Origin of the sequence: Arthrobacter gallicola (assembly GCF_014836775.1) — a bacterium.
Lineage (GTDB): Bacteria > Actinomycetota > Actinomycetes > Actinomycetales > Micrococcaceae > Arthrobacter_B > Arthrobacter_B gallicola.
Genome location: NZ_JACSQD010000001.1, coordinates 707,240 through 762,997, shown reverse-complemented (window position 1 = coordinate 762,997; position 55,758 = coordinate 707,240). Strand labels below are relative to the sequence as shown.

The following is a 55,758-nucleotide window of genomic DNA, read 5'->3' as shown; positions in this document are numbered from 1 at the left end:
CCCAAAGCCCCTGCCAACCCTAAAGCTCATGTCGACGCCAAAGCACCCGCCCAGGCAGCAGCTCCGGAACCGCCGGCAGCTCCGGCACAGTCGCCGGCGTCCGGCACGGCACCTGCCCGTCCGGCGGCAACGGAACCCAACGCCGACATTGCGGATATGTCCGTCGAGCAGGCCCTGGCGGCGCGGGAGGCTCTGAAGCATCAGGCCCGCAACCAGGTGGCAGCCATGGAAGCCCTTCAGCAGGCCGATCCGCATGCGGTGGATCTGGAACTGCTGGCACAGCAGCGGGCACTGGCAGAACGTGCCGCCGTCCTCAACCGCAGGACACAGAACATTCAGCGTCTGGCCCAGGAGAACGAGCAGCGCCGCTCGCCTCAGTCAGATCCAACCACCGCCCATAACCTGGCAATGGTCACCCCGCTTGAGTTCGTTGAGGTTCCAGGGCTGGAGCGCCCGGTCATGAAACCGCCGGCCACGTCCCACGTGCCCGTGGTCACCTCCTCAAACCCTGCTGCGCCGTCGAAACCTGCTGCTCCCAGCGCAGCCGGTGCCGGCCGGAAGGCTTCCACCCGGCAGCCTTCAAGGGGAAACCGCCCGGCAGCCGCACAGGCACGGTCCCAGGAGCCGGCGGACGTCCGGCATTCCAGGATTTTGGCCCGTGCCGATGCACTCGTGAATGCCCCGCTGGAGGCGGACCAGGGTGCGAAACCGATCGGCGCACGGAGCGCCTTTGGGCTGGACCCCCTGGATGTTATGACTGCCGGCCTTCGCCGCAGCCGGAGGATACGAGCCGTGTCCCTGGGAATGGCGGGTGTGGGCCTCACCGCCCTCATCCTCGGAATAATACTGATCGTCGGCGGCCTTGGCAGCTGATACCACACAAGGAGAAACGTTGAGCGCCACCGAATCATCCATGGAAATTGCCCGGACTGCGGCCAGAGCGGCATCGGCCAAGCTGGCGGATGACATCGTCGCGATCGACGTGAGCGAACGGCTGGCTATCACCGACGTTTTCCTCATCGCGTCCGCGTCGAATGAACGCCAGGTCAACGCCATTGTCGACGGCGTGGAAGAAGAGCTCGCCAAATCGGGCCTGAAGCCGGTGCGCCGCGAAGGCCGCAGTGAAGGCCGCTGGGTCCTGCTGGACTACGCCACCGTTGTGGTGCACGTCCAGCATGAGGAGGACCGGGTGTTCTACGCGCTGGAACGTCTCTGGAAGGACTGCCCTGCGGTTGACCTGCAGCTTCCCGAAGCTCCGTCCGCCGAGACTGAATAACGCTGCTGCGTGCAGGGCGGGAGCTTCCGGGCTCCGCCCCGCGCGCTGCGCAAATTTCACCGGTGTAGTTTGATTTTGCACTGCCGCGCTTCTGTACTAAAGTAGAGGAGTTGCTTCGGCAGGGACCTAAAAATCCAGGCCGGAAAGACAACCTGAACTGCAGTGATAAGGCAGTAATAAGGGGCTGTGGCGCAGCTGGTAGCGCACCTGCATGGCATGCAGGGGGTCAGGGGTTCGAGTCCCCTCAGCTCCACCGATAAACGCACGGGCAGCCGTCGTTTATGGTTGGATCGAAGAATCCGATGGAAAAACAAACTGAATTGGGGCTGTGGCGCAGCTGGTAGCGCACCTGCATGGCATGCAGGGGGTCAGGGGTTCGAGTCCCCTCAGCTCCACCAATTCGAAGAAGCTCCACCAATTCGAAAACCTGTTCCGCTTCTGCGGAGCAGGTTTTTTGTTGTTCAGGTCAGGTCAGGTCCGGGCCGCCGCGGCTCCCGTGCCGTACGGCGCCGGAGGCCGGGATGTGAAAAGGTGGGCCCGTGAGTATTGAACAGCCTGCCCCCGGAGAGCCCCGCCGTCCGCAGGGGCCGCGGGACCCCGGCGACGCCTGGGTGGTCGCCGAAACCGGGGAACGCTACTGGGGGCGCTTCGGCGCTGCCGGGCTGCTCGCCGTCGACCCCGAACGGGGAATCCTGCTGCAGCACCGGGTTACCTGGAGCCATTTCGGTGATACCTGGGCGCTGCCGGGCGGTGCGCGGCACGAACACGAACCTGCCTTGGACGCAGCCCTGCGGGAATCCGCTGAGGAAGCCGGCGTCCCGGCATCGTCCATCCGGCCGCGGCTCATGAGTGTGCTGGACCTGGGGATCTGGTCCTATGCCACGATCGTTGGTGACGTCACCGCCCCCTTTGAACCCGTTATCAGCGATCCGGAAAGCCATGAACTTGCCTGGGTGGCGCCCGACGACGTCGCCGGCCTGCCTCTGCACCCCGGCTTCGCGGAATCCTGGCAGCGGCTGCGGCCGCTGCTGGATGTCCGTCCCTCCGTTGTTGTTGATGCAGCGAACGTCATGGGATCGGTGCCGGACGGCTGGTGGAAGGACCGGGCAGGCGCAGCCGCCCGGCTGCTGGACGCGGCAGCCGCTGCGTCTGTGCGCGGGTTTCCGGCCTCCCTGCTCGGGCTTCCGGAAGACACCTGGTATCCCGAACTGGTGGTGGTGCTGGAGGGACAGGCCCGGTCGGTTCCGGACCCCGCCGGCTCAGTCAGCGTTGTCCGGGCAGAGGGACTGGGTGACGACACAATTGCCGCCGTCACGCAGCAGCTGGTGGCAGGTGGCCGGACCGTCACGGTCGCCACGAGCGACCGGGAGCTGGCGGACCGCAGCCGCAGCGCCGGTGCTTCGGTTGTTGGTGCCGGCCAGTTCAGGGAGCTGCTCGGCTACTGAGAACCTGTCCGCTTAGGCGCCCAGGACCCGGTCCAGATACGAATTGGTGAACACGCGGCCTGGATCGAGGCGGTCCCGCAGGGCCTGGAAATCTCCGAAGCGGGGGTAGCGCCGCGCCAGGGCAGCGGCGTCGAGGCTGTGCAGTTTCCCCCAGTGCGGCCGGCCCTGGTGGGCGAGCATCACCTGCTCCACCGCAGCGAAGTACTCGGCCGGATCCTCACGGTAGTACCGGTGGACCGCAATGTAGGCGGTGTCCCGGCCGTGGGCGGTGGAAAGCCAGAGCTGGTCGGCGGCGGCCCACCGCACCTCCACCGGAAAGGAGATCCGCCAGCGGTTCTCCGCCACGAGCGTCTGCAGCGCCCCGAACGCCGAAGGCAACAGGTTAGCCGGCACACCGTACTCCATTTCACGGAAACGCACCGTGCGCCGCTGGGTGAAGACCTCCGGAGAGGAATCGGCATAGGTCCTGCCGCCCAGCAGACGGGCCGCTGCCCGGTTGACCGGGGGTACGACGGCGGGGGCAAGGGTGCCCGCCGCGCAGGCCGCCCGAAATACCGTATTGGCGAGCAGCGACTCGTCCACCCATCGGCCCAGGCGAGGCAGCGGTGTGCGCGGCGCGGTGCCCGGCAGCCGGGTGTTGCTCTTCGTGGCAGCCAGGCCGGTGTGCGGGAACCAGTAAAACTCAAAGTGGTCGGTGCCGTTGACCCGGTCAGAGAGGTCACTGAGCACCCCGGCCAGCGGTTCGGATCGTTCCTCGGCGCGCAGCACGAAAGCCGGCACACACTGCAGGGTCACCGCGGCAATAATGCCCAGCGCCCCTAAACTCAAGGCGGCCGCCGGCAGCAGCGGATCGCCGTCTTCCACCGTGAGCAGGCCGCCGTCGGGCTGTATCAGGGTCAGCGCTGCCACCTGGGTAGCCAATCCTCCGAACGCGGCTCCGGTGCCGTGGGTGCCGGTGGAAATGGCGCCGGCAATCGTCTGGCGGTCAATGTCGCCGAGATTCGGCATCGCCAGCCCATACGGTGCCAGGAGCCCCGGAATCCGGTGCAGCCGGGTTCCGGCCAGCAGCCGGACCCGGCCTCGGGCTGTGTCCACGCCGAGCAGACCCTGCAGCCGGGTCAGATCAAGTAGGAGCCCCGGGGCCTCGGCGATCCCGGTGAAACTGTGCCCGGCACCCACAGCCTTGACCCGCTGCCCAGCGGCCGCTGCCGATGCCACCGCACGCTGCAGCTCGGGGACGGATGCCGGGGTCTCCACCTGTTCCGGGCGGACGCTGACGGTGCGCCCCCAGTTCTGCCACGTCCGCCGTTGCTGCTGCTGGAGCCGTGTCTTGACCCGCATGATCACAGAAACGCCTTTCCCTCGCCGCGGTAGGTGGGCAGCGTGGCCACCACCGCGCCGTCGTGGACCACCTGGAATTCGTTGACCCGCTCGGACAGCTCGCCGCTCTTGGCATGCCGGAGCCACACCCGGTCTCCGGCCGTGAGGTGCGCTGCGCTGCTGCCCGTGAGCGGGGTCTGAACTTCTCCGGCGCCCTCGCGCGGCAAAAACTTCAGTCCCCGGGGCCAGGCGACCTGGGGAACCCGGCTGGCTCCGGGCGGACCGGAGGCGATCCAGCCGCCGCCCAGGAGCGTGGCGGTGTTCCGGTTGGGGCGGCGCACCACTTCGAGTGCGACGGCGGCCGCCGGGGCGGGGGAGAAGGCGCGGTACATGTCAAACAGATGCCCGGCGAACAGCCCGGAGCCCACGGTAATCTCGGTGATGGAAGGATCCCGGCCCGTTGCCTCGACGGATCCGGTGCCGCCGCCATTGACGAATTCCAGGTCTGCCAGCTGCCTGAGCCCGTGAACGATTTTTCCGCGGCGTCCGGCGAGTTCAGCCATGGACCGGCCCTGGACCCACCGCATCAGCTGGTTGGCCGGCAGGGCACCGGGGACTGCATCCCCCACCCCGGCGACCTGCCCTTCGTACATCATCAGGCCCACCAGAGTGAACCCTGGGCGGTCCAGGACCCGGTGCGCCAGCGCAAGTGCCTGTTCCGGGGCGTGCAGGGGAGAGCGCCGGGTGCCGATGAACCCGAGCACCGGCGCCTGCCAGGAAGCGTCGGCATCCAGGCAGACCCGTACCGGGGGCCGCCGGCCGGGGGGAGTCACGGAATCGATCAGGTCCAGCTGCGCCTCGTCGTCGACCATCAGCGTGATCCGGGACGCCAGCGGCTCATCGGCGAGCAGCTGCTTCAGCGCATTCCGGTCAGCGGTGGGGTAACCGACGACGACGTCGCTGCACTGTTCTGCCAGCCACAGCGCCTCGGGCAGAGTAAAGGCGAAGATACCGCTGAAGCCGGGCACATTGAGCAGGGCGTCCAGCACTGCCCGGGTCCGGATGGACTTGCTTGCCACTCGGAGCGGGATGCCCGCGGCCCGGCGGAGGAGATCGTGGGCGTTAAAGCGCAGGGCCTCCAGGCCAAGCACCGCCACCGGCGCATCGAGGTGCGCGACGGCGGCACTCAGTGAAGGCCAATAGGTCCCAGGGTCCCGCCAGGGTTCCGCAGCTGCCGGGACACCGAGGTGCAGGACGGAGCGCTGCGCGGCCGCAGGTTCCGCCGGGGTACCGGCAGCTCCCGGTTCGGGCACCGGGTCACTGAGTCTCATGCATGGATACTAGTCACGCAGGGGCCGCGGCGCCCGGAACCGGGCAGGATCAGGGCAGCTAACCCTTCAGGCCACCTTCCAGATAGGCGAGCAGCGCCGCGCGGACGAAGGCCGCCCCGTCAGGTCCGCCGTAGTTGGCAGCGAAGCGGGGATCCGCCACGTACATATCCGCCAGCCCCCGCACATAGCCGGACAGGTTCGCTGGATCCGTCGGGGCACCGGGAACGCCCGTCAGCCACTCAATGTGGCGGGCCGCAAGCCCCTGGGCAGCGGGACCGGTGGGGTCAGTGCCCTGCGCTGCCGCCTCGGTCCACGCCTGTCCCAGCGCTGCCGTCTCTGCCTGCCACTGGGCGCGCTCGCCGTCGTCCATAGTCCGCCACCACTCATCTGAGCGGGCGTAGGCCTCGCTGCCCCATTTCTGTTCCACTTCCTCCTTGTATTCCGTGTGGTCAAAGCCGTCGAACGCCTTCTCAGGCATGATCTCTTTCCCTTCTTCCAAAGCTGTGATGGTCCGCTGGACCGAAGCGATCTGCCGTCCCAGCCGGTCCCTGTCCTTCCTGAGCCACTCCAAATGGGTCCGCAGCGCCGAAACTGTGTCGGCCCCGCGTTCCAATACCGCGGAAATGCCGTCCAGGCCCAGTCCCAGTTCCCGCAGCAGCAGGATGCGCTGCAGCCGGATCAGAGCCGCCTGGTCGTAATACCGGTAGCCGTTCGACCCCACGCGTGACGGCGGCAGAAGGCCGACGGCGTCGTAGTGCCGCAGCGTCCGGCTGGTTGTTCCAGCCAGCCGGGCAACCTCCTGCACCGGCCATTCACGGGGTTTTTGCGGGCTCATAGCTTCCACGCTAAAGGTTGACGCTGCGTCAACGTCAACCTTTGGGCACCGGCATTACGGGTTGCTGATCATCAATTTTGCGGCGAGCTCCTCCAGCCGTTTCCCGTCAGCTGCCACCAGGGCATCGGCGGTTGCCTGCAGTCCGCGGATGTTCTCCGGGCTGGCGTTGTCCAGTGCATGGTCCACCCCGGGAAGCAGCCGGGTCTGCACCCGGACGTACTCGGTGCCCAGTGCCATGGCCAGCAGATGGCGGAGGAGCGGTCCGGGCGCCCCGTACAGGGATTGGATGACAGGTTCCAAGGCAGCCAGCTGCTCGGGATGGGCCAGCTGTGCCAGGGAACCCGCTTCCAGTGAACCGCCGCCCGTCTGGAGGCCGGTGCCCAGGGAGACAAGAAGGATTCCTTCATCCTCTCCGGCGCGGCGCTGCTGCACCAAGGCCAGCGTCAGCGCCACGAACGCGGGGTCATTTGCCGCCAATCCGCCGTCCACCAGGACCCGGTCGATGCCGTCGGGCCCGGCATGGCGGACCGGCTCAAAGTATGTGGGCGCGGACGACGTCGCCAGCGCAGCCAGTGACATCCGTGCGTCGCCGAGGGGATGCTGACCCAGCCCGCCGCCGCTGAACAGCAGTCCGGAAAAGTGGGCCAGGTCCACCGTGACCACCGCAACCGGCTTCAGGGCCTGGGAGAGCCTGCGGTCGGTGAAGTACTCATCCAGGTACCGGCGCAGCGGCTCGGACGAATACCGTGCTCCGCGGGGCGGGGCAGCGGGGGCCTGCCCCGCCGGGTCAGTGTCCGGTCGGCGTCCCCGGCCGGAGAAAATTTCCGCTCCGTGGTCAACGTACAGGCTGCGCAGGGCAGCCGCGCTGTGTGGAGTTTTGCCCTGGGCGGGGCAGGCGAGTCCCAGCGCCAGGATGCCTCCGGTGGAGGTGCCCACCATGATGTCGAACAGATCAGCTGTATGCCTAAGCGTGAGTTCCTCAAGCTTCATCAGCCAGGCTGCGGGAATGATTCCGCGGATTCCTCCGCCGTCTATGGACAGGACACGGATCACGGCTGCTCCTGGGCGCTGGCGTTGCGGACCGGTTCTGCCAGCAATGCTCCGCCTGCACGCTGGACCGGTCAACGGCACGCGGGCCGGAGGGCCTCCGGTGCAGGAAATCCAGCCACGCATGCCCAACTCAGGCTTTTGCCAGCAAGCCGGGTTAGGCTGGTCACATCTACAGGGCACATGCTCTACCTTCGCGGCTGGGAAGTCGAAGACCACCAGAGGCGCTATGAGCATTGCTGCACAGTCCCGCACGGCCGCAAACACGGGCCGCACCCCCAGAAACCGGGACAACCCGGTCACCAGCAGCTACTCGGCGCTGCTGAAAATTATCCGGGATGAGGGACTGCTCAAGCGGCGCCGGGCCTTCTACATCACCACTTTCGCCTTCCTCTGCGCCGGCCTCATTGCCGCGGGCACCGGCTTTTTCCTGATCGGTGAAAGCTGGTTCCAGCTGCTCATTGCCGCCGCCCTGGGGATTCTCTTTACGCAGATTGCGTTCATCACCCACGAGGCCTCGCACCGCCAGGTGTTTGAGTCCGGTCCCGCGAACGACCGCGCCGGCCGGTTCCTGGCCAACGCCGTCGTCGGCATCAGCTACCAGTGGTGGATGAACAAGCACAACCGCCATCACGCCAACCCCAACACCGTGGGCAAGGATCCGGACATCGAGATGGACACCATCTCCTTCCAGGTGGAGCAGGCTCAAACACGCAGAGGGCTCATGGCATGGCTGACCCGCCGGCAGGGCTGGCTGTTCTTCCCGCTGCTGCTCCTGGAAGGCGTGAACCTGCATGCCACCTCGATCCGGCACCTGTTCTCCAAGAACAAGGTCAAGGGCCGCTACACCGAGATCACCATGGTTTTCCTGCGCCTGAGTCTCTACATCGGCGCCGTGTTCTTTTTCCTCCCGGTGGGGATGGCCTTTGCCTTCCTCGGCGTGCAGCTGGGCGTCTTCGGCGTCTACATGGGTGCCTCTTTCGCACCGAACCACAAAGGCATGCCGCTGATCCCGCGGGATTCCAAGGTGGACTTCCTCAGCCGGCAGGTGCTGACCTCCCGCAACGTGACCGGCCGCGGGATGAGCACGTTTATGGGCGGGCTGAACTACCAGGTGGAACACCACCTTTTCCCGAGCATGCCCCGCCCGCATCTGGCCCGGGCCAGCGAGATCGTCAAGGAACACTGTGCCAAGCACAAGATCCCCTACACCGAGGCCACCCTCACCGAGTCCTACGGCATTGTGGTGCGCTATCTGAACCGCGTAGGCCTGGCTGCCCGGGATCCGTTCGACTGCCCCGTCCGGTCCCAGTACCGGTAGCCCCGCATCTGACAGACTGGAACCATGTCTTCGACTCCACTCCCAAGCCTTCCGGCAGTCAAGCGGACCAAGGACCAGGCGATCCACATCGGTGCCCGGCTCGAGGACCGGCTGCACGCCTACCGGACAGAACGGGTGCGCAAACGCGGGGGAGTCCAGACGGTGCTCTCCTTCACCGGCTACGGATCCACCACCTGGGTCAGGGTCCTGGGCAGGGTGGTACTCGCCAAGCCCGGAAAGCTCACGGCCCGCAGCGGTGAGTCTGCAAAGGCACTGCGCGACGGCGTGCGCGGCTGGCGCAACTTCACTTCGCCGCCCGTGAACGACGCCGTTGTCTGCATCGAAGTCGGCGGCGACAAACACCTGGTGACGGCGGACCGCGGCGGCGTGATCGACGTCGTGCTCCCGGCGTCCCTGGCTCCGGGCTGGACCACGGTGACCCTGCGGCCCGAGGCGGAACCGGAGGCGACGGCAGCTGTGTCGCCGGTCTTTATTGTGGATCCGCAGGCCCGCGCCGGGGTCATCTCCGACATTGACGACACCATCATGGTGACGGCGCTGCCGCGGCCGCTGCTCGCGGCATGGAACACCTTTGTGCTGGATGAACATGCCCGCACCCCCACTCCCGGGATGGCCGTGATGATGGACCGGCTGGCAAGGGAGAACGAGGGCAGCCCCGTGTTCTACCTGTCAACCGGGGCGTGGAATGTTGCGCCAGCCCTCACCCGCTTTATTACCCGCAACCTGTATCCGGCCGGCCCGCTGCTGCTGACGGACTGGGGCCCTACCCTGGACCGCTGGTTCCGCAGCGGCCCCGAGCATAAGCGCACCCAGCTGGAACGGCTCGCCGTCGAATTTCCGGACGTCAGCTGGCTCCTCATTGGGGACAACGGGCAGCACGACGAGCAGATCTATGCAGAGTTCAGCCGCACCCACCCGCAGAACGTCCGGGCGGTGGCGATCCGCGAACTCTCGCCGGGTGAAGCCGTTTTGGCCGGCGGACGCTCAGCGGGACGGGGCGGTGCGCAGCTGCGGGATATTCCCTGGATTTATGCCCCGGACGGCGCAGGGATGTCCCGGCAGCTTTCAGAGCTGGGACTGCTGCCCGAGGCCGGCTGAGACGATCCGCTGAAGAAACACACCCAGCGATTGACGTCACACCCAGCTATTGAAAATCGATAGCTAAGCACTGATAATCGATTTATGAATCGACCGGTGCGGGTGCAGTTGCGGGTCCTGCTGGCCCTGTTTTTCCTGCTCCTCCTGCTGGCCCAGATCATGCTCGTTCCTACGCTGGGCAGGGAACTGGCGGACTCCTACCCTGAGTATGCCTACCTGTTGCTGCCGTATGTATCGGTGGTGATCTCCGGGCTCGCCTGTGTCCAAGCCGCCGTGCTGGCCGCCTGGTGCCTGGTGGGGCTGATTCCCGCCGGCCCTGCCGTCTCCCTCCGGGCGCAGGCCTGGGCAACCGTGATGGCTCTCGCCTGCGGCGCCGCAACTGTTCTGGCCGTGCTGCTGGCCTGGCATATGTTTGCCGTGGTGCAGCAGGGCAATCCGGCGTCCCTGTTTGCACTGGGCTCCGCCGTCATGGCCGGGACAGTGATGACGCTGTTGTCCCTCAGCCTCCGTGCCCGGCTGGGACCGCCGCCGGCACCATACAGGGCACACCGCGGCGTCCGGCTCTGAAATGCCCTACGGCTGGTCTTCCTCGGTGCGGATGGTGCGCATGATCCGGCGCAGGCTCATGGCCAGGGACGCGGTGGCGTCCATCGGGCTATCCGGTGAGGCTCCGCTGTTCATCTGGACCACTAGCGCCTGGACGGCATCTGCTGCCTCCTGGTACTCCTGCGTTTCGGCATCCCAGGTCTCCACCGCTTCGGCGGTGGCGAGCAGTGCCCGTTCCAGTGCTTCCGAGACCGTTGAAGGAACGGGTGTAATCTCCGGAGTTTTCCAGATGGCGGTTGCCAGCACCTCCGTCATGTCCTCGACGTAGAGTGTCACGCGTTCCATGGCCCGCAGCGCCCGGAAGTCGGCGCTGAGATCACGCTGATGCCGGCGTCGGCGGAGGTTGCCGTGCCTGCTGGAGTCTGCCAGCTGTACTGCTTCGCGCACTTCGCGGCTGAACGCCACTAGTTCGGTGCGCCGGTTGGACCAGTCCTCGTGTTCCGGCGGCCAGGTTTCGCCGACCGCAGTGCCCATTTCGCGCAGCTGCCTGGCAAGATTCAGCCGCAGGGCTGCCAGGCCGTCTACGGCACCGTTCAGGTGCAGGGGCGGGAAGACCACCGCGTTGACGGCCAGCCCCACCAACACGCCCACTCCCATTTGGACGGCGTATCCGTAGGAATAGCCGTCGGCATTGTCGCCGCCCAGGACCAGGACGAACAAGGCCGCAACGGGCAGGTAGTCGCGGCCGGCGCCGAGGCGCGGGATGCCTGCGAGGAGAACACCTACACCAACAATCAGGGCGATCGACCAGACCGTGGGGCCGCCAAAGAGCAGGGCCACGAGGGCCAGCGCAATGCCGGTGATCAATCCAATCAGCGTCTGGATGCCGGCCCGTGCGGAGCCTGACACGGTGGGATACATACTCACCAGCGCGCCCAGCGGTGCATAGTACGGATAATCCGCCGCCGCCCCGGGGGCAAAGGGGGCCACGCTCCAGGCGATGCCCACGGCCAGTGCAGCCTTCACGGCAAGCTGGAGCCTGGTGTAGCGCAGCATCCCGGTCAGCCGGTTGGACACGGCCGCAATGGACGGTTTTGGCAGAGATTTCCCACGAAGCGGCATCCGGTCAGTATGCCTGCTGTCCGCGGGGGACGTCGACTCCTGCGAGCTGCCCCACATGCTGCGGCGGGAGCCCGGGGTGTGGTGTGAACCGCCGGGCCTGCGAGTTTAGTTCCGGCCTGGAAGTTCCGGATGAGGGGAGATGCTGATGCCCTGCAGAACTTCGGCGAGCCGGTCCAGGAAGACGCGGGTCCGGGGAAGCTGCCGGTCATTGAGCAGCAGCGCAAAGATACTGCGGGCCAGCCTGATCTCCGGGACGTCCAGGACTACGACGCCGTCCTGCCGCCCACGCATCGCGAGCTCCGGCACCAGTGCGGCGCCGATGCCGGCGGCGGCCATTTCCAGGCTGGCGTTGAAGTCATCGCAGTACGCGGCGACCCGGGGATGCAGCCCGCAGCTGGCAAAGAGCCGTTCAATCACAACGGCATCCGGGGTTCCCGGATGATGCATGATCCAGGGCATATCCGAAAGCTGTTCGGCGGAGACTTTGGCTCCGGGCTGGATGCCCCACTGGGCAGGAAGGACCACCCGGAAATTATCGTCACCCAGCCACTGACGGGTGACGGTTGCCGGCCAGGCGAGTCCGCCCTGCCCCACCTGGAAAACCAGGGCCACGTCCAGTTCTCCGCCTGACCGCAGGCCCTGGATCGTCTGGCCCGGCTCCGCGACGAAGATCTTGAGGTTGATGCCCAGGTCCCGCCAGCCGGGGGAGTCAACCAGCCGGGGGAGGGCAAAGGTGGCGAGGCTGGGGAAGATGCCCAGGCGCAGCACATGTTCAGTGCCGGCTTCGGCCCGGGCTGCGGCGGCGAGCAGCGCATCCATGTCCGTCAGCACCTTTGCGGCATGGCGGGACATCACGACGGCGGCTTCCGTGGGAACAGCGGCACGCGCCGTGCGCTCGAAAAGCGTGGTGCCGGTATCGCGCTCCAGCGCAGACATCTGCTGGGACACGGCAGACGGCGTGTAACCCAGGTGGACTGCTGCAGCAGCGAAGGATCCGGACCGGATCACCTCCAGGAGGGTCTTGAGATGGATCGGATTGACCATGATGCCGCCTCGATTCCTCTCCTTGGTGCCCTGGACCGCCGTCGACCACCATATCTAGTGGTGCCACCTACTACGGGCGACACGCCCATGGCAGGCGACACGCAGTCGTTCCTGCAGCCCCACAGGCTGTGCATCCGCTTTCCACAGGCTGTGGAGAAAGCTCGTCCGCGGAGCGGAAAACCACGTAAATCAAGGGGTCGCCCCTGTGCAGAAACTGTGGACGAACAGCGTGTTGAATGACATACTTGTAATACATCATCTTGGGGTAAGACGCGTGGCAGCGCACTAGATGTAGTGTCCGGATGTAGTATCTAGGGACAGACTTCAAAGGCATCATCATGCTTCATCAAGGGGAGACCACCATGACCGTCACGGTTTACACCAAGCCCTCCTGCGTTCAGTGCAACGCAACATACCGCGCCTTGGACAAGAAGGGCATCGCCTACCAGAGCGTGGACATGTCACAGGATCCGGAGGCTCTTGAGCGCGTCCGCGCACTCGGGTTTATGCAGGCCCCCGTGGTCGTCACCGAGCAGGATTCCTGGTCCGGTTTCCGTCCCGACAAGATCGAGGAACTGGCCCAGGCCAGCGTTACTTCCGTCGCCTAATACAGGCGGCCGCTGCGGGAACCACTAAGCTGCGGGAATCCCAAGCGGGAATCCCGCAGCACCGAACCGCAGCAGTACAAAATCGCAGCGGTACAAAATAGCAGCAGTAAAAAAGCAGCAGTACAAAACGCAGGACCAAGACGCAGCAGAAAAGCAGGACGCAATGACTTTGGGAATCGCGATGCTGGGAGCAGGGGTTGGTGAAACAGCAGGGCTTGCTGAGACCTCCGGGGCCGCTGAAGGTGCCGGGAACCCGCGTCCAGCTGCCGAATCCAACCCGGAGACCAGTGCCGATCTCGTGTTTTTCACCTCGGCCTCCGGCTACACCGGACGGTTCGTGGAGAAACTTGGACGCGAGGCCGGCCGGATTCCGCTCCATACCAGTGCACCTACCCTGATTGCGCACAGCCCCTACGTGCTGATCCTTCCCACCTATGGAGGAACGGCGGAGCAGCCAGGGGCCGCAGCCAGGGGAGCGGTGCCCAAGCAGGTCATCAAGTTCCTGAACGTCGAGCAGAACCGCTCCCTCATCCGGGGCGTGATTGGCGCCGGCAACACAAACTTCGGGGAGAACTATTGCCTGGCGGCAGACATCATTGCCGTCAAATGCAAGGTCCCCGTGCTTTATCGATTTGAACTCATGGGCACGTCCGAGGACGTCGCCACAGTAAACCAAGGATTGGAAGAGTTTTGGACACATCAGTCGCAGAAGCCGGCATGACGGACTCCAAGGAGCTGCCGGAAGCCTACAAGGGCCTGGGCTATCACGAGCTCAACGCCATGCTGAACCTCTACGGCAAGAACGGTGAAATCCAGTTCGACGCCGACCGTGCGGCTGCACGCCAGTACTTCCTCCAGCACGTGAACAACAACACCGTGTTCTTCCACGACCTGGAAGAGAAGCTGGATTACCTCGTTAAGAACGAGTACTACGAGCGCGAGACGCTGGACCAGTACACGATGAACTTCATCCGCGAGCTGTACCAGCGCGCGTACAAGAAGAAGTTCCGCTTCGAGACCTTCCTGGGAGCGTTCAAGTTCTACACCTCGTACACGCTCAAGACGTTCGACGGCAAGCGGTACCTGGAGCGCTACGAGGACCGCGTCTGCATGGTTGCCCTGCACCTGGCCCGCGGCAACGAGCAGCTGGCCGAGCAGATCGTCGATGAAATCATCGAGGGCCGTTTCCAGCCTGCCACTCCCACCTTCCTGAACGCCGGCAAGAAGCAGCGCGGCGAGCTGGTCTCCTGCTTCCTGCTCCGTATCGAAGACAACATGGAGTCGATCGGCCGGTCCATCAACTCCGCGCTGCAGCTCTCCAAGCGCGGCGGCGGCGTTGCCTTCGCGCTGACGAACATCCGCGAAGTCGGTGCGCCGATCAAGCAGATCGAGAACCAGTCCTCCGGCGTTATCCCCGTGATGAAGCTTCTTGAGGATTCCTTCTCCTACGCCAACCAGCTCGGTGCCCGCCAGGGTGCCGGCGCGGTGTACCTGCACGCGCACCACCCGGACATCAACCGCTTCCTGGACACTAAGCGGGAAAACGCCGACGAGAAGATCCGCATCAAGACCCTCTCCCTCGGCGTCGTCATCCCGGACATCACCTTCGAACTCGCCAAGCGGGACGAGGACATGTACCTGTTCTCCCCGTACGACGTCGAAAAGGTCTACGGCATGCCGTTCTCCGACATCTCGGTCACCGAGAAGTACTACGAGATGGTGGACGATTCCCGGATCAAGAAGACCAAGATCAAGGCCCGCGAGTTCTTCCAGACGCTGGCCGAAATCCAGTTCGAATCCGGCTACCCGTACATCATGTTCGAGGACACCGTGAACCGGGAAAACCCGATCGACGGCAAGATCATCATGTCCAACCTGTGCTCGGAAATCCTCCAGGTTTCCCAGCCCACCACGTACCACGACGATCTCTCCTACGATGAGACCGGCAAGGACATTTCCTGCAACCTGGGTTCGCTGAACATTGCCAAGACCATGGATTCGCCGGACTTCGGCCGGACCATCGAAACGGCTATCCGCACCCTGACCGCCGTTTCGGACATGAGCCACATCGGTTCGGTTCCGTCCATCGCCCGTGGCAACGACCAGTCTCACGCCATTGGCCTGGGTCAGATGAACCTGCACGGTTACCTGGCCCGTGAGCGGGTCCACTACGGTTCCGAAGAGGGTATCGACTTCACGAACATCTACTTCTACACGGTCGTTTACCACGCCGTGCGTGCCTCGAACCTGCTGGCCATCGAAACCGGCCGTACGTTCGCCGGCTTCGAGAAGTCCAAGTACGCCTCCGGCGAGTTCTTCGACAAGTACGTGAACCAGGAATGGGTTCCGCAGACCGAGCGGGTTCGTGAGCTGTTCGAAAACGTGCAGATTCCCACCCAGGAGGACTGGGCCGCGCTGCGTGAATCGGTCATGGCGCACGGTATCTACAACCAGAACCTGCAGGCCGTCCCGCCGACCGGTTCGATCTCCTACATCAACAACTCCACCTCCTCCATCCACCCGGTGGCGTCGAAGATCGAGATCCGCAAGGAAGGCAAGCTGGGCCGCGTGTACTACCCGGCTCCGTACCTGACGAACGACAACCTGGAGTACTACCAGGATGCGTACGAAATTGGCTACGAGAAGATCATCGACACCTACGCTGCTGCCACGCAGCACGTGGACCAGGGCCTGTCCCTGACGCTGTTCTTCAAGGACACCGCCACCACGCGTGACATCAACAAGGCGCAGATCTACGCCTGGCGCAAGGGCATCAAGACCATCTACTACATCCGCCTGCGCCAGCTCGCCCTGGAAGGCACCGAAGTTGAGGGCTGCGTCTCCTGCATGCTGTAGGCGCTTCCCCTTTACTTACTTCAAGAGTTCAAGACAAGGATTTCAATGACCGAGAAGCTGAAGCTGATCGACCACGTGCAGGCGATCAACTGGAACCGTATCCAGGACGATAAGGACGTAGAAGTCTGGAACCGCCTGGTCAATAACTTCTGGCTGCCGGAGAAGGTGCCGCTGTCCAACGACGTCCAGTCGTGGAACACGCTGACTCCGGAAGAGCAGCAGCTGACCATGCGTGTGTTCACCGGCCTGACCCTGCTGGACACCATGCAGGCCACCGTTGGTGCTGTCTCGCTGATTCCGGATGCGCTCACTCCGCACGAGGAAGCGGTCTACACGAACATTGCGTTTATGGAGTCCGTGCACGCCAAGAGCTATTCCTCGATTTTCTCCACCCTGGCCTCGACCAAGGAGATTGACGAGGCGTTCCGCTGGTCCACGGAGAACGAGAACCTTCAGAAGAAGGCACAGATCGTCAACGATTACTACCGCGGCGATGATCCCCTGAAGCGCAAGGTGGCTTCCACCCTGCTGGAATCGTTCCTCTTCTACTCCGGTTTCTACCTGCCGATGTACTGGTCTTCCCGGGCCAAGCTCACAAACACGGCAGACCTGATCCGTCTCATCATTCGTGACGAGGCCGTCCACGGCTACTACATCGGCTACAAGTTCCAGCGCAATCTGGAGACTGTGTCCGAGGAACGCCGTGCCGAGCTGAAGGACTACACGTACGAGCTGCTGTACGAGCTGTACGAAAACGAAGTCCAGTACACGCATGACCTGTATGACGGCGTCGGCCTGGCTGAGGACGTCAAGAAGTTCCTGCACTACAACGCCAACAAGGCGCTGATGAACCTGGGTTACGAAGCCATGTTCCCGTCCACTCTGACGGACGTGAACCCGGCGATCCTTTCGGCTCTGTCTCCGAATGCGGATGAGAACCACGACTTCTTCTCCGGTTCGGGCTCTTCCTACGTGATCGGCAAGGCCGTGAACACGGAAGACGACGACTGGGACTTCTAGTTCCCCGGAGGGTTCCTCCAGCAACAACAGCGCAGCCGGCCCTTCTTATGGCTGCCGAAGAACTCAAAAATCCGCAGTAAGAACCCGCGGCACCGGATCGAAAGGTCCGGTGCCGCGGGTTTCTACTATGAGCTGACAGGTTAGTTGGCCAGTGTCAGGCAACTTGTCATCACGGCCGTCTCGGAGATGCCGGGTGACGGCCAGCGCCTACTGCCGCAGGAGGGAAATTCAGTGAGGTTCTGATCCGCAGTACATTTTGACATGCCAGTCCCAGAAACTACCGTTCCGGATGCACTCAGCTTTGTACTCGACGCCGTCGTAAGTAATTATTTCTTGGGTCATGCCGCCTTTGCTGCGGTGTCTATATTCGAACCGCACCAGTTTATCTTCGGTTTCAAAGCAGGTTTTGGACGAGAAAAAGCCGGAATCATCACATTTCGACATTTTCATGCTATTGCCTGAAGGATCCTCGTACTCCCAATCTTTCTTCGTTCCGCTGTCTGGCGCGACTTCCCTGACTCTGTGCTCCGAGGTTGCGAACTGTGCGGGGACCGGGAGGCGTTCATCAACCGCACGGGCTTGACCGGAGAAAAATATAGCGGCAGCAATCACAGCGCCGACCGTGGCGATGAGGAGTAGGAACTTCGTGAAGGGTTTCATGCAATCTTCCGGCGCGGGGACTCAATAAGGGCGATGCTGGATTCTCTCGGCTAGTCCCTCGGCGGTTTCTGCCGTTGCTGCTTGGTTGCTGAGCGCTGCTTCTTTGCGTCAAGGCGCCGGTAGTTGGAGCCGCGGGTGGGTTTGGTCCGGCGGCGCGCGGCAGGTGCTGGTGCCAGCCCGTCCGCCACGAGTCCGGCGAGCCTGGCCAGAGCGATCTCCCGGTTACGCAGCTGGGAGCGCTGTTCGGAGGCTGTCACCACCAGAGTTCCGGCAATCATGCGGCGTTTGAGACGCTGGAGCAGTTTTGTGCGCTGGTCCTCTGACAGCGCTCCGGAGTCCGTGACATTCCAGGACAGGGCGACCCGGCTGTCCGTGGTGTTGACGTGCTGGCCGCCCGGACCGGAGGAACGGGAGAACCGCCACTCAAGTTCCGAGGCGGGAATCGTCAGCTCCGATGACACCAAAAGATCCATGGTTCCAGCGTCGCATGAAAGCACTGGGCCGGTGGCCGCTAGGGCGAGCTCGCGAATGCCGGTGTCACCGGAGTTGTGTCAGTGGTTTTCCTGGTGCAGCCGGTCGGTCGGCAGCAGAAGCTCCACCGAGTCCCGCATATCGGCAGACTTGGCGATGGCACCTTCTGCAGACGGAGCTACATGCACCCGGTCGCGCCGCACTTCCTGGATCAGGACCTGCATCCGCTCACCGTCGACGTCGAGCCACCAGTTCTCGGTGAACATCCGCAGTCCCAGTTCATCCAACAGGCTCTCCGCGTCCTCCAGTTCCATGGGCTCGGCCCGCTGCCGGTGCAGCAGGTCGAAGGGGACGAAGCCGCCCTCGGGCGTCATGTGGATGTAGCCAACATGCTCGCCGTCGAGCCTGCGGAGGTGGTCGAAGGTGTTCTCCTGAGGCAGGGGCGTAGGCATGGAAGGATCCTAGCGGGTTGCGTCTGCTGCCGCGGCTTCGAACCGCGAGGCAAGAGTCCCGAATGCTGCTGCGAGCTGCGGCGGACTAATCACCCGAATATCGGTGTCGAACCGCCCGAATGAGGCCGCCAGCGACAGCCAGGACCAGGAACCCGCCGTCAGCCGGCACTGCCCGGTGCCGAGATCCTCAACCACCCCGTCCCCGGCGAAGGGAAGCACCCGGGTGGCAGGCAGGCTCAGCACCACACTGCCCGTGCAGGGCCACACATTCCCGCCGGCGGAGCCCTTGAACCGTGCCGACACGAACTGGTGCACATCTCCGCCCGGGAGTTCCCGCGGGGTGAAGCGGGGTCCGGAGGGGGTGCGGGGAAGGATCCGGTCCGCCCGGAAGATCCGCCAATCCCCACGTCCCAGATCCCACCCCACCAGGTACCAGTGCCCCCTGGTCGTGACTAGATGATGGGGTTCAACCCGGCGGGGAGGAGCCGGCAGTGTATCCGGTGCCTCCGGCTGCGCTGTCTGGTAATCGAAGCGCAGGACCTCCCGTGCATGGACAGCGCCGGAAAGGGTCATCAGCACATCGGGTGGCACCGGTGCTGTGCGTCCTGTTGGAATGGCGGTGAACTCAAGGGCATCAATCCGGTGGCGCAGGCGGGAGGGCAGGACCTGCCGCACGGTTGTCAGGGCACGCAGTGCCGCTTCCTCGATCCCGGCTCCGCTGGCGGCTGCGGTCTGGAGGGCGACGGCGAGGGCTACGGCCTGGTCATCGTCGAACAGCAGGGGTGGCAGTTCAGAGCCTGCATCGAGGCGGTAGCCGCCGTCCGGACCTTTGACCGCGCTGATGCGGTAGCCCAGGTTCCGCAGCCGCTCGACGTCACGGCGGACGGTCCGGTGGCTGACCTCCAAACGGCCGGCAAGGACCTCGCCCGGCCAGTCCCGCCGCGTCTGCAGCAGTGACAGCAGATTCAGCAGCCGGGAAGTTGTTGTCATGTTTTTGATCGTAGTTCCAGTGGAGGACAGAAACTGACCTCTACTGCTGTGAGAGTGGTGTTTACCCGGAAAACCCGGGGATTCCGCACCCTCCGCGGTGCACCAGCTAAGGAGCCGTCATGTCCGTAATGACCACCCCACACCTCAATTTCCGCGGTGACGCAGCGAAGGCACTCGAGTTCTACCAGTCCGTTTTTGGTGGCGATCTGGTCCTCGTCACCAACGAGGATGCGCACTCCGTGGAGAGCCCCGAGGAGGCAAAGCAGATCAAGTTCGGCCAGGTCACGGGAGCGAACGGGTTTCGGATCATGGCGTATGACGTGCCGTCCGGAACGTCCTATGATCCGGGGGAAAAGCCGGTGTTCATCTCCGTCCGCAGCGATTCAGCAGACGAAATCACCGAACTGTGGAACAGGCTCTCAGCCGGTTCCACCATCGTGGAAGACCTCGGCCCGTCCGGCTTCGCACCGCTGTACGGCATGCTCAAGGATCCTTTCGGGGTTCTCTGGGTGCTTGATGTGGCAGTACCGTGGGACGCTTCCTGAGCCAGCCGCGTCTCGGCCATGGCCCGGTTCGGCAGGTTCAGCCTGCCGAGCCGGGTTTTCCGGTTTAGGGGTGCGGCGTAGCGGTGGGCTGGCGTTTGGGGAAGGACTAGCAGGGGAGCGGAATCCGCCTCCAGCCCTCGGAATCGACCTCAAGGATGGCGGGAATCGCGCCGGCCAGTCCCCGCCGCCGCAGCATCTCTGTCAGCTCAGCAAGCGGAGCGCGGACCACGAACGTTTCGCCGCGGAACAGGTCTGCGGAGTCTTCAACCAATGCATCCACAGTGCCCGGTTCGGGCGACTCGAAGCTGGCGGCCACGGGCAGCCGCTTCAGCCACGGCGGCGGAAGCACCTGGTCCTCAAGCAGGACGGCGGTTGCAGGGCACTGCAGATCGGTCACGGGGCTCCATCTCTTTCCGGCGGACTGGGTTCTGTGAGGAAAGGGGAGGTTTGAGGATAGTTCATTTTCCGCTCCCGCATCCGTACTCCCGCCGGGACCGCGATTATGGGAAAGTTGCGGGGGAGGAAAAGCATGCCGGGTCAGCACGTAAAAACACACATCGCCATGATCGTGTGTGTCTGCCTGTGCCTGCTGGCATACCTGTCCTGGTTTTCACCGGAGCCGGATCTCAGTACCAGTGCACCTGTCTCGGACTCGGATTCCGCAACCAGGGCCGCGGCTTCGGAGGGCGCCGCCAGCGGAACAGCCCCAACACCGGCCTTCGTTCCCACGCCGGACCCGGAGTCCAAAGCCGGTGCTCCAGCCCCGGACTATGACTCAGCGCAAAGCCTCACCGTTGTGGTCAACAAACACCGCCCGCTGACTGACCGCGCCTACGTCCCCGCCGACCTGGCCGATGCCGCAGGGGTTCCGCTGCGCGCCGAGGCAGCGTCCGCGTACCTGCAGATGAGCGTCGACGCCGCAGCGGCCGGCGTCGGCCTGACCGCGGTCAGCGGCTTCCGGGCCGCGGATGCGCAGGGACTGCTCCATGACTCCTACACCACGAACTACGGAGTGAGCACGGCCGAGGCCATCTCTGCCCGCGCGGGATTCAGTGAGCACCAGACCGGACTGGCAGTGGACATCGGCAATAACGACGGCGCCTGCTCACTGCAGTCCTGCTTCGCCGCCACTCCCGCCGGGGCCTGGGCCGCAGCCAATGCCCACCGGTACGGGTTTATCATCCGGTATCCGGACGGCGCGGAACATATCACCGGGTTCACCTACGAACCCTGGCATCTCCGCTACGTGGGCCCGGACGTTGCACAGAAACTGTTCGACGCCGGAATCACCTTGGAAGAGTACGCCGGCCTTCCGGCGGCCCCCGGCTACTGAGCAAGCATGACCGGACGCCTGCGGGGCCGGCAGTTATCCCGCTGCCTGGCTCCACCGGCCGGCGTCGACCGCCGCCACAACACCGCCGTCGACCAGCAGATCGGCACCCGTCATAAAACCGGCCTCGGAACTGAGCAGGAACGCCGCAGCGTTGGCAATGTCGCCAGGGGTGCCGACCCTCCCGGTGCCGGAGCCCTCGATCATGGCACGCATCTGCGCCCCGGATTCACCGGCGAGTTCCTGCTGGCCCATCGGCGTCGAAATGACGCCGGGACTGATGCTGTTCAGCCGCGCACCGCGTCTGCCCCAGCGCACACTTGCCGTCTGGACCCGCGCCTGATTGGCCCGCTTGGCCACACTGTAGGCGTACCCGGGGTGGTCGATTCCCGTAAGGAAAGGCAGCCCCAGCAGGTCATCAGCTGGTTTGGCGGCGAGGTCTGCGAGCGCGTCAGCGGGAATCTGCCCTCCTGCCAGATAAGCGGACATGCTGGAGATAACGACGCCGGCGCCACCCCGGGCGATCACCTTTTCGAACTCCTCCAGCACCAAAGCGACACCGAACAGATCCACTTTCCAGATGGCTTCCACCGTGGCCTGGACGGGAGAAAGTCCTGCCGTGTGCACAACCCCGGTAACCGTACCCAGTTCCCGGGCGGTAGCTGCCAACGCTGCTACTGAATCCCGTGAGGAGACATCCACCACCTGGGAGGCGACGTCGTATCCCTCACTGAGCGCTGAATCCACGGCGCCTTCCAGGAGTGCCTGGTTGTAGTCGGCGAGGAGGACCTTCCTGCCCGCCCCGGACCGGCGCACCACCGCCTGGCCCATACCGCCAACGCCTATCACTGCCATTACGTCCGCCGTCATGTCTGCTCCAGTCCGCCGTATGGTTGGGGCTGCTGCGCCGCGGGGTGCGGGTCCCGGGGAAGCCGGCCGGGCACCGGATCCCGGCCTCCCGCTTAGTCTGGCGTGCGCAGCACAGCTTCACAACTGTGGGATGCCGGAGCCCGGGTCAGCAGCCTGCCGCTGCGGGGACCGGACGGCTGAGGGCGGATGCGGGCAGCCAGGAGCCGGGCTCGCCGAGTTCCACCCGATAGGCGCCTCAGCGGATGCATCTGCGGTAGGCGACTGTTCCCAGGGAGGTCCGGTGCTGTGAGTCCGTGATCCAGCCATGTTCGCACTCCTGGCGGGCGAGGACGCGGGACGGGTGTTTACGTGGTTCCATCTTCTGAGCATGCTGTAATGGTGTTATGCATCTCAACCCTTACGGTGAGTACGCCGTCCTGCTGGCAGCGTCGCTGGCGAATGACTGGCCCGGGACACGTGACGGCATCGTGGCCAGGACCCGGGACTTCGGTATGACCATGGCTTTCTCGCAGACGCCTGCGGATCAGCGTGAGGTCAGGACGGTTATCGACCGCTGGCTGGCGGTGGTGGACGCGCCCGGCGCGGACCAGCGTGCCCGCCTGCTCAACGGCCTGATGAAGGACGCCGCAGCGTACCCCCGGCTTACGGATCACGACGGCGAAGGCTGGCACCTGCATTACCGGGACGATGGGCAGTCACTGGCGGAGGTGCTCCTGGCGGTGATCAGCGTGGGAACGGCGCTGCATCTGACCACCCGGGGAATGACCCGGTTGGGCCGGTGCGAGGCTGGGCTCGCGCCCGGTGACTCCTGCCGGAACGTCGTTGTGGATGTCACCCGTAACGGGCGGCAGCGGTATTGTTCCGTGCGGTGCGGGAACCGGGCGGCTGTACGCAGGCACCGGGCCCTGCATCCGTAAGACAGCTGCTGTGGTGCTCCGGCAGGGAAACCAGAGTGCCCACCCTGTCCAGCGGCGGGACGGTGGGGGACACTGGGGGACAAGCTCTGTCCGAATCGGAGAACCTGCCATGACCGGAATCATGCCGATGCTGACCTTGAACAACCAGACAGCGATCCCCGCCCTGGGATTTGGGGTGTACCGCAGCCCTCCGGCGCGGACAACAGTGGCCGTGGAGACCGCACTGGCCAACGGCTACCGGCTGATCGACACCGCAGCCGCCTACCAGAATGAGGTGGAAGTTGGTTCGGCTCTGAGCCAGTCCGGTGTCGACCGGGCCGGGCTGTTCATCGCCACCAAATTGTGGGTGGATGACTACGGCTACGACTCGGCCCTGCGAGCCTTCGACGCGAGCCTGGGCAGACTGGGGCTCGACTATCTGGACCTGTACCTGCTGCACCAGCCGCTGCCGTCGGATTTTGATGCCACTGTGGCCGCCTATCAGGCTCTGCAGACGCTCTACGAGCAGGGCAGGGTCCGGGCCATAGGAGTGTGCAACTTCGACACCGGGGAGCTGGCCGAGCTGCTGGCGCGCACCGACGTCGTTCCCGCGGTAAACCAGATCCAGGTGCATCCCTACTTCAGCCAGCCGGATATCCGCACCTTTAATCTGGAGGCCGGGATACTCACGGAAGCGTGGTCGCCGATCGGCGGCGTGAACCGGTACTGGCCCAATTCCGGCGAGCTGAAGGACCCGCTGCACGATCCTGTGATCACGGCCCTGGCTGCCAAGTATCACAAAACACCGGCGCAGGTGATCCTGCGCTGGCACGTCCAGCTGGGGATCTGCGCGATTCCAAAATCGGTCACCCCCAAGCGGATTGCGGAGAATATCGATATTTTCGATTTTTCGCTCACCGCGCCCGAGCTGTCGGATATCAATGCGTTGGACACCGGAATCCGCGGAGGACCGAACCCGCAGGAGATCACCCGGTCCTAACGTCACAGGCCACCGGTAGCTTACGCAGCTCGCGCGCTTCACCCGTGCTTCACCCGTGCTGGTTCCGGCAACGGTTGACGCTCCTGCTCCCTGCGCGCAGGGTGGAAGAAACCAACGGGGTACGAAAAGCGGTGCCAGCCAGCCGCCGTCGTTCCTGATCCTGCCACGGCCGGGCCCAGCGAAGGGGAGAGACGGATGAAAGCGCGTGAACTTGGGGCGGACGGGCTTCGGGTGTCGGAGCTGGGGCTGGGGTGTATGGGCTTCAGCCAGGGCTATGGTCCGTCCGGCTCCCGCGAAGCTGCCATCAGTCTCATCCGCACTGCTGTGGACCGGGGAGTGACTCTGTTCGACACGGCGGAGGTCTACGGGCCGTACAGCAACGAGGTTATGGTGGGCGAGGCTCTGGCGCCCTACCGGGGACGGGTCACCATTGCCACCAAGTTCGGGTTCAGGATTAACAGCGACGGGCGTCAGGTTGGGCTGGACAGCAGCCCCAAGCACATCCGTGAAGCCGTTGACGGCTCGCTCCGGCGGCTGGGAGTGGAAGCCATAGACCTTCTGTACCAGCATCGGGTGGATCCCGGAGTTCCCATTGAGGACGTCGCCGGAACCGTCAAGGAGCTGATTGTGGAGGGGAAGGTCAAGCACTTTGGGCTCTCCGAAGCGTCGGACGCAACCATCCGTGCGGCGAACGCGGTTCAGCCGGTGACTGCTGTGCAGAGTGAATACTCGCTTTGGTGGCGGGATCCGGAGCGGCGTGTGCTGCCGGCCTGTGAGGAGCTCGGTATTGGCTTTGTTCCTTTCAGTCCGCTTGGCCGCGGATTCCTCACCGGCAAAATAACGCCTGACACGGAGTTTGCTGCCGGAGATATGCGCGGACGGCTCCCGCGGTTCGCCCCTGAAGCCCGGGCAGCGAACCAGGCGGTGATTGAGCAGCTGGAGCGGATCGCAGCGGCTAAGGATGCCACACCGGCACAGATCGCTCTTGCCTGGCTGCTGGCCCAGAAACCGTGGATTGTGCCTATTCCCGGGACCCGGAAACTGGAACGGCTGGAAGAAAATCTGGAAACAGCCGCGGTGGAGCTTACCGAACATGATCTTCGGGACATTGGTGAGGCTGTCCTGCGGATTCCGGTTCAGGGGGCGCGCTATCCGGAAGAGCTTGAGAAAACGATCGACAGGTAGGGTCGGGGGCTGTGGCTGCCGGGCGCCGTCGTACGTTGAAATGATGAGGTGCATCCGCACCTGAGCGGGCGGCTGGGATGGCTGCCGGGGCAGCGGTGGGAACGGTCGGGGCGGCTGGAGTGGCTGGAGTGGCTGCGGCGGCTGGAACTGCATTCGCGGCTGAAACGGGCGGGACGGTTGCGGCGGCAGAAACGGCAGAAACGGCAGAAATGGAGGAACGGGCAGGATGGGCAACCGGGGAGCTGATGCTTACCGCCGGCGGATGGAGCGGGCCGCCAGGCTTCGTGCCTCCGGAGCGTTGGACCAGCAGGAGGCTGAGGAGACGCCGGAAGAGGCCGATCTGCGGCGCAGGAAGGCGCTGGTTGATCCGGGGGACCGGGCGGACTATCTGATCCGGGACGCCATGCAGCGGGGCGAGTTCGACAACCTCCAATATGCAGGAAAACCCATCCCCGGAATCGGCGACGGACACGATCCGGACTGGTGGATCAAGGGACTCATCCAGCGCGAGAACCTGAGCGGTCTGGGACCTCCTGCCCTCCTGCTGCGTGTTGAGGATGCCGAGTTGGACAGCCGTCTCGATGCGAAGCCCTCCGCGTCGTTGGTCCGGGAGGCAGTGGAGGACTTCAACGCGCGCATCATTGAAGCCCGAAGGCAGCTGCTTGGTGGGCCTCCGGTAATAACCCAACTGCGCGACGTCGACACGGAGGTCCAGCGCTGGAGGGAACGCAGAGCCGCTGCAGAGCCTGCACCTGCCGTTCCGGATCCGCCGAAGCCGTGGTGGCGGCGGTTCGGCTGGCGGCTGCGGTAGCGGGCGGGATGTTGGCTGGTGGTGTGGGGCCTGGGGGCGTCTTGGCTGGCGGTGTGGGGCCTGGTGGCTGCTGGCTGGGGGCGTGTTGGCGTCGGGATGTTGGCTGGCGGGGTGGGGCCTGGTGGCGGGGTCGGCGAAGGGATCGCTGGCGGTTTCTGGAGGCTGTGGGCCCGCCCCGGCGCTCCGGCGGCCCGGCGGCCCGGTCGGCCGGATGCGGCTGGATACCGTGGGTCCGACCCATATGGCTCTGGATACCGTGCGGGTCCTGCCCGTATGGCGCTGGATCCCGTGTGCGTCCTGCCCGAGGCCTGAGCCGTTGACCGGCCTCCCTCACCGCGGAGTCAAAAACAAGTACCAGCGACAAATGTCCCGTAATTGAGCATGCCGAAAAGAGCCGATTTCCGCCTTGGAATGTCAGTGCCGGATGAAAACCTTGGGTTATGAACCGTTCTTCGGGACCATCATCCTCGAGTCCGTTTTCGAACCCGGGTTCGAGCCGGACTTCCAGCCCTTCCAGCCGCTCCAGTGCGGCCCCTTCTCCGGTTTTCCTTGCCAAGCCCACTGTCTGGAGCGGGACGGACACCGCGCTGCCCGATGGGTTCGAGGGGAAGTTGTCGCTCGGAGGACCTGAACTCCTGAATGCCGAAGAAGCGGGAGACACCCTGACGAGGCTCGCAGCCCTCATCTGTTGGGCCCAGGCACAGCAGGCCCAGGTTGTTGCGCGGATCGAGACGCTCTTCGCCCGGGACATCGCGGACGCTTCCGGTCGGGAAGACCCGGGGTGGGCACAGAGCCTCGCGGCAGCTGAGGTAGGTGCCCTGCTACGCCTGCCCCATATGAGCGCGCTGCGCCTGGTCAACGAGTCCCACAGCCTCACATCAGAACATCTGCTGACCCTGGGCCGGCTTTCCGAGGGAAAAATCAGTTACCAGCACACCAGGGCGGTGCTCGAGGAGGTGCAGTCCGTTCCGGATGTGCCGTCACAGCAGCCGGATCCGCATTCAGACGAGGGCTTAGAGCCGGGTGCGGATCCGGACCAGGGGCCTGACGATGGGGAAGGGACCTGCCATCGAGGGGTGCGTGCAAGATTTGAGGTGGATCTTCTGGGTCATGCCGAAGGCCTGACTGCCGCGCGCTTCACGGCAAAGGCTCGAAGGCTGCGCGAGTCACTGTTTCCAGAGACCATTCAAGTCAGGCACAGGGAGGCATTGTCCCGGCGGCGGGTCTGCTTCGAGCCGCTTCCCGACGGGATGTCCTGTGTGTCTGCGTTCCTTGCTGCTGAAAAAGGACAGGCACTTTACACGGCACTGTCCGCAGCGGCGCGGGGTGAGAAAACAGCAGGTGACACCCGCACCATGGACCAGCTGCGTGCTGACATTCTCGGCTCTGCGCTGCTCGGCGAAGGTTTCGTCACGAACGGGAAGGACCAAACTGCCGTGACTGGTCCTTCGAGGTGGACCCGGGCGCCTCAGGAACCATCGGAGACCGGGGGTGAGCGGCGGGAAACGCCAATCGGAAGGCCCCAAGTCCCAGATGGGGGAGCGCCCCGCGACGCAGAACAAGGAGCACGCCGGGGTACGAGACACGGAGCGCCCCGCAACGCAGGACGCGGTTCGCCCCTGGAAGGCGAGCGCGGAGCAGCCCCGGATGCCGGACGCCGAGCGCCCCGCGACGCCGAGCAGGGAGCACCTCTAGGAAGGACCGGTACGAACCGTGGCCGCGCCCGAAAGCGCAACGGAATCAAGACAGAAGTGATGGTGCTGATTAATGCCGATACCCTCGTTGGCCTCAACGATGCACCTGCAGAGCTCAATGGGTACGGTCCGCTGAGCCCGGAAACCGGTAGACGGATGGTGCAGGAAGCGCTGAGCTGGACTCCGCTGGCGCAGGATCCCCGGACTGGTGAAATTCTTGCGGTCGGCCGGCGCCGGCGGATACCTTCCGGGCTGAAGCGCTGGTTACAGGCCAGGGACGGGACCTGTCGTTTTCCCGGATGCGGGGTCAATGTTCGTGCTGCTCAAATCGATCACACTCTTCCATGGGCGCAGGGTGGAGCTACTGATCATTCCAACCTTGAGCACTTGTGCCCCAAACACCATAGGTTCAAGACGCTGGGGCACTGGAGGGCGCGGCAACCTGAAGCCGGCACTATTGAATGGACCTCACCGGTGGGGCGTACCTACCGCACTGGACCCATACTGGCGTACACAGAGCAGGATTTCTCTGCACAGCCGGTGGCTGCCTTTACAGCGACATCCAATGATGAGGTTTCTTCAGATGAGAGACCACCCGATGAGCCGCCGCCCTTCTAAACGTGGTCTGCTTCAAGGTTGGTCTTCAGAGGGTCAACACATGGATAACAGCACACTGCCCGGGAATCCCGAAAAGCCAAGGAGACTCATGTCCATCCGCCGAATGACAGAGGCTTCCGATGCCGAGATAACCACCCTGGCAGCGGTTCTGGCTGAAGCATTCGCAGACTACGCATGGACCAATTGGACTGTGGACAGCGATCGCCGTGAGGCTCGGATCGCTGCTATCCACCGGCTGTATCTCAAGCATGTCGCCCTGCCTCAGGGAGAGATCTGGACAGACGGCGACCTCGCGGGCGTGGCAGTGCTGCTGCCTCCGGACGCGGCGGAACTCCCTCAGGAACTCGTGGACAAGCTGTCTGCACTGCATGGCGAGGCAGGTCGACGGCTCCAGACAGAACTGCCGCAGCAGCCCGATGGCACCTGGACGCTGGCGACTATCGGTGTCGCACCTTCAAAACAGGGAACGGGTCTGGGCACAGCACTGATGGAAGCGCTTCTCCACAATGCGGATGCCCACAGCCGGCCCGTTGGGCTGGAGACTTCCGCCGAATCGAACCTGGAATTCTATCGCCGGCTCGGTTTTGTGGTCTGGGCTGTTTCGGAGATGCCCAGCGGCGGCCAGCTCGTCTGGTCGATGCTGAGAAACCCCCGATAGACCTGGGACCGCGCACGGCGCATACCGGGACGACCGGGAGACGACTACGCGTATGCCCAGCCCCGCGCTACCCACAGCCCAGCCCCGCGCGGTGCGTTACCCGCCGGGCCCCGCCCGGCCCCACGCTACCCGCCCAACCAGGCTTGCGCCGCTGCCGCCGCCGGCCCCACGCTACCCGCCCGACCAGGCTTGCGCCGCTGCCGCCGCCCGGCCCCACGCTACGCGCCCGGGCCCCGCGCCTGCCGGCTACCCACAGCCCGACACCTCACCCAACCCGCACCAGCCCTCGACTCAGACGGACACGGTTGCCAGACTGAAATAGCGTCCGACCTCTGGGACGAACAGCAGGAGGTAGCCCGTGCTGGGTCTGGAACTTGTTGTAGCCCTCGGAGTGGCCATCCTGGTCTGCTTCCTGGCAGCACCTCACCTGCGCATCGGAGCCCCGCTTCTACTGCTCGGCTGGGGCGTCATGCTGGGGTTTGTACCAGCATTCAGAGAGGTAGAGCTGCCTTCGGAAATTGTGCTGCTGATCTTCCTTCCGGCACTGCTCTACTGGGAATGCCTGACCACATCACTACGGGAAATCCGCAGCAACCAACTGGGCATCATCCTTATGAGTACCGGACTCGTGGTCGCCACCGCAGCAGGCGTGGCAGCGGCAGCCCATGCCCTGGGCGTGCCCTGGGGACCTGCCTGGGTACTGGGAGCCGCCGTCGCACCCACCGACGCCACAGCAGTCTCAGCCCTGGCGAAAATGCTGCCACACCGCAGCATCACCCTGCTGCGGGCCGAAAGCCTGGTAAACGACGGAACCGCACTCGTGATTTACGCGGTCGCCGTGGGAATCGTAGCGGGAGACGGCGACTACACTCCACAGTCTGTTTCAGGTCTGCTGGTCCTGGCCTATGTGGGAGGAGCGGCAGCCGGATTCCTCGTGGCCTGGATCGGAATCTGGGTGCGAAAGCGGGTCACAGACCCTCTCCTCAGCAACGTGATCACCTTTCTCACACCCTTTTCCGCCTTCCTGCTGGCCGAGGAATTCGGAGGATCAGGTGTACTGGCCGTCGTCGTCGTCGGATTGATCATGAGCCAGGCAGGGCCCCGGATCACGTCAGCACTTGCCCGCCGCCGAGCACAGGCATTCTGGTCCTTCTCCACCTTCATGATCAACGCTGCTCTCTTCGCACTGATCGGAATCGAACTGCATGCGGTGGTACGAATCCTCAACGGTGGACAGATAGCGCTGGGACTGCTGGCAGTGGCCGTTGTGTCAGCAGTACTGATTGCGGTTCGCTTCGCCTACCTGTTCGGATCCGAATACCTGCTCCGCCTGCTGGCCCGCCGCCAAACCGCAGGAGTGCGGCAGGAAAGCAACCGTGCCAGAGTCGTCAGCGGCATGGCAGGGTTCCGCGGAGCCGTGTCGCTGGCAGCCGCGCTTGGTGTTCCTCTCCTCACCGCAGCAGGAACCCCCTTCCCGAACCGCGGGCTGATCATCTTCGTCACCGCGGGAGTCATCGTCGTGACACTCACAGTGCAGGGCCCGCTCCTTCCCCTCGTGGCCAAATGGGCCAGACTTCCGCACGACACCACAATGGAAGAAGAACGCCGGCTCGCCGAAGTCCGGGCTACAGAGGATGGCCTGCTCGCTATTCCCCGGCTCGCCGCGCAGCTCGGGACAGACCCGGAAGTAGAGCACCGCCTCGTCCGCGAATACCGGCACCACCTGCGGGTGCTGCGCGCCGATTCCGGTACCGGTGACGAAAAACCGCTCCTGCAGCGGAGGGCACAGGACCAGGCTCTGCGGCTGGCACTGCTGGCACGTAAACGGGCCGTGATAGTCCGCCTGCGCGACGAACGAACCATCGACGACAGAGTGCTGCGCCTTCTCGAAGCACGGCTCGACGTCGAGGAACTGGCCTTGACCCGGCCCGATTTCAGCGAATGATGAGAAGCCGGGTAAGTGAGACGCCAGGTGAAGCGGCTCCGGTAGCCGGGCAAACCCGGCTCAGCGGGCCCTGACGACAGGCAGCTCATCCCAATCGGTGGTGTAGCGCGGTGAGAAGAACTTCCGGGACATGGTCCAGTCCGGTTTCGTGCTGGAGAGGCCCGCCAGACCCAGGCCGATGCTGGCAGCACCGTACTTATCCGCAACCTTCCCCAGGAGTTCACCGATATGCCGGTGCTCGTGGGCGGAGACAAATTCGTCAAACACCGGCTGCGCTCCGGCATCGGACAGGCCGCTGAGCATCACTCCTGCCTTCGTATACGGAACGCCTTCCAGAATGGAGTCCTCCAGCGCGCCGACAGCCGCCCGGGTCAGCACCACGGGATCAGACGTTGGGCTCTGCAGCCGCACCGTCACGGACGGGAACGACGCCGCCTTCTGGCTGAAGTGCGAAGTGCCGGCATAGGCGGTCAGCACCCGCGCCTGCTGCCCCTCGCGTTCCAGCCGGGCCGCAGCCTGCTGGGCATAGATACTCATCACCTGCCGCATCTCAGCCGCCGTCGTCACCGGAACCGAAAAGCTGCGGGAGAAGATCAGCTGCTGCCGGTCGGCGCGTTCTTCCTCGAGCGGCAGACAGGAGGTGCCGTTGAGTTCAAGGACTGTACGTTGCAGTGTGACGGAGAAGCGGCTGCGGATCAGAGCCGGATCGGCCGCCTTGAGATCCGCGACACTGCGGATGCCCAACGCACCCAGACGCTTGCCCAGTTTGGCGCCCACACCCCAAAGCCCGGTCACCGGAACACGGGACATGATGGTCTCCACCACCTCCGGATCCATGGTGTCCAGGCTGCACACTCCGCCCAGATGTTTGTTCTGCTTGGCGATCCGGTTGGCAAACTTCGCAAGGGTTTTAGTGGTTCCGATGCCCACGCAGACCGGCAGGCCGGTGTGACGGGCGACGGCGGCACGGATGTCCGCGCCCTGTGTGTCCAGTTCCTCTGCCGTACCCGCCAGGCCCAGAAAGGACTCGTCGATGGAGTAAACCTCCTGCCAGAGCGCGTACCGGCCCAGAAGTTCCATGACCCGTGAGCTCAGGTCGCCGTAGAGCTCGTAGTTGCTGGAACGCTGGACCAGGCCAAGGTGCGGAGCGGCGTCTGCGAGTTTGAACCACGGTTCGCCGGTCTTGATGCCCAGTGCCTTGGCCTCATCGGAGCGGGCGACCACACAGCCGTCATTGTTGGAGAGGACCACTACCGGAATTCCTGCGAGCGCCGGATCGAACGCGCGCTCGCAGGAGACATAGAAACTATTGACGTCCACCAGCGCAATCCGGTGCAGCTGCTGAAGCGGTCCCGGCCGAGCGGCCCCGGTACCAGTGCAGAAACCTGCGCTTTTGCTGGTATCTCCCGCCGCGGCGGCCTCAGCCGGTGAACCCGCAACGGGGACGGGTTCTTCGGTGCTACGCATGGAGGCGGTTTTCAGACATGGTGCAGACACCGGGTGACGACGCCCCAGACAGACAATTCCGCCGGATCGGAGACGGAAATGTCCTCATAATCAGGATTCTCCGCGGCCAGAACAATGCCCCGGCCGGTCAGCCGAAGCCGGCGGACAATCAGTTCACCGTTGAGGACGGCGACGACGACGGATCCGTCCCGCGGAGTGAGCGAACGGTCAACGATCAGCTCGTCGCCGTCGCTGATCCCGGTGCCGGTCATGGATTCTCCGGCGACCCGGACTACGTACGTCGAGGTGATATCTCGAATCAGGTGCCGGTTGAGGTCGATCCGGCCGTCGAAATAATCGCGCGACGGGCTGGGGAAACCGGAGGCGGCGTCGCCGTCGGACATGGCCTGGGACCGGGACGATGTCCCGGGAGTATTGCCCGAAAACACAGGCATCCGCAGACCTCCTTAGAACATACTTTCGATTCCTCCAAGGTTAGCACTGGACGCTGGCCGTGGCTGGAAGGGAACGGCTAGGGTGCCGGCTATGGAACCGGCTATGGAACCGGCTATGGAACCGGCTATGGAACCGGCAGCAACCTCAGGGAACATTTTCCGGCAGCTTGCAGGAGGACTTCCGTGGCCGGAGGAGCTCGGCAGGCACGGATGCCCTCCTCGGCGGTCCCGAGCTGGCCATTTCCGTGCCATCGGTCATCCTGATTGACGGCATCTTTCTACACCGTCCGGAGCTGGTGCAGATTTGGGATGCGTCCGTGTTCCTCCAGGTGTCCTTCACCACCTCCTTTCAGCGGATGGCGGAGCGGGATGGGAGCGATCCGCTACCGGAGGCCGCGGCAAACCAAAGGTACCTGCAGGGGCAGCTGCTGTATCTGGCAAAGTGTGCGCCGTTCTTCCGCGCAACGGCGGCAGTCGACAACAATGACGACGCGGCGCCGTCCATCCTCCGGTCTGGGTGGATCGTCCAGCCGCCGGGCGGGCAGCAGGTACCGTTTAACCCATGAATGTCGAGGTGTACATTCCGCCGAAACTTGGGCGGGAACTGGAAGAATTGGCCACGGAGCAGGGTGTGCCCGTGGAAACGCTGATCCTCAACGGAGCCAGGCTGCTTCTGGAGCACCGCAATCGGCGCAACCACGTACAGTCCTGACGGTCGTTACCTGTACAGTCCTGACGGCCGTCACATGTAGAGTCCTGACGGCGGCTAAAGGCAGCAGCATCCGGTCATCCGCGCAGACCCGGACAAGGGAAGGGAACAGTCATGAGAATCACCCTCACCAGCATCTTCGTGGATGACCAGGCCAAGGCACTGGACTTTTACACCCGGATACTTGGCTTCGAAAAACGCACAGACGAACCCGCCGGAGCTGCCCGCTGGCTGACGGTCGGCAATCCGGGGGAGCAGGGCGGCGTCGAACTGCTGCTGGAGCCGAGCGGACACCCGGCCGTGGCACCGTTCAAGGAAGCGCTGGTCCGTGACGGCATTCCCTTCAACTCTTTCGCCGTGGAGGACGTCCAAGCCGAATATGACCGGCTGACGGGACTGGGCGTGGAATTTACCCAGCCGCCCGCCCAGATGGGTCCGGTAACCACGGCTGTCTTCTCTGATACCTGCGGCAACCTCCTGCAGATCACCGCCATGAACCCCTCATGAACCCCTGACGCGTGGCGCGTGACTGACGCACTCTCATCGCCGGCCCGCTGAGGCTCCCCCGGCGGAGCGCTAACCGCTCGGGGTCACCGGGGTCTTAGTACGCCGTGATTTATCCACGGGTCATATTTCCAGGTCGTAGCTGGATTCGCGGAGAGTGGAGCCGCTGACGCGGTGCATGCGCTGGCAGCAGAAGGGATCATAGACCGTAACGCCGATCCGGCCGGACAGAGGATCGGCCGATTGGATGCAGGTGCACGGTGCGGACACGAGCGCTGAACCTTTCTGGGAACCGGAGATATCTATCCCCTTAATTTTTACTCTTCCGCGCAGAAGTCCGGTCTCCCAGGGCGCTCCGCCCGCCATCAGCAGAACGCCGGGAAACAGCAGATGCCCAGACCCAGGTTGAGCGGCGGATACCTGCGTCCACCCACAGCACCTGAACTGCTTTCGCAGACCAGGTGCAGGTTTCACCTTTCACCAGCTCAGCACAGCCCGGAAACCGAATCCACGCCCAGATGGGGATTGCAGGCAGGGAGGTTGTCACCGGAATGTGGTCAAAATCAAGTTCCTCGGGAGTCAGCCCGATGGGTTCGGCGCGCCTGGCATAACGGGCAGCCAGCCGCCCAGCAGCCTTCTGATCCATACACCTAGTAGAACATACGTTCGAATAGGGTTCGACGGCGGCGGGTGGGTTTGCTGCTGTGCCCGGATCGGGTTTTGGGGCACAATGTTGGCCATGTGCGGACGATACGTGATGGCCAGGGCGACATCAGACCTGGTGTCAGCCTTTGCAGCAGACCAAGTCGTGGGGGAGGACGTGGATCCCTCCTGGAACGTGGCACCCACCGATGACGTGCGCATTATCACCGAGCGCCGCGGGCCGGACGGAACCGTACGCCGCCTGGCGACAGCAAAATGGGGACTCGTTCCGGTGTGGGCCAAGGACCCGAAGATAGGGGCCCGGCTGATTAACGCGCGGCGGGAGACCATTCTGGAAAAACCAGCGTTCCGCAAGGCTGCAGTAAAGCGGCGGGCGCTGGTACCCGCCGACGGGTACTACGAGTGGGAGAAGACGGAGGAGGGCAAGGTTCCGACCTACCTGCATCCTCCCGTTCCGGAACCGCTGGCATTCGCCGGACTGTATGAGTTCTGGCCGGATCCCAACCTGCCCGAGGACCATGAGCACAAGTGGCTGCTTTCTGTCACGATCATCACCACAAAGGCGGCGGATGAACTCGGACACATCCATGACCGGACCCCGCTGGTGGTGCCGCCGGACATGTACGCCGAATGGCTGGATCCTGCGCTGACGGACGCGGAAGCCATTGCCCGCGTGCTGGAAGCCATACCCGATCCGGTGCTCACCCCCAGGGTGGTCTCCACCGAGGTCAACTCGGTCCGCAACAATGGTCCACAGCTGATTGAACCCGCTGGACCGGAGGCATAGAGAACCCCAGCGCCAGCCAGCCACATCCCGAGAGCCAATTAACCAGCCGGGCTCCGCCCCGGTCTACCAGGCATAATCCTCAGGAGCCGGCCGATGCCCGGGGAAAATGGTGTCCAGCTTCGCCAGGGTGTCGTCGTCGAGCTCCACATCCAGGGCTGCGAGCGCGTCGTCCAGCTGACCGGAGATCCGCGGCCCGATGATCGGAGCGCTCACCGCAGGCTGGTGCAGCAGCCACGCGAGAGCCAGGATCCCAGGTTCGATCTGCAGCTCCGCAGCCAGGTCCTCATACGCCTGGATCTGGTCCCTGTGCTTGGACAGCAGATCCTGGACCCGCCCCTCGGCCCGCCTGCCGCCGTCATTCTGGGCTTTTAGGATGCCGCCGAGCAGTCCGCCCTGCAGCGGAGACCAGGGGATCAGCCCCAGCCCGTACTTCTGTGCGGCCGGAATGACTTCCAGTTCCACGGTCCGCTGGAGCAGGTTGTAGATGGACTGCTCACTGATCAGCCCGTTGAAGCGGCGCCGGCGGGCGCTTTCCTGCGCCTCGGCAAGATGCCAGCCGGCGAAGTTGCTGCTGCCGTTGTAGATGACCTTGCCCTGGGCGACGGCGGTTTCCATGGCCTGCCAGATCTCGTCCCAGGGCGTGTTCCGGTCCACATGATGGAACTGGTACAGATCGATGTGGTCGGTTTGAAGGCGTTTGAGACTGGCGTCGAGGGCCTGACGGATGTTCAGCGCTGACAGGAAGGTGTCATTCGGGCCCGGACCCATCGAGCCATACAGCTTCGTGGCAATAACGGTGCTGCCGCGCCGGCCACCGCCCTTGGCGAACCAGCGGCCCACAATTTCCTCCGTCAGGCCCTTGTTTTCCCAGCCGTAGACGTTCGCGGTGTCGAAGAAATTGATTCCGGCTTCCCGGGCCGCGTCCATGATCGTGTGGGCGTCCTGTTCGGAGGTTTTCGGCCCGAAGTTCATGGTGCCCAGGCACAGCCGGGAAACCTGCAGGCCGGACCGGCCCAAATGTGTGTACTTCATGCGTCCTCGGTTTCGTCTAGTTGGTTTGTCCAGGCCCAGCCGGTTTGCAACGGGACACTGCCTGACCGGCTGTCCGGTCACTCATTCTGCCGCTGGGCCGGACGGGCTGGAAGGGCCGGCCGCAAAGCCGGCGGCACCGCGGCGGGGAAGTGCTCCGGCCCGCACCGGCTCCTGTAGCCTAAAAGCGCATCTTTGGAGCACCTGCCAGGAGGATTTGTGCCGGAATCGTATTACCGCCCGCTGGGTGAGGGAACGTTCGAGTCAACGCCGCACACGCAGGGGGCCTGGAACGCGCACGAACAGCACATGGCTCCGGCCGCCGGCCTTCTGGTTCATTGCCTGGAAAAGACCGATCCCCGGCCGGACATGCGGCTGGCACGGGTCAGCTTCGAAATTCTGGGCATCATTCCGCAGGGCACGTTCGATGTACGGACCAAGGTCATCCGGCCCGGCCGCACGATCGAGCTGCTGGAAGCCGAGTTCATATCCGGCGGGCGCACCGCCATCCGGGCGACGGCCTGGCGGCTCGCCCTAGGGAACTCCGCTGAGGTAGCCGCGGTGGAGGATGAAACGATGCCCGGACCGGAGGAAACCGCCAGCTTCGACGGGATGACCGCCTGGCCGGGTAACTTCATCAATTCCCTGGAATTCCGTGCTGTGCCCGGACTGCGCCCCGGCCGCGGCCAGGTCTGGGTGCGCTCACCCTTTGAGATGGTGGACGGTGAACCCACCCCGGACCTCGTCAGCCTGCTGGGCCTGGTGGACGCAGCCAACGGCATAGCAGCACGGGTCCCGCCGGGCGGGGACAGCTGGATGTTCCCCAACGTGGACCTGCAGATGCATCTGTACCGCAAACCCGAGGGCCGCTGGCTGGGACTGGATACCCGTGTCACCTTCGGCACGGACGGCATCGGTCTGACCTCCTCGGTTCTGCACGACCAGACCGGTCCTTTCGGACGCAGCGAACAAATCCTCACGGTCCGCCCCCTGGGCAGGGGCTAACCGGTGGAAGAACGCGCCAAAGTCCTGGACGTTTACCGCCAGGAGCAATCGATCGGAGCGGCTGCGGACCTCGAGGCCGCCCTGGCAATGCTGGCCTCGGCCCGGAATGGGGAGCTCGGCCCTGCGCTGCGGATCTACCGTCCCCGGCCCACGGTTGCCTTCGGCCAGCGCGATGCCCGGCTGCCGGGATTCGCCGCCGCCGCCGCTGCCTGCCGCGACCAGGGCTTCGAACCGCTGATCCGCAAAGCTGGCGGACGGGCGGCTGCCTACCACGAGGGCTGCCTGATCGTGGATCACATTGAACCCGAGCCCAACGCCGTCGCCCGTTCCCTGGCCCGCTTTTCCTGCTTTGCCGAGCTGCTGGCCACAGCACTGCAGGACGCCGGGGTGCCGGCCGGCGTGGGGGAAATCCCGGGAGAGTATTGCCCGGGGGAGTACACCGTGCATGGCGGAACGGGAGATAACCGCATCAAGCTGGTGGGAACCGCGCAGCGTGTGGTGTCCGGAGCCTGGCTGTTTTCCTCGGTGGTGGTGGTCCGCAATGCCGCTCCGCTGCGCCGCGTGCTGACATCCGTCTACGCGGCCCTGGGCCTTGACTGGGACCCCGCTACCGCAGGCGCCGCCGAGGACCTGGTCCCGGGGCTCACGATGGATGACGCCGAAGCCGCCCTCCTGGCCGGCTATCGCAGGTATGCCCGGCTCCGTCAAGGGGATGCGTCCCGCCTGCCCGCATTCTCTGCCGGGCCGGCCCCCGGACTTCCCACCACAGCCTGTGCCCATTAGCATCAGGCGCGAACCGCATCGAAGCGGTCCTGGACGCAGAGCCCGCCCAGCAGACAGAACAAACCAGCCGCAACCGATCTGGAGGACCCCGCCTTGCCTAAGAAGAGCGTTGAAAACACTGCCGTCCGGCTGAAAGCCATCCTGGAAATCCTGGCCAGCCAGGATCCATCCAATCCCGCAAGGACCGGCCGGGCCGATGTGCTGAAGCAGGTTTTGGAACGGGTGCCCCTGGAAGGAACCGAAGCCGAATTCTTGGCCAGCGGAGTTGCCCGCGGTGAACGCGCCCTGGTCACCGCCAGCACCAAGCTTGTGAAGGCCGGCTGGATCCTGAAGGAAGGCCGCGCCGGCTGGAGCATCACCGGAACGGGACGCGCCGCCCTGGCCGATTTCCCGGAGGTGGAACAGCTGCAGGCTGCCCTGAGGGGGACCAAGGAGTCCCAGACCGTGGTGACGCAGGCGGAAACCCACAGCGAGGAAGTGCTGGAGGAGGCGCTGCGTGACGCCTCCGCTGTGCCTGCCGGGCAGCCGCACGGATCCCATCCTGAGGACCACTATGACGGGCCGTCCTTTCCCCAGCCGAATGCGGTTGCTGTGACCGGTAATTTCGGTGCCCTGCTTGGCGGCGAGGACTGGGCGCCCGCGGACCCTGCGGTCCAGCTGGGCTTTGACCGCAGCGATGAACTGTGGAAACTCACGGTCGATCTTCCCTCCGGTGACTACGAGTACAAGGCTGCCCTGAACGGTTCCTGGGATGAGAACTACGGGTACGGCGCCCACTTCGACGGCGCGAACTACGGTTTCCATCATGCCGGGGGTCCGGTGACGTTCCTTTACGACCACGCCACGCACACGGTGGTAACCAAACCGGACGGATCCTAGGGCCGCCGGGACCGGTTCCTTAGTTACGGGGGCTCAGACAGTTACGGCGGCTCAAACGTCCCGGGGCCTGAGCTGGAGGGGATCCACCAGGACGCCGGAAGGTTCACGGACCCACCAGACGTGCCAGCGGCGCAGTTCTTCCGGTGTGGAGAACCGGTACCGGAAGACACGGGCGCGGATCCAGCGCGGCCGCGCACCGTCAAACGGGTCCACGCGCAGAAGCTTCAGCGTCTGCGGATCCGCAGCGAGCAGTTTTCCGAGCAGAACCGGAAACCAGTTCCCGCCGGAGGCACCCAGGGCCAGGAACCACATCAGCCAGTCCAGCCGCAGGTGGTAGGGAGCGAACTGGCGCGGCAGCCGTCCCGGGTCACCCGGCTTGCCATGGAAGCCATACTCCAGCCAGCGCGCGTCCGGCCCCGGCTCGTCCAGGGTCCCCTCAATGACTATTTCGTTCCGCCGCCGGGTGATACTGCCAAAGGCACCATAGGCGTTGGAGAGATGCCAGCGGTTGAAGGACGCATTCATCAGCTGGTCCCGGCTGAACAGGTTCCGCAGCGGCTCCCACGCCCAGTAGAGCATGGCCGCCGTCATCATCAGCACCACCACCGCAAACCACACCGGTGTGCTGCCCGGTTCCGGTGAACTGAAGGACGCCCAGGGCAGAACTGCCTGCACGGCGGCATCGTTCACGGCGCTGAAGGCCACCAGAATGGTCAGGACGTTGAGCCAGGCAAAGTTGCCCGAAAGCACCAGCCACAGCTGCGTGAGGATTACCAGGGCGGCTGCGATGGAAGCCACCGGCTGCGGGAAGAAAAGAAATACCGGAACCACCAGCTGGGCGAAGTGGTTGCCCAGCACCTCAACCTTGTGCAGCGGCTTGGGGAGATGATGAAAGAACCAGCTGGCCGGATTGGGCATCGGCTGGGTCTCATGGTGGTAGTACAGCGCGGTCAGGTCCCGCCACACCCGGTCGCCGCGCAGCTTGATCAATCCGGCACCGAACTCCAGCCGGAACACCAGCCAGCGGAACAGGAACAGCACCGTGACCGGAGGCGCAACCTCGTTAGAGCCCAGGAAGGCGGCCAGGAAGCCGGCTTCAAGCAGCAGGGACTCCCAGCCGAACCCGTAGAACACCTGGCCCACATTCACTATCGACAGGTACAGGAACCAGATCAGGCCAAACATCAGCAGAGGCACCCAGGGCGGGCCCTGCTGCGGCAGCCCGGCCACCAGCAAAGCAGCGGCCGCGGCGCCGGACCACGCCACCGCACGGAGAAAACGGTCCGAGTAGTGCAGGCGGAAAAGTGTGGGAATCCGCCGGCCTGCGGTCCGTTCCAGGTACCGGGGTGCCGGCAGCAGGCCGCGCTCACCCAGCAGTGCCGGGAACTGGGCTGCCGCAGCCACAAACGCGAGCAGGAACACGGCCGCCGTGCCGCGCTGCAGGACCTGCCGCGCCAGCTCATATCCCTCGGCATTGAAATATTCCATGGCGCCACCACACTAGCCCCGATGCTCCTAAGCTGGGACTGGTGGCAAAAACTCTCCAGCTTCGGAGGTGGCGAAATGTCCGCCCCGCGCGTTCTGGCCCTGGTGGTCGCGCACCCCGATGACGATGCCTACGGGCTGGCCGGCACAGTAGCACTCCACGAATACGATCCCGGGTTCCGGTTCATCCTGGTCCATGCAACGGACGGCGGTGCCGGGCAGGTCGATCCCGCCTACCCGCCGCTGCATGAACCGCTTGGCCGGATTCGGCGCCGGGAAATGGACGCCGCCTGGACGGCGCACGGCCGTCCTCCGGACCGGCACGAGTGGCTGGACTATGACGACGGCGCGCTCGCCGGTGTGCCGCAGACGGAACTCACGGACCGCATCGGCGTGATCCTCGCGGAGGAGCGGCCCGACGTCGTCGCCACCTTTGGGCCCGACGGCATTACCGGCCATCCGGACCATATTGCGGTAGGGGCAGCCACCGACGTGGCGTTTTCGGACCTGCGGGACGACGGCGGTCCAGGCCTGCTGCGGCTGGTCCACGGTGCCCTCCGCCGCTCCACCTGGGAGCGCTGGAACCGCGGGCGGATTCTCCACGGTCTGGACCCCTGGGACGCCGGCCGGATGTATGACCTGCATCCGGTGCCGGATGAGCAGATAGGCATTGAGGTGGATGTCAGCACCGTGGCCCACCGGGTGGTTGCCGGACTTATGGAGCACCGGACCCAGCGCCATGTTGTCTCCCCGGGTGTTCCGCCGGACGCCGAGGAAGACGCCCGGTGGGCCCGCGCTGTCGGGGCGGAAGCCCTGGTCATTGCCTGGCCGCCCAGACCAGCCGAGGCAGCCGTGCTTGGCGACGTTTTTGAGGGTCTGCCGGAGCCGGGATAGCTCCCGGAGAGGCTCCGGCTGGATGAAGGCCGTCACGGTACATCGGGCTAACCGGTGCCGGGGCGGACTCCCGGGTTTATCATCGAGGGGCACGGCAAGGCAAAGGAGTGCCACCATGTTCGACGACGGCGGGACGTTCAGCGGAGTCGGTCTGGAGGGCAGGATTTCTGCCGGCAGCCGCGCGCTGGCTGTTCTGGAACTGGCTGTTCTGAAACTGAGAGTGCTGAAACCGAGAGTGCCGGGCCTGGCTGTCCTGAACCTGGCTGTCCTGAAACTGAGACTGCCGGGCCTGAGCATGCGGGAACAGGACTAGTGCCTTTTGTGGCGCGCTGGCGGGATGCCTTCGGGACCGCAGGCAGACCCTATCGGCGGGCGCTGGGTGCGGCGGCTGCGGCCGGATCCGCCGCGGGAATCTACCTCCGGCTCATCCAGCACCGCCGGCAGCAGCGCTCCATGCCACCATCGGGGCACAGAATGCCCGGCGACGCAGTGCTTTCGGGCCCGGTGAGCCAGCATACGCGCAGCATCCTGATCTCGGCTTCCGCGCCGGAGATCTGGTCCTTCGTGAACCTGCTGAGCCACGGACGTACCGGCTGGTACCTCCTCGACCGGCTCAGCGCTCCGGATTCCAGTGCTCCAGATTCCAAGGCTGCGGGATCCAGTGCTCCGGGCGCTGAGTCTCCCGGCGCTGACTCCCCGCGCTCCGACTCTCCCGGCGCCGACTCCCCGCGCTCCGACTCTCCCGGCGCCGACTCCCCGGGCTCTGACTCTGCCGGCTCCGCAGATGCTCCGGACTTCACCGTTCCGGACTCCAGGTCCCAGGGGGTCCCGGCCCCGCGCCGGTTCTTCACACTTCTGCCGGCTGCAGACACCGGGGACGGAATCGGAGATGACATTGCGGACCTGCTGCAACCCGGTACCGGCCACCGCCTGCGGATCAAGGAAGTCCAGCCCAATGAATGGATGCTCTGGACCGACGGCGACGGCCGGTCCACCTGGCTATGGCTGCTGCAGCCGGTCCGCAGCGGGCAGACGAGACTGCTGGTACGCGGCCGGTTCCGGTACCGGCTGCGTCCCGGCGGGCTGGCAGCCCTGCCGCTCGACGCGGTGGACTGGGCCACCATGCGCCGCTGCCTGACCAGCATCAGAGACCGCGCCGTGCTGTGGTCAGCGACCCGGCCCGGCGGGGCATGAGTGCTGTTCTGTCCTGACGGTGATCAGCGACCCGGCCCGGCGGGACGTGAAGGTTATCTTGCCCTGACGGTGGTCAGCGACCCGGTCCAGCGGGACGTGAGGGTTATCTTGTCTTGGCCGTTTCAACCGTCCAGGGGCTACGCGTCCGGACACACAGAGACGGCTGGTACGTTTGATCGATGGATTTCACATCCACCACGGCTCTGCTCGCTGGTCCCCGCGGACGCGGGCTTTGCCTTGAACTCGCGAAACTCGCAGCACCACGGCGTCCCGGCGAATCCTACGGAAGCACGCTGCTGCCGGCTCCGGGACTGTCCCGTGAAAGTGAGCAGGTACTGCGGACCCTGGCGGGTATCCCGGAGCGGCCCCAGTTCAGCAGTGCAGACCTGCACCGCAGCCTGGTGCGGATCGTCAGGCAGGCAGCGTACTGGCAGCCGCCGGATGAAACAGCGCAGCTGCTGACGGAAGCCGAACCCTGCAGGGCGCTGCTTCCCCTGGCCGCCGCCGTCGTGCGCTCGCCGGCCGCTGCCTGGTGGAGCGAACCTGCCGCTCCGGTGACCCACTGCGTGCAGTGGATCCAGACCAGTACGGTGCCGGGAACGTCTCCTCCCGCACTGCAGGGGGCTGGACCGGCCCTGGCCCGGTGGCGGGCAGGGATCACCACGCAGGAAGCGAACACACCGTTCTCCACCGGGTGGACTGGACGCTGGTGGTCCTCACCCACTCTGTCCGGCGTCGTCAGCAGCACACCGGCCGTCCCCGGCAACGGCCCGGCAGGCCTGCAACTGGTGGAAGACGCCCTGGACTGGACGCTGGCGCGCTCGTATCCCGTGCGTGCGGCCCCTGGTACCCGCATCTATGAGATCCACGGTCCGGGTGACTGGCAGGAACTTGCAGCACGCTACCCGTTGGATGTCACACGGTCGCGTGGAAGCACCTGGAGTCTGGCAGCGCCACATTCCGGTGACGGGACCTGGGTGATGCCGGACTTCAGTGCGGTGGCTGACCACTATGATGCCGTCCATCTGACCGTGACCGGCTACCTCAGCACCGCGGGAGTGGTCTTGGCGGCCGGAGACGCGAAAACCATGCTGGCAGGCTGGGCACCGGGGGAAACCTGGTGGCTGAATGACGTGCTGGTACCCGCCGGCGAACCCACCAACTGGCAGAGAGCCAGCGCACCGCACACCGAACCTTGGCCCGGGTCCGCGGCCGATGACCCTTTCGGGGCCGGGCTCGACGGCGTGTGCTGGCAGGTGCAGGCCCGGTAATAATTACCGGAAGCGTGTACCGGAAGTTAGTAACCAGGCAGCAAGCCTGAAGGCGCTGCTTCCGAAGCCGGAAACAGCGCCTTCAATAAAACCGTTCAGGGCTTAGTGCCCCCGGGCGATCCATTCGTCCAGATGCGGAGCCTCGGCACCGATCGTCGTCGAATCCCCATGGCCGGTGTTCACAACGGTCTCCGCAGGCAGGCTGAGCAGCCGTTCACGGATGGACTCGATGATGGTCCCGAAGTCGCTGTACGAGCGGCCGGTGGCTCCGGGGCCGCCGCTGAACAGCGTGTCGCCGGAGAACAGCACCGGGGTGCTGCCTTCTTCGTCATCCAGCAGGAAGCAGACTGAGCCAGGGGAGTGGCCCGGAGTGTGCAGCGCCTCGAGCGTCACTCCGGCGATCTCGAACGTATCGCCGTCCTCGATGACGTCATCCGGAGCCTCATCCGGGAACACCGCGTCCCAGAGCATCCGGTCCGCCTCGTGGAGGAGCACCGGTGCGCTGAACCGGTCCTGGGCCTCGGCCACGGCACGGATGTGGTCATCGTGGCCGTGCGTGAGCAGGATTCCCATGACTTCCCGGTCACCAACGGCTTCGGCAATCGCGTCCACGTCGTGGGCCGGGTCGATGATGATTACCTGCAGGTCATCGCCGATGATCCAGACGTTGTTGTCCACGTCCCAGGTGCCGCCGTCCAGGCTGAAGGTGCCGGAGGTGACAACCTTGTCGATGCGGGCGGCCATTAGAGTTCAACCACCGAGCGCAGGACCTTGCCGTCATGCATCTTGGTGAAGGCTTCTTCGATGTCGCCCAGGCCGATCCGCTCGGAGACGAAGGCATCCAGGTCCAGCCGGCCCAGCTTGTACTGCTCCACCAGCATCGGGAAGTCGCGGGAGGGCAGGCAGTCGCCGTACCAGGAGGACTTCAGGGATCCGCCGCGGCCGAACACGTCCGCCAGCGGCAGTTCAATCTGCATGTCCGGGGTCGGCACACCCACCAGGACCACGCGGCCGGCGAGGTCGCGGGCGTAGAAGGCCTGCTTGTAAGTTTCCGGGCGTCCCACCGCTTCAATGACGACGTCGGCACCGTTGCCGCCGGTGAGTGCGCGGATGGCCTCCACCGGGTCCTCGTCGCGGGAGTTGATGCCGTGCGTGGCTCCGTTGGCCAGGGCCAGGTCGACCTTCGCGGAATCAATGTCCACGGCGATGATGGTGGTGGCGCCGGCGAGCTTGGCACCGGCGATTGCAGCGATGCCGACACCGCCGCAGCCGATCACTGCCACGGATTCCCCGCGCTTAACCTCACCGGTATTGATGGCGGCGCCGATGCCGGCCATCACGCCGCAGCCGAGCAGGCCCACTGCGGCGGGATCGACGTCGTCGTCCACCTTGGTGCACTGGCCGGCAGCTACAAGCGTCTTCTCGGCGAACGCTCCGATGCCCAGGGCAGGAGAGAGCTCGGTGCCGTCTTCCAGAGTCATTTTCTGGGTGGCGTTGTGGGTGTTGAAGCAGTACTGCGGCTGGCCCTTGCGGCAGGCGCGGCACTCACCGCAGACGGCGCGCCAGTTCAGGATCACGCGGTCGCCCGGGGCCACTTCGGTGACATCGGGGCCGACGGCGGACACCACGCCGGTGGCTTCGTGTCCCAGGAGGAAGGGGTAGTCGTCACTGATTCCACCCTGCTTGTAGTGCAGATCGGTGTGGCAGACGCCGCAGGTGAGGATATCAACCAGAGCCTCACCGGGCCCGGGGTCCGGGACCAGAATGGTCTCCATGCTCACCGGAGCGTTCTTTTCCTTGACTACTACCGCTTGGACCTTATGAACCATGGGGATGGGCTGCCTCTCGGGAAATTGCGCAGGTCACCCCGAAGTTGACGGGGCATCCTCCATCCTAGGGAGGCCGCCGCCGGGAGTCACTTCGAGGACTTCCGGCGGCGGGCCCTGCCCTATGAGAGGCCCAGGCGGGACTTGACCTCAGCCGCGGAAGGGTTCGTTGCCGACGAGCCGTCCGGGAAGATCACGGTGGGCACGGTCTGGTTGCCGCCGTTCAGGGATTCCACGAGCTCCGCGGTGCCTTCAACGTCCTCGATATTGACCTCCGTGTAGCCGATGCCCTGGGAGTCGAGCTGCGACTTCAGGCGCCGGCAGTAGCCGCACCAGGTGGCCGAGAACATGGTGATGGTCCCGGCCTCGGGGGTAAACGCTTCGGCAGTTGCGGGCATTGGGAACTCCTTGCTGGATCGTTTGAGCTGGATCGTGCTTGCTGCTGGTTACTGCTTGGTTCTGCTGCCATGGGAACATCCGCGCCGGGCTTTCCATTCCCGGAGGCTCTCATTCCATGGAATGGAAAGCCCTGGAACTGCGGACCAGGCCCGAAATTCACCTCCCGTTAAACCAGCGTCCGCCTTCAGGCCGCCTGGGGCTGCCAGCGTGGGCCGCGCAAGCACCCCACCGGAGGAAGACCAGACATGACTGAGCAGATGAACCCTGATTCCCGCGCCGCGTTTGTTTCGGGCCCGCCCCCTGCCAAGAAGAGGTTCCTGCCCATGCTCGGGCACACCCGCGGAAAGCGCAGTGCGGTCACCTGCGCCTTGAAATGTGACAATGCCTGCAGCAAGGCGGTCTGCAACACCTCCTCCAACAGCTACTTCCGGGACATCGTTTCGGCTGAACTCTCCCGGCGTTCGGCGCTGGGTGCCGGCGCGGCCGGAATCCTGGGTGCTGCAGTGCTGACCCTTGGTGGTGAGCTCCCCGCAGCGGCAGCTGACCCCGGCCGCGGCAGTTCCAAGCCAGGCCGGCTGGCGTTTACGCCGATAGCACCGGTGGATGCCGCCGTCGACAGTCTGGATGTCCCCGGAGGCTACGGCTGGGAACCGCTGCTGCGCTGGGGCGACCCGCTCTTTGCCGACTCGCCCGAGTTCGACTTCGACGCGCAGAGCGCAGCGGCCCAGGCCCGCCAATTCGGGTACAACAATGACTACCTGGAGATCCTCCGCCAGCCCAACGGCAAAAAAGGACTGCTGGTCTGCAACCACGAGTACGTCAATCCGCAGATCATGTTTCCGGCAGCTCCGGCTACGGCGGCCGAGGAAGCGCAGCGGCGCGGCATTTTCCGCAACGCCGTCGGCCTCTCCGTGGTGGAACTGGAACGCAGTTCACGCGGGACGCCCTGGTCCTATGTCCGCGGCGCCCGCCTGAACCGGCGAATCACCCTGGACACGGTCTTCGAGCTCACCGGGCCTGCCTCCGGCTCGGACCTGCTGAAGACCGCCGCGGATCCGCAGGGCCGGTACGTGCTGGGAACCCTGGGTAACTGCGCCGGCGGGAGCACGCCGTGGGGGACAGTTCTCTCCGGGGAGGAGAACTTCAACGGCTTCTTCCGGGCCGGCGGGACCAGTCCTGAAGACCGCCGCTACGGCCTTGGCAGCGATCCCACGGCCATGGGGTGGGAGCGGGAGGACCCGCGGTTTGACGCCCGAACGGGGCAGACCCGGAACGAGCCAAACCGTTTCGGGTACATCGTGGAACTGGATCCCGAGGATCCGGAATCAGTCCCGCGCAAGCACACCAGTCTGGGCCGGTTCAAGCATGAGGGTGCCAACGTCATCATTGCCCGGAACGGCAAGGCGGTGGCATATTCCGGCGACGACGAGCGGTTCGATTATCTGTATAAGTTCGTCTCGAAGAACAAGTACCGGAAGAACAACAAGCGGCACAATATGACCCTGCTGACCGAGGGCGACCTGTACGTTGCCCGGTTCACCGGGAGTTCGCCGGCAGCCGAGATCGACGGCTCCGGGAGCGTTCCGGCCGACGGCGGTTTCGACGGCCGAGGCACCTGGCTCCCGCTGGTAGAGCACGGCACGTCGGCCGTCGCGGGCATGAGTGTGGAAGAGGTGCTGGTTTACACGCGGCTGGCAGCTGACAAGGCCGGGGCCACCAAGATGGACCGCTGTGAGGACGTCGAACCGAATCCCGCCACCGGACGCGTGTACGTGGCCTGCACCAACAACTCCAACCGCGGCACCGGCACCAACGCACCGGTAGATGAAGTCAACCCGCGGAGGGAAAACCGTGACGGGCACATCGTGGAGATCACGGAGGACCGTTCTGATGCCACGGCCACGACCTTCAGCTGGAACCTGCTGATGCTCTGCGGTGATCCGGCGCAGGGAGATCCCACGTACTTCTCCGGCTACCCGCAGGAAAAGGTGAGCCCCATTTCCTGCCCGGACAACTTGGCCTTCGACACTGCCGGCAACCTCTGGATCTCCACCGATGGTGCGCCGTCGGGCATTGGCTACAACGACGGCCTGTTCAAGGTGGCGCTCGAGGGGCGGGAGCGCGGCAAGGTGGAGCAGTTCCTCTCCGTGCCGCGTGACGGCGAAACGTGCGGACCGGTGATCCATGACGAGGAATCCATGGTGTTCGTCGCCGTGCAGCACCCTGGGGAGGACGGCAGCTACGGTGCGCACACCTCCTATTTCCCCGACTACGTGCCCGACGGCGCGGTGCCGGCTGCGGGGACCGTTCGGGCACCCCGGCCCTCCGTCGTCCAGGTATTCCGTCAGGAGACTAAGCCCGGGAACGGGAACGGAAACAGCGGGAACAACGGGAACGGAAAGCCCGAGAAACCCGGAAATTAGCCAGCTGGATGGATAGCCAGCTGGACGGCTAGGCAGGACGGCAGGACGGCAGGACGGGCCGGGGATCGGGACAGCCAGGCAGCGGCGCACCCGAATTCCGTCCCGCCCGTTGGAACCGGCAGACTGGGAAGATGTGCGGACGATACGTCATGGCCAAGGCCATCGGAGACCTGGTGGCGGAGGCCGAAGCTGAAGCTGATGCCAACCTGGAGCTGCGCCAGTCCTGGAACGTGGCGCCGACCTCCGACGTCCCGGTGGTCCTCGAACGCCTGATCGATGGGACTGGGACCGGAGCGCCTCAGACAGCGGGGACCGGGACTGTCAGGGAGGGAGAAGTTTCCGCCCGGCAGCCACAGGCCGTCCGCCAGGTTCACGTAGCCCGCTGGGGCCTGGTTCCGGGCTGGGCGAAGGACATCTCGGTGGGTGTGCGTGCGTTTAATGCCCGCAGCGAAACCCTGCTGGAAAAGCCGACCTTCCGGGATGCCGTCCTCTCCCGCCGGTGCGCGGTACCGATGGAGGGCTACTACGAATGGAAAACCGGCCCGGGAAACAGCAAACAGCCGTACTTTGTGCACCGGCCGGACGGGAAGCTGAGCTGGTTCGCCGGTTTGTACGAGTGGTGGGCGGACCCGGCTGTGCCGCCGGGGGACCCGGACCGCTGGCTGCTGTCCACCACCATCATCACGTTGGCTGCACCCGATCCGGAGGATCCCCACCCGGTGCTGGCCGGACTGGGCGCGCTTCACAACCGGCTTCCGCTGCCGCTGTCTTCCGCTGCACTCGATGCTTGGACGGCACTCGGAACCCTCAACAACACCGGAGCCCTGGATTTGCTGGGCCAGGTCCTGGACCAGGCCTACCCGACGGCGTCAAACTGGCAGATCCGTGCGGTGGACCCAGCCGTGGGCAGTGTGCGAAACGATGGTCCGTGGCTGCTGGAGCCACGGGAGCTGGACGCAGCACCAAGGTTGGACACTGTGCCAGGGCTGGACACTACGCCGAGGTTGGACACTGCACCGGGGCAGGACACCGCTTCGGACAGCGCACCCGACGGGGTGCGGGCGCCTGCCACGGAGGACGTCCTGTTCTAGGTTCTACAGCAACCGGGCCTCGGCTGCCCCTGGCTCCGCTGCCCCTGACACCGGTGCCCCGGGAGCATCTCCGGAACCGGTGCTCTCCCCTCCCAATGGATCCAGGACGGACAGGGTAACCTTCCCGTTCGCGTCCACCGACAGACCCGGGTTGTGGCACACCTCCCAGCGGAACCCGTCGGGGTCCGTGAAGTATCCCGAATACCCTCCCCAGCTCATCTGTGTACCGGGAGCGGCAATCGACCCGCCGGCCGCCGCAGCTTCGTGGAGAATAACGTCGACGTCGTTCGGCGAGTCCACATTGTGGCCCAGCGTGACCGGAGCCAGACTGGCGGCTCCCGTGGCTCCGGATTCTGCAGCCAGATGGTCGCTGCGGAAGAACGAGAGCAGCACTCCGTGGCCCACCTGAAAGAAGACCACTTCGCCGGCCACGTACTGGAGCGGTTCCCAGCCCAGCCGGGCGTAAAACGCATAGGTAACTTCGACATCACGCACACCGAGGGTGACGACACTCAACTGGGGCAACATGATCCGATCCTGCCACTGAAAAGCCGCCAATCCCAGAACCTCACACGCATGTCTTTTGTGCCGCGCAGGCACCGGCCGGCCCGGATGTGTTGACGCGGAGACCGGTCAAAGGCTGTCATGGGATTTCCAGCAGTGCATGCCCACCGGCGGGGAATCGGCCCGGATACGGGCTGGCCCACGCTCTCGCGAGAATGCGACGAGACCCATGAGCACAGCGATCCCTCCAGATACCGGTGCACAAGGGCGTTCGCCCGCCGGCCCTGGAAGCAGGAACGGCCCTCCGGCCTGGCTGAGGATACTCATTCCCGTGGTGCTGATCATCGTCTGGTTTGTGGTCGGAGGGATCGGCGGACCGTACTTCGGAAAAATCAGCGAAGTCACGGAAAATGACCAGGCCTCCTACCTGCCGGCCAGCTCTGCCTCCACCCAGGTTGCTGACCTGCAGGAACAGTTCAGTGACAGCAACGCGATTCCCGCCGTCGTGGTGTTCGTGAACGACGGCGGGCTGACCGCGGAGGACCGCACCTTCATCGAAGGGCGTGCCCAGGCAGTCGAAGGCGCGCAGGGCGTAGCCGGCGAGATCTCTCCCGTCCAGTACTCGCAGGACGGCAAGGCCGCCGAGTTCTTTGTGCCGGTGGCAGATGACTCCGAGACAACAACGTCGGTGGAGAACCTGCGCAGCCTGATCGCGGACGGATCACCCCCGGAGGACCTGGACGGTTACGTGACCGGTCCGGCCGGGCAGCTGGCGGACATCTCCGACGCATTCAGCGGAATTGACGGCACACTGCTGCTAGTGGCTGTGGGAGCGGTGCTGGTCATCCTGATCATTGTCTACCGCTCGCCGCTGCTGCCCATCCTGGTGCTGCTGACCTCAATATTCGCCCTCTCCGCTGCGATCCTGGTGGTGTTCTGGCTGGCCAAGGCAAACCTGGTGAGCATCAACGGCCAGGTCCAGGGCATCCTGTTCATCCTCGGTATCGGTGCAGCCACCGACTATTCGCTGCTCTACGTCTCGCGCTACCGGGAAACCCTGCGCGATTACAGTGACCGCTGGAGTGCCACCTGGGCCGCGCTGAAGGGCACGTTCGAGCCGGTCCTGGCATCTGCGGCCACCGTCATTGCCGGGCTGCTCTGCCTGCTGCTGAGCGATCTGAACTCCAACAAGGCGCTGGCTCCGGTGGCGTCGATCGGTATTGCCTTCTCTTTCCTCGCAGCCATGACGCTGCTGCCGGCGCTGCTGTTCGTTTTCGGCCGGGCGGCCTTTTGGCCGCGCCGGCCCGTGTTCGGTTCCGGGCATGCCGAACTGGACCATGAGTCGAAGGGAATCTGGGCGCGGACTGCCCGGACCATTAGGTCCCACCCGCGCCGCACCTGGCTCATCTGTGCCATCGTCCTGGCAGCCGCCGCCGTCGGAACCCTGCAGTTCCGGGCCAGCGGAATACCGCAGAGCGACGTGGTGCTTGGCGAGACCCAGTCAGGGGACGGGCAGGAGGTCCTCGGCGAGCATTTCCCCTCCGGCTCGGGCAGCCCGGTGCTGATCATTGCTCCGCAGGACGAGCTGCAGGCGGTGGCCAACACGGTACTGGCTAACCCGGACATCGCCTCGGTGTCCGTCGCCGCCTCCGGAACACCGGCCGGGCAGCTCCCGGTCACTGGCGACGGCGTGCAGGTGCCGCCGATTCCCGGGTCGGAATCCGCGGCACCGAAGACCGTGGACGGCCAGGTGCTGCTTGAAGCGACCCTGACCCAGGATCCGGACTCCGACGCGGCGCAGGACACGGTGAAGGAACTGCGCTCGGACCTTGCCGGCTATCCAGGTGTCCTGGTGGGCGGCACCACGGCCACCAGTGTGGACACCAATGCCGCCGCAACCCATGACCGGAACCTGATCATTCCCGTGGTGCTGGTGGTCATCCTGTTCCTGCTGATGCTCCTGCTGCGTTCCATCCTGGCGCCTGTGCTGCTGATCCTCACCGTGATGCTCTCCTTCGGTGCCACCCTGGGGATCTCCGCACTGGTGTTCAACCAGGTGCTGGACTTCCCCGGTGCCGATCCGGCGGTTCCGCTGTACGGGTTCATCTTCCTGGTGGCGCTGGGCGTGGACTACAACATCTTCCTGATGACCCGTGTCCGGGAGGAGAGCCTTGTCCACGGAACCCGGAACGGGGTGATCCGCGGGCTGATGATTACCGGCGGGGTGATTACGTCGGCGGGCATTGTGCTGGCCGCGACCTTTGCCGCGCTTGGCGTTATCCCGGTGCTGTTCCTGGCACAGATCGCCTTCATTGTCTCCTTCGGGGTGCTGCTGGATACCCTGGTGGTGCGCTCGCTGCTGGTGCCGGCGCTGTCCTATGACATTGGCCCGAAGATCTGGTGGCCTTCCAAACTCGCCAAAGTCTCCAGGACTGATGAGCCGCAAGAGGCCGGTGCCGGCTCCCGATAAGCTGGATCACATGGCTGAAACAGTAGAAACAGACCCCATGACCGAGCAGCTCGATGCCGTGCGCACCGCGATAGACGAGATTGACGAAGAGATTGTGGCGCTCATCTGGCGCCGGGAAAGGCTGGTCCGGCTCGCCGGAGGACTCAAGGACGACGACGCCCAGGTCAGGGCCAGAGACCGGATCGACGAAGTAATCAACCACGTCCGGCAGACCGCCGAAGCGCAGGATCAGGACTCCACAGTGGTGGAGCGGACCTACCGGGCCATGATCGATGCGTTCATCGACTACGAGCTGCGGACCCGCCGCGAAGACGAGGCCCAGGCGCGACTGGACGCGTTCAGCAGGAGTTAGGAGAGCGGCCTAGGCCCATTCCGGAGCGGCTGAACCCAGCGGTGCCGCCGGGACTTCCCAGCTCATCGTTGGGCTGTTTCCCTCCGGGCTAAACACCAGCGGCGGCGAAAGCCGCTGTCCCGGCCCCCAGCGGGTCTGTTCGGCGGTCATGGCAAATTCGGGTGTGTTCTCCTCCGGCTGGCCGGTCTTCCAGAGTGGGGGAACAGGATCCCGCGCGTCGGCGGCACGCTGCAGTTCCACGGCGGTCCGCGCCAGGGAAAGCCGTGCCGCATGGACCTCACCGTCGAGCCTCCGGGTCCACGCGCGCACGGCGGCAGCTGCGGCGAGGTATCCGGTGGCATGGTCCAGGGCCTGGACAGGCAGCGGCCGGGGCGTGTCCGAGGCCGCCCAGGTCATACCGGCGTCGGCAATTCCGGAGCTCATCTGCACCAGGGAATCGAAGCCCCGCCGGCCCCGCCACGGGCCGGTCCAGCCATAGGCGTTGACCGCCACGGTGACGATGCCGGGGTGCAGCTGCTGAAGCCGGTGTTCATCCAGGCCCAGCCCGGCGAGCGCACCGGGACGGTATCCGTGCACCACAATGTCTGCCCCGGTAATCAGTTCCCGGATCTTTGCGGCTCCGCCGGGACTGCGCAGGTCCAGCCGGGCGCAGTGCTTGCCGATCGTCATCTCGGGCTCCAGCGCAGGTTCGTTCCAGTCCGGCGGATCGATCCGCAGCACGTCGGCACCGAAGCCGGCAAGGAACCGGGTGGCCACCGGCCCGGCGATGACCCGGGACAGGTCCAGCACCCGGACTCCGCGGAGGGGACGCTGGACGGTTCCCGCGGAGCTCACCGGGTTCGCCGGCCGGCGCTGCGACCAGCCGACCAGCGGTTCGCCGGCCACGGCCTGCCCCTGCGGATGGCTCAGCCACTGTTCCGCGGTGAGCATCCTGGCTGCACAGCCTCCCGACTCCACGACAGCTTCCTCCAGCTCCCCGCCCTTCCAGGGCCGGACCGCGAGCGCGGCGCCGGCGGCGTCCGCGTCAGCCGGCAGACCCAGCACTGCGAGCGCGGCCGCCCGGTGATGCGGGGCGTTGGTGTGCAGCCGGATCCACCCGTCGGCGCAGGGATAGTCGCGGGACAGGGCGTCCCAGGGCGAGGGAACGTCCCAGCCCGCCGGCAGGAACGAACCGGCAAACCAGGCCCGGGACAGGGCTGGATCAGCTGACGCGGAAACCGGTATGCCGGAGACGGCCTCGGCCAGTTCAGCCACCGCACTCCCTGCCGCAGCCACAGCGGCCGCGGCAAAGGAACGCACGGGATAGCACGATTCCATAAGACTGCTCCGCTCGGTTGGTGAGGTCGTGCCAGGGTTTGGTGAGCCAGTGCCAGTAGGCTACGTCACGGGTCCGGGGTCGGGACACCCGTGGACTGCGGGTCTTTCCGGCACGGGGAACCGGCAATACAAGCAAAAAGCACCCGCCGGGCAAGCTATGAGGTCTGAAGGAGAGAGAAACGGTGACGGCAGGAAGAGTCCCGGGTGCGGGTGCCGGCGCAGACGACGGCGGTGCCTCCAATCGGTGGAAGGCGCTCGCCGCGGCGCTCGCCGATGACAGGAGGCTGCGCCTGTACGGCCGGATCATCTCCGCCGCGGACAGCGGCCAGCCCCTGCAGAGCGCCGATCTGGACCGGACGGAGCTCAAATCCCTGGCAGTGCTGGAAAAGGCCGGACTGGTCACCGCCGCGGAAGACGGAGCCCTCGGCGCGGATTCCGGCGTCTTTCAGAATCTGCTGACCGTGGGCCGTCCGGCCCCGGTTTCCTCACCGCTGCGGCTGCTGACTCCCGGACGGGCAGGAAATCTTCCCGGCCGGCGGGCGGACCGGCTGGAGCTTCTGCATCATGTGGCCGGAGAGGTGTTTTCCCGGCACGGTTCGCTGAGTACGGGCACAGGCGGGTCGGGAAGGGATTCGGGGGCTGGGACAAGCGGGGAGCCAGGGATGGATGGGGCTGACCCTGCCGGTTCGCCGGCACAGCTGACCGAGGCGGAAGTGACGGCCCGCCTGGCCGAATACTCCGATGACCCCGCCATGGTCCGGCGGGCGATGGTGGACGAGGGAATTGTCCGCCGCAGCCCCGACGGCTCCCGCTACTGGCTGGCGCACCCGCGTCCAGCGGACGGGATGGAATTCGCCTAGACATGCTGCCGGGTCTCCAGCGGGCTGAAGCGCGTGCCGCACCGCCCCGCCCCGGCTGTTGACTCTGCCAAGCTGCGGGCTTCTGATGGAAGGTGCGCCCTATTTCAGACAGCGGCTCGGCTCCCCAGGAGGCGTCCATGGCTCGATTCTTTGCCCGGAACACGGACCCGGCCCATCCAGCTACCAAAACTGCCACCGACCTCGGCTCTCCGGCTCCCTGTGACCGCAACCCGAACGAGCCGAACGAGCCGAACGGTCCGCACCAACCGCAGGGCACCGGGACCATCACCGCAACGGAGGTGAAGCCGGAACCAGCCGGACCGGGACCCGGCAAACCTCCGGCTCCGCACTCGCGGCGGCAGCTGGCCCTGATCTTCAGCGGACTGATCATGGCGGT

Annotated in this window: 57 protein-coding genes and 2 tRNA genes (2 of these 59 only partly in view); 38 read left to right on the top strand and 21 right to left on the bottom strand. The window is 65.1% G+C overall.

Annotation, left to right across the window (positions count from 1 at the left end; translation table 11 throughout):
* The 5 genes from H9639_RS03455 to H9639_RS03435 all read left to right on the top strand — a co-directional run.
* A protein-coding gene (locus H9639_RS03455; protein WP_191806695.1) for a hypothetical protein crosses the window boundary here: on the top strand, nt 1–873 show its 3' portion. It extends 633 nt beyond the left edge of the window; only the last 873 of its 1,506 coding nucleotides appear in the window; its start codon lies off the left edge, out of view; the stop codon is at nt 871–873.
* A gap of 19 nt (nt 874–892) precedes the next feature.
* Entirely contained in the window at nt 893–1,276 is a 384-nt protein-coding gene (gene rsfS / locus H9639_RS03450; RefSeq protein ID WP_191806694.1) for a ribosome silencing factor, read from the top strand.
* Nucleotides 1,277–1,456: 180 nt separating this feature from the next.
* Nucleotides 1,457–1,529, top strand: a tRNA-Ala gene (locus tag H9639_RS03445).
* A 69-nt stretch (nt 1,530–1,598) separates the two neighbouring features.
* A tRNA-Ala gene (locus tag H9639_RS03440) sits at nt 1,599–1,674 on the top strand.
* A gap of 141 nt (nt 1,675–1,815) precedes the next feature.
* Nucleotides 1,816–2,721 (top strand): NUDIX domain-containing protein, encoded by a 906-nt coding sequence (locus H9639_RS03435; protein WP_191806693.1) that lies wholly within the window; start codon nt 1,816–1,818, stop codon nt 2,719–2,721.
* A 12-nt stretch (nt 2,722–2,733) separates the two neighbouring features.
* On the opposite strand, the gene H9639_RS03430 is transcribed toward H9639_RS03435, so the two are convergent.
* From H9639_RS03430 to H9639_RS03415, 4 genes are read right to left on the bottom strand one after another with little or no spacing between them, the layout of a single operon-like run.
* A complete protein-coding gene (locus H9639_RS03430) occupies nt 2,734–4,062 on the bottom strand; it encodes a D-arabinono-1,4-lactone oxidase (protein ID WP_191806692.1) in 1,329 nt (442 codons plus the stop codon).
* Between the two features lie 2 nt (nt 4,063–4,064).
* A complete protein-coding gene (locus H9639_RS03425) occupies nt 4,065–5,372 on the bottom strand; it encodes a type III PLP-dependent enzyme domain-containing protein (RefSeq protein WP_191806691.1) in 1,308 nt (435 codons plus the stop codon).
* Nucleotides 5,373–5,430: 58 nt separating this feature from the next.
* Nucleotides 5,431–6,207, bottom strand: a complete 777-nt coding sequence (locus tag H9639_RS03420; RefSeq protein ID WP_191806690.1) for a MerR family transcriptional regulator — start codon at nt 6,205–6,207, stop codon at nt 5,431–5,433.
* 54 nt (nt 6,208–6,261) lie between these two features.
* Nucleotides 6,262–7,260, bottom strand: coding sequence for a patatin-like phospholipase family protein (locus H9639_RS03415; protein WP_191806689.1), 999 nt, complete (start codon nt 7,258–7,260; stop codon nt 6,262–6,264).
* A gap of 223 nt (nt 7,261–7,483) precedes the next feature.
* Between H9639_RS03415 and H9639_RS03410 the strand changes: the two genes are divergently transcribed.
* The 3 genes from H9639_RS03410 to H9639_RS03400 all read left to right on the top strand — a co-directional run bounded on the left by H9639_RS03410 (nt 7,484) and on the right by H9639_RS03400 (nt 10,261).
* Nucleotides 7,484–8,575, top strand: coding sequence for a fatty acid desaturase family protein (locus tag H9639_RS03410; protein WP_191806688.1), 1,092 nt, complete (start codon nt 7,484–7,486; stop codon nt 8,573–8,575).
* 24 nt (nt 8,576–8,599) lie between these two features.
* Nucleotides 8,600–9,694, top strand: coding sequence for an App1 family protein (locus H9639_RS03405; RefSeq protein ID WP_191806687.1), 1,095 nt, complete (start codon nt 8,600–8,602; stop codon nt 9,692–9,694).
* A gap of 84 nt (nt 9,695–9,778) precedes the next feature.
* On the top strand, nt 9,779–10,261 hold the full coding sequence (locus tag H9639_RS03400; protein WP_191806686.1) for a DUF2975 domain-containing protein: 483 nt from the start codon (nt 9,779–9,781) through the stop codon (nt 10,259–10,261).
* A gap of 6 nt (nt 10,262–10,267) precedes the next feature.
* Here the strand turns inward: H9639_RS03400 and H9639_RS03395 are convergent, their stop codons facing one another.
* Nucleotides 10,268–11,362, bottom strand: coding sequence for an FUSC family protein (locus H9639_RS03395; RefSeq protein ID WP_225219086.1), 1,095 nt, complete (start codon nt 11,360–11,362; stop codon nt 10,268–10,270).
* A gap of 105 nt (nt 11,363–11,467) precedes the next feature.
* On the bottom strand, nt 11,468–12,406 hold the full coding sequence (locus tag H9639_RS03390; protein WP_191806685.1) for a LysR family transcriptional regulator: 939 nt from the start codon (nt 12,404–12,406) through the stop codon (nt 11,468–11,470).
* 362 nt (nt 12,407–12,768) lie between these two features.
* Between H9639_RS03390 and nrdH the strand changes: the two genes are divergently transcribed.
* The 4 genes from nrdH to nrdF all read left to right on the top strand — a co-directional run bounded on the left by nrdH (nt 12,769) and on the right by nrdF (nt 16,890).
* Nucleotides 12,769–13,014: a glutaredoxin-like protein NrdH gene (nrdH, locus tag H9639_RS03385; RefSeq protein WP_191806895.1), complete on the top strand. Its 246-nt coding sequence runs from the start codon at nt 12,769–12,771 to the stop codon at nt 13,012–13,014.
* 163 nt (nt 13,015–13,177) lie between these two features.
* Nucleotides 13,178–13,735, top strand: coding sequence for a class Ib ribonucleoside-diphosphate reductase assembly flavoprotein NrdI (gene nrdI / locus H9639_RS03380; protein WP_225219085.1), 558 nt, complete (start codon nt 13,178–13,180; stop codon nt 13,733–13,735).
* Nucleotides 13,732–15,870: a class 1b ribonucleoside-diphosphate reductase subunit alpha gene (gene nrdE / locus H9639_RS03375; protein ID WP_191806684.1), complete on the top strand. Its 2,139-nt coding sequence runs from the start codon at nt 13,732–13,734 to the stop codon at nt 15,868–15,870. The genes nrdI and nrdE overlap by 4 nt, the downstream gene beginning before the upstream one ends.
* Before the next feature lie 45 nt (nt 15,871–15,915).
* Nucleotides 15,916–16,890, top strand: coding sequence for a class 1b ribonucleoside-diphosphate reductase subunit beta (gene nrdF, locus H9639_RS03370; protein ID WP_191806683.1), 975 nt, complete (start codon nt 15,916–15,918; stop codon nt 16,888–16,890).
* Between the two features lie 228 nt (nt 16,891–17,118).
* Here nrdF and H9639_RS03365 read toward each other — a convergent pair whose 3' ends face one another.
* The 4 genes from H9639_RS03365 to H9639_RS03350 form a co-directional block, all read right to left on the bottom strand.
* Nucleotides 17,119–17,550, bottom strand: a complete 432-nt coding sequence (locus H9639_RS03365; protein WP_191806682.1) for a hypothetical protein — start codon at nt 17,548–17,550, stop codon at nt 17,119–17,121.
* Between the two features lie 50 nt (nt 17,551–17,600).
* On the bottom strand, nt 17,601–18,023 hold the full coding sequence (gene arfB / locus H9639_RS03360) for an alternative ribosome rescue aminoacyl-tRNA hydrolase ArfB (protein WP_191806681.1): 423 nt from the start codon (nt 18,021–18,023) through the stop codon (nt 17,601–17,603).
* 78 nt (nt 18,024–18,101) lie between these two features.
* Nucleotides 18,102–18,473 (bottom strand): serine/threonine protein phosphatase, encoded by a 372-nt coding sequence (locus H9639_RS03355; protein WP_191806680.1) that lies wholly within the window; start codon nt 18,471–18,473, stop codon nt 18,102–18,104.
* 9 nt (nt 18,474–18,482) lie between these two features.
* Entirely contained in the window at nt 18,483–19,463 is a 981-nt protein-coding gene (locus tag H9639_RS03350; RefSeq protein ID WP_191806679.1) for a helix-turn-helix transcriptional regulator, read from the bottom strand.
* Nucleotides 19,464–19,582: 119 nt separating this feature from the next.
* On the opposite strand from H9639_RS03350, the gene H9639_RS03345 reads away from it, so the two are divergent.
* Nucleotides 19,583–20,008, top strand: a complete 426-nt coding sequence (locus H9639_RS03345; protein WP_191806678.1) for a VOC family protein — start codon at nt 19,583–19,585, stop codon at nt 20,006–20,008.
* Nucleotides 20,009–20,114: 106 nt separating this feature from the next.
* Here the strand turns inward: H9639_RS03345 and H9639_RS03340 are convergent, their stop codons facing one another.
* On the bottom strand, nt 20,115–20,405 hold the full coding sequence (locus H9639_RS03340) for a hypothetical protein (RefSeq protein WP_191806677.1): 291 nt from the start codon (nt 20,403–20,405) through the stop codon (nt 20,115–20,117).
* Nucleotides 20,406–20,537: 132 nt separating this feature from the next.
* Here H9639_RS03340 and H9639_RS03335 point away from each other — a divergent pair, with 132 nt between their 5' ends.
* Nucleotides 20,538–21,341, top strand: coding sequence for a M15 family metallopeptidase (locus H9639_RS03335; protein WP_191806676.1), 804 nt, complete (start codon nt 20,538–20,540; stop codon nt 21,339–21,341).
* A 33-nt stretch (nt 21,342–21,374) separates the two neighbouring features.
* Here H9639_RS03335 and H9639_RS03330 read toward each other — a convergent pair whose 3' ends face one another.
* A complete protein-coding gene (locus H9639_RS03330; protein ID WP_191806675.1) occupies nt 21,375–22,208 on the bottom strand; it encodes an SDR family oxidoreductase in 834 nt (277 codons plus the stop codon).
* Between the two features lie 383 nt (nt 22,209–22,591).
* Here H9639_RS03330 and H9639_RS03325 point away from each other — a divergent pair, with 383 nt between their 5' ends.
* The 7 genes from H9639_RS03325 to H9639_RS03295 all read left to right on the top strand — a co-directional run bounded on the left by H9639_RS03325 (nt 22,592) and on the right by H9639_RS03295 (nt 31,015).
* Nucleotides 22,592–23,125, top strand: a complete 534-nt coding sequence (locus H9639_RS03325; RefSeq protein WP_191806674.1) for a CGNR zinc finger domain-containing protein — start codon at nt 22,592–22,594, stop codon at nt 23,123–23,125.
* Nucleotides 23,126–23,234: 109 nt separating this feature from the next.
* Nucleotides 23,235–24,104: an aldo/keto reductase gene (locus H9639_RS03320; protein ID WP_191806673.1), complete on the top strand. Its 870-nt coding sequence runs from the start codon at nt 23,235–23,237 to the stop codon at nt 24,102–24,104.
* Between the two features lie 195 nt (nt 24,105–24,299).
* Nucleotides 24,300–25,289 carry an aldo/keto reductase gene (locus tag H9639_RS03315; protein WP_191806672.1) on the top strand — a complete coding sequence of 330 codons (990 nt, stop codon included), beginning with the start codon at nt 24,300–24,302 and terminating at the stop codon, nt 25,287–25,289.
* Between the two features lie 226 nt (nt 25,290–25,515).
* Nucleotides 25,516–26,100: a DnaJ family domain-containing protein gene (locus tag H9639_RS03310; protein ID WP_191806671.1), complete on the top strand. Its 585-nt coding sequence runs from the start codon at nt 25,516–25,518 to the stop codon at nt 26,098–26,100.
* Nucleotides 26,101–26,540: 440 nt separating this feature from the next.
* Nucleotides 26,541–28,412, top strand: coding sequence for a DUF222 domain-containing protein (locus tag H9639_RS17250; protein ID WP_191806670.1), 1,872 nt, complete (start codon nt 26,541–26,543; stop codon nt 28,410–28,412).
* Nucleotides 28,413–28,452: 40 nt separating this feature from the next.
* Nucleotides 28,453–29,070 (top strand): GNAT family N-acetyltransferase, encoded by a 618-nt coding sequence (locus tag H9639_RS03300; RefSeq protein ID WP_191806669.1) that lies wholly within the window; start codon nt 28,453–28,455, stop codon nt 29,068–29,070.
* Between the two features lie 358 nt (nt 29,071–29,428).
* Nucleotides 29,429–31,015: a Na+/H+ antiporter gene (locus tag H9639_RS03295; protein WP_191806668.1), complete on the top strand. Its 1,587-nt coding sequence runs from the start codon at nt 29,429–29,431 to the stop codon at nt 31,013–31,015.
* 60 nt (nt 31,016–31,075) lie between these two features.
* On the opposite strand, the gene H9639_RS03290 is transcribed toward H9639_RS03295, so the two are convergent.
* Both H9639_RS03290 and H9639_RS03285 read right to left on the bottom strand, forming a co-directional pair.
* On the bottom strand, nt 31,076–32,353 hold the full coding sequence (locus H9639_RS03290) for a Y-family DNA polymerase (protein ID WP_225219204.1): 1,278 nt from the start codon (nt 32,351–32,353) through the stop codon (nt 31,076–31,078).
* Nucleotides 32,354–32,493: 140 nt separating this feature from the next.
* The gene (locus H9639_RS03285; RefSeq protein ID WP_225219203.1) at nt 32,494–32,865 is read right to left on the bottom strand and encodes a LexA family protein; all 372 of its coding nucleotides are present in this window, start codon (nt 32,863–32,865) and stop codon (nt 32,494–32,496) included.
* Between the two features lie 218 nt (nt 32,866–33,083).
* On the opposite strand from H9639_RS03285, the gene H9639_RS03280 reads away from it, so the two are divergent.
* The 4 genes from H9639_RS03280 (at nt 33,084) to H9639_RS03265 (ending at nt 35,579) form a co-directional block, all read left to right on the top strand.
* Nucleotides 33,084–33,482, top strand: coding sequence for a nucleoside/nucleotide kinase family protein (locus H9639_RS03280; protein WP_191806665.1), 399 nt, complete (start codon nt 33,084–33,086; stop codon nt 33,480–33,482).
* Entirely contained in the window at nt 33,479–33,628 is a 150-nt protein-coding gene (locus tag H9639_RS03275; RefSeq protein WP_191806664.1) for a hypothetical protein, read from the top strand. Before H9639_RS03280 ends, H9639_RS03275 begins: the two co-directional genes overlap by 4 nt.
* Nucleotides 33,629–33,739: 111 nt before the next feature.
* On the top strand, nt 33,740–34,132 hold the full coding sequence (locus H9639_RS03270) for a VOC family protein (RefSeq protein WP_191806663.1): 393 nt from the start codon (nt 33,740–33,742) through the stop codon (nt 34,130–34,132).
* A gap of 736 nt (nt 34,133–34,868) precedes the next feature.
* On the top strand, nt 34,869–35,579 hold the full coding sequence (locus tag H9639_RS03265; protein WP_191806662.1) for an SOS response-associated peptidase: 711 nt from the start codon (nt 34,869–34,871) through the stop codon (nt 35,577–35,579).
* A gap of 63 nt (nt 35,580–35,642) precedes the next feature.
* On the opposite strand, the gene H9639_RS03260 is transcribed toward H9639_RS03265, so the two are convergent.
* Complete coding sequence (locus H9639_RS03260; protein WP_191806661.1) at nt 35,643–36,611, bottom strand: aldo/keto reductase; 969 nt, start codon at nt 36,609–36,611, stop codon at nt 35,643–35,645.
* Between the two features lie 216 nt (nt 36,612–36,827).
* On the opposite strand from H9639_RS03260, the gene H9639_RS03255 reads away from it, so the two are divergent.
* From H9639_RS03255 to H9639_RS03245, 3 genes are all read left to right on the top strand, one after another.
* Nucleotides 36,828–37,613, top strand: a complete 786-nt coding sequence (locus H9639_RS03255) for a thioesterase family protein (protein WP_191806660.1) — start codon at nt 36,828–36,830, stop codon at nt 37,611–37,613.
* Between the two features lie 3 nt (nt 37,614–37,616).
* Nucleotides 37,617–38,396, top strand: coding sequence for a lipoate--protein ligase family protein (locus H9639_RS03250; RefSeq protein ID WP_318241966.1), 780 nt, complete (start codon nt 37,617–37,619; stop codon nt 38,394–38,396).
* Nucleotides 38,397–38,489: 93 nt separating this feature from the next.
* Nucleotides 38,490–39,275 (top strand): pullulanase X25 domain-containing protein, encoded by a 786-nt coding sequence (locus tag H9639_RS03245; protein WP_191806659.1) that lies wholly within the window; start codon nt 38,490–38,492, stop codon nt 39,273–39,275.
* 51 nt (nt 39,276–39,326) lie between these two features.
* Here the strand turns inward: H9639_RS03245 and H9639_RS03240 are convergent, their stop codons facing one another.
* Nucleotides 39,327–40,763 carry a lipase maturation factor family protein gene (locus H9639_RS03240; RefSeq protein ID WP_191806658.1) on the bottom strand — a complete coding sequence of 479 codons (1,437 nt, stop codon included), beginning with the start codon at nt 40,761–40,763 and terminating at the stop codon, nt 39,327–39,329.
* A gap of 75 nt (nt 40,764–40,838) precedes the next feature.
* Between H9639_RS03240 and H9639_RS03235 the strand changes: the two genes are divergently transcribed.
* From H9639_RS03235 to H9639_RS03220, 4 genes are all read left to right on the top strand, one after another.
* Nucleotides 40,839–41,654 carry a PIG-L deacetylase family protein gene (locus H9639_RS03235; RefSeq protein ID WP_191806657.1) on the top strand — a complete coding sequence of 272 codons (816 nt, stop codon included), beginning with the start codon at nt 40,839–40,841 and terminating at the stop codon, nt 41,652–41,654.
* 115 nt (nt 41,655–41,769) lie between these two features.
* On the top strand, nt 41,770–41,967 hold the full coding sequence (locus H9639_RS03230) for a hypothetical protein (protein WP_191806656.1): 198 nt from the start codon (nt 41,770–41,772) through the stop codon (nt 41,965–41,967).
* Nucleotides 41,967–42,848 carry a hypothetical protein gene (locus H9639_RS03225; protein ID WP_191806655.1) on the top strand — a complete coding sequence of 294 codons (882 nt, stop codon included), beginning with the start codon at nt 41,967–41,969 and terminating at the stop codon, nt 42,846–42,848. The genes H9639_RS03230 and H9639_RS03225 overlap by 1 nt, the downstream gene beginning before the upstream one ends.
* Before the next feature lie 179 nt (nt 42,849–43,027).
* Nucleotides 43,028–44,119 carry a hypothetical protein gene (locus H9639_RS03220; RefSeq protein ID WP_191806654.1) on the top strand — a complete coding sequence of 364 codons (1,092 nt, stop codon included), beginning with the start codon at nt 43,028–43,030 and terminating at the stop codon, nt 44,117–44,119.
* A 102-nt stretch (nt 44,120–44,221) separates the two neighbouring features.
* On the opposite strand, the gene H9639_RS03215 is transcribed toward H9639_RS03220, so the two are convergent.
* The 3 genes from H9639_RS03215 to H9639_RS03205 form a co-directional block, all read right to left on the bottom strand.
* Nucleotides 44,222–44,863, bottom strand: coding sequence for an MBL fold metallo-hydrolase (locus H9639_RS03215; protein ID WP_191806653.1), 642 nt, complete (start codon nt 44,861–44,863; stop codon nt 44,222–44,224).
* Nucleotides 44,863–45,948, bottom strand: coding sequence for an S-(hydroxymethyl)mycothiol dehydrogenase (locus H9639_RS03210; protein ID WP_191806652.1), 1,086 nt, complete (start codon nt 45,946–45,948; stop codon nt 44,863–44,865). Before H9639_RS03210 ends, H9639_RS03215 begins: the two co-directional genes overlap by 1 nt.
* Before the next feature lie 119 nt (nt 45,949–46,067).
* A complete protein-coding gene (locus tag H9639_RS03205) occupies nt 46,068–46,343 on the bottom strand; it encodes a mycoredoxin (protein WP_191806651.1) in 276 nt (91 codons plus the stop codon).
* Nucleotides 46,344–46,601: 258 nt separating this feature from the next.
* Between H9639_RS03205 and H9639_RS03200 the strand changes: the two genes are divergently transcribed.
* Complete coding sequence (locus tag H9639_RS03200; protein WP_191806893.1) at nt 46,602–48,767, top strand: PhoX family protein; 2,166 nt, start codon at nt 46,602–46,604, stop codon at nt 48,765–48,767.
* Nucleotides 48,768–48,898: 131 nt separating this feature from the next.
* Nucleotides 48,899–49,858: an SOS response-associated peptidase gene (locus H9639_RS03195; RefSeq protein WP_191806650.1), complete on the top strand. Its 960-nt coding sequence runs from the start codon at nt 48,899–48,901 to the stop codon at nt 49,856–49,858.
* A gap of 3 nt (nt 49,859–49,861) precedes the next feature.
* Here the strand turns inward: H9639_RS03195 and H9639_RS03190 are convergent, their stop codons facing one another.
* Nucleotides 49,862–50,386 (bottom strand): VOC family protein, encoded by a 525-nt coding sequence (locus tag H9639_RS03190; protein ID WP_191806649.1) that lies wholly within the window; start codon nt 50,384–50,386, stop codon nt 49,862–49,864.
* A 205-nt stretch (nt 50,387–50,591) separates the two neighbouring features.
* Here H9639_RS03190 and H9639_RS03185 point away from each other — a divergent pair, with 205 nt between their 5' ends.
* Nucleotides 50,592–52,832: an MMPL family transporter gene (locus tag H9639_RS03185; protein WP_191806648.1), complete on the top strand. Its 2,241-nt coding sequence runs from the start codon at nt 50,592–50,594 to the stop codon at nt 52,830–52,832.
* Between the two features lie 10 nt (nt 52,833–52,842).
* The gene (locus H9639_RS03180) at nt 52,843–53,184 is read left to right on the top strand and encodes a chorismate mutase (RefSeq protein ID WP_225219082.1); all 342 of its coding nucleotides are present in this window, start codon (nt 52,843–52,845) and stop codon (nt 53,182–53,184) included.
* Between the two features lie 9 nt (nt 53,185–53,193).
* Here the strand turns inward: H9639_RS03180 and H9639_RS03175 are convergent, their stop codons facing one another.
* Complete coding sequence (locus H9639_RS03175; RefSeq protein WP_191806647.1) at nt 53,194–54,501, bottom strand: CoA transferase; 1,308 nt, start codon at nt 54,499–54,501, stop codon at nt 53,194–53,196.
* 182 nt (nt 54,502–54,683) lie between these two features.
* On the opposite strand from H9639_RS03175, the gene H9639_RS17145 reads away from it, so the two are divergent.
* Both H9639_RS17145 and H9639_RS03165 read left to right on the top strand, forming a co-directional pair.
* Entirely contained in the window at nt 54,684–55,361 is a 678-nt protein-coding gene (locus H9639_RS17145) for a DUF2087 domain-containing protein (protein WP_318241964.1), read from the top strand.
* A 137-nt stretch (nt 55,362–55,498) separates the two neighbouring features.
* Nucleotides 55,499–55,758, top strand: the 5' portion of a protein-coding gene (locus H9639_RS03165) for an MDR family MFS transporter (RefSeq protein ID WP_191806646.1). The gene runs 1,480 nt beyond the window's last position; the window shows 260 of its 1,740 coding nt (coding positions 1–260); the start codon lies at nt 55,499–55,501; its stop codon lies beyond the right edge, outside the window.

Bases quoted from the DNA above. Each gene is read 5' to 3' on its own strand.
- H9639_RS03430 (WP_191806692.1), bottom strand. From the start codon at position 4,062: ATGCGGGTCAAGACACGGCTCCAGCAGCAGCAACGGCGGACGTGGCAG.
- H9639_RS03425 (WP_191806691.1), bottom strand. From the start codon at position 5,372: ATGAGACTCAGTGACCCGGTGCCCGAACCGGGAGCTGCCGGTACCCCG.
- H9639_RS03420 (WP_191806690.1), bottom strand. From the start codon at position 6,207: ATGAGCCCGCAAAAACCCCGTGAATGGCCGGTGCAGGAGGTTGCCCGG.
- H9639_RS03410 (WP_191806688.1), top strand. From the start codon at position 7,484: ATGAGCATTGCTGCACAGTCCCGCACGGCCGCAAACACGGGCCGCACC.
- H9639_RS03405 (WP_191806687.1), top strand. From the start codon at position 8,600: ATGTCTTCGACTCCACTCCCAAGCCTTCCGGCAGTCAAGCGGACCAAG.
- H9639_RS03400 (WP_191806686.1), top strand. From the start codon at position 9,779: ATGAATCGACCGGTGCGGGTGCAGTTGCGGGTCCTGCTGGCCCTGTTT.
- H9639_RS03395 (WP_225219086.1), bottom strand. From the start codon at position 11,362: ATGCCGCTTCGTGGGAAATCTCTGCCAAAACCGTCCATTGCGGCCGTG.
- H9639_RS03390 (WP_191806685.1), bottom strand. From the start codon at position 12,406: ATGGTCAATCCGATCCATCTCAAGACCCTCCTGGAGGTGATCCGGTCC.
- nrdH (WP_191806895.1), top strand. From the start codon at position 12,769: ATGACCGTCACGGTTTACACCAAGCCCTCCTGCGTTCAGTGCAACGCA.
- nrdI (WP_225219085.1), top strand. From the start codon at position 13,178: ATGACTTTGGGAATCGCGATGCTGGGAGCAGGGGTTGGTGAAACAGCA.
- nrdE (WP_191806684.1), top strand. From the start codon at position 13,732: ATGACGGACTCCAAGGAGCTGCCGGAAGCCTACAAGGGCCTGGGCTAT.
- nrdF (WP_191806683.1), top strand. From the start codon at position 15,916: ATGACCGAGAAGCTGAAGCTGATCGACCACGTGCAGGCGATCAACTGG.
- H9639_RS03365 (WP_191806682.1), bottom strand. From the start codon at position 17,550: ATGAAACCCTTCACGAAGTTCCTACTCCTCATCGCCACGGTCGGCGCT.
- arfB (WP_191806681.1), bottom strand. From the start codon at position 18,023: ATGGATCTTTTGGTGTCATCGGAGCTGACGATTCCCGCCTCGGAACTT.
- H9639_RS03355 (WP_191806680.1), bottom strand. From the start codon at position 18,473: ATGCCTACGCCCCTGCCTCAGGAGAACACCTTCGACCACCTCCGCAGG.
- H9639_RS03350 (WP_191806679.1), bottom strand. From the start codon at position 19,463: ATGACAACAACTTCCCGGCTGCTGAATCTGCTGTCACTGCTGCAGACG.
- H9639_RS03345 (WP_191806678.1), top strand. From the start codon at position 19,583: ATGTCCGTAATGACCACCCCACACCTCAATTTCCGCGGTGACGCAGCG.
- H9639_RS03335 (WP_191806676.1), top strand. From the start codon at position 20,538: ATGCCGGGTCAGCACGTAAAAACACACATCGCCATGATCGTGTGTGTC.
- H9639_RS03330 (WP_191806675.1), bottom strand. From the start codon at position 22,208: ATGACGGCGGACGTAATGGCAGTGATAGGCGTTGGCGGTATGGGCCAG.
- H9639_RS03325 (WP_191806674.1), top strand. From the start codon at position 22,592: ATGCATCTCAACCCTTACGGTGAGTACGCCGTCCTGCTGGCAGCGTCG.
- H9639_RS03320 (WP_191806673.1), top strand. From the start codon at position 23,235: ATGACCGGAATCATGCCGATGCTGACCTTGAACAACCAGACAGCGATC.
- H9639_RS03315 (WP_191806672.1), top strand. From the start codon at position 24,300: ATGAAAGCGCGTGAACTTGGGGCGGACGGGCTTCGGGTGTCGGAGCTG.
- H9639_RS03310 (WP_191806671.1), top strand. From the start codon at position 25,516: ATGGGCAACCGGGGAGCTGATGCTTACCGCCGGCGGATGGAGCGGGCC.
- H9639_RS17250 (WP_191806670.1), top strand. From the start codon at position 26,541: ATGAACCGTTCTTCGGGACCATCATCCTCGAGTCCGTTTTCGAACCCG.
- H9639_RS03300 (WP_191806669.1), top strand. From the start codon at position 28,453: ATGGATAACAGCACACTGCCCGGGAATCCCGAAAAGCCAAGGAGACTC.
- H9639_RS03285 (WP_225219203.1), bottom strand. From the start codon at position 32,865: ATGTCCGACGGCGACGCCGCCTCCGGTTTCCCCAGCCCGTCGCGCGAT.
- H9639_RS03275 (WP_191806664.1), top strand. From the start codon at position 33,479: ATGAATGTCGAGGTGTACATTCCGCCGAAACTTGGGCGGGAACTGGAA.
- H9639_RS03270 (WP_191806663.1), top strand. From the start codon at position 33,740: ATGAGAATCACCCTCACCAGCATCTTCGTGGATGACCAGGCCAAGGCA.
- H9639_RS03265 (WP_191806662.1), top strand. From the start codon at position 34,869: ATGTGCGGACGATACGTGATGGCCAGGGCGACATCAGACCTGGTGTCA.
- H9639_RS03260 (WP_191806661.1), bottom strand. From the start codon at position 36,611: ATGAAGTACACACATTTGGGCCGGTCCGGCCTGCAGGTTTCCCGGCTG.
- H9639_RS03240 (WP_191806658.1), bottom strand. From the start codon at position 40,763: ATGGAATATTTCAATGCCGAGGGATATGAGCTGGCGCGGCAGGTCCTG.
- H9639_RS03235 (WP_191806657.1), top strand. From the start codon at position 40,839: ATGTCCGCCCCGCGCGTTCTGGCCCTGGTGGTCGCGCACCCCGATGAC.
- H9639_RS03230 (WP_191806656.1), top strand. From the start codon at position 41,770: ATGTTCGACGACGGCGGGACGTTCAGCGGAGTCGGTCTGGAGGGCAGG.
- H9639_RS03220 (WP_191806654.1), top strand. From the start codon at position 43,028: ATGGATTTCACATCCACCACGGCTCTGCTCGCTGGTCCCCGCGGACGC.
- H9639_RS03215 (WP_191806653.1), bottom strand. From the start codon at position 44,863: ATGGCCGCCCGCATCGACAAGGTTGTCACCTCCGGCACCTTCAGCCTG.
- H9639_RS03210 (WP_191806652.1), bottom strand. From the start codon at position 45,948: ATGGTTCATAAGGTCCAAGCGGTAGTAGTCAAGGAAAAGAACGCTCCG.
- H9639_RS03205 (WP_191806651.1), bottom strand. From the start codon at position 46,343: ATGCCCGCAACTGCCGAAGCGTTTACCCCCGAGGCCGGGACCATCACC.
- H9639_RS03200 (WP_191806893.1), top strand. From the start codon at position 46,602: ATGAACCCTGATTCCCGCGCCGCGTTTGTTTCGGGCCCGCCCCCTGCC.
- H9639_RS03195 (WP_191806650.1), top strand. From the start codon at position 48,899: ATGTGCGGACGATACGTCATGGCCAAGGCCATCGGAGACCTGGTGGCG.
- H9639_RS03190 (WP_191806649.1), bottom strand. From the start codon at position 50,386: ATGTTGCCCCAGTTGAGTGTCGTCACCCTCGGTGTGCGTGATGTCGAA.
- H9639_RS03185 (WP_191806648.1), top strand. From the start codon at position 50,592: ATGAGCACAGCGATCCCTCCAGATACCGGTGCACAAGGGCGTTCGCCC.
- H9639_RS03180 (WP_225219082.1), top strand. From the start codon at position 52,843: ATGGCTGAAACAGTAGAAACAGACCCCATGACCGAGCAGCTCGATGCC.
- H9639_RS03175 (WP_191806647.1), bottom strand. From the start codon at position 54,501: ATGGAATCGTGCTATCCCGTGCGTTCCTTTGCCGCGGCCGCTGTGGCT.